Here is a 43,905-nt window from a genome sequence, read left to right as displayed (position 1 = left end):
ACTTATGTCTTATACATAAGCTTATTTGTGCTGTAATTTCATCAACAAGGTTCTGGTTTTTCAGTCAAATCACTAACATATATCCCTCTTAAGTTATCAAAGTCCATTTTACATCTCTTCTAACTTTTTACATCTGATTTTTTAAGTCATTTTGCAAATGCCTATAGAATATTTATCTATTAATAAATTTGTGTAACTTCTCCTTTTGAAGCTATTGCGCCAGTATTTGATCTATCTATTTCTTTAAGGTTAATACCTAAATATTTTGCATATCCTCTCATTTTCAAAACCCTTAACATAAGTTTTTCCAGTGTTTCCTCCCCAAACATCTCAATACTGAGCTTTAAAAGACCCATTATCTTTGATTTATGTTCATCATTTATATTGGTTTCACAAAGCTCATGATCGATAACATAGTAAAGTACTTCCTTGTATTCATCGAGTAAGGTTATCATTTCATTCCGAGTGAGTTGCTTTTTATGCTCCGCTTTTTCAATCTCAAGCTGCTCTATGGTATCGTAATTGTTTCTTAGTCCTGAGGCATAAAGCTTAATGTAAGAATCGCAATCATACCTGCACATGGAGATATAATCAAGAAGATACAAAAGCTCGCAGTTTGTGTTAAGGCTTTTAAACTGCTTGAAGGAAATCCCCATTTCCTCTAAATTCTTAAAACTGTACATAGGATCATATTCAACAAAACACAATGGTGACATGGCAGTAGGATATTTTTCTTTAAGCACTTCTTCTTTGTCAAAATAATATAAACTATTTTTCCATTCTTCTCCCAGTGCATCGTTTATCAGGTCATGAACATTTCCAAATGGCTTAACCCCATTTTTCAGCCTTTGAATTACCTGTTCGCCTTCATTTATTACTCCATATCCACCCTGAGCACTATCCATACCATCTATGACGAGAGGTATACCAAGCTTCATCGCAAGTTTAATGCCAACCCATTTGGTAAAATATCCGCAAATTTGACAGCCAACCCACTCAGTCATACCATATTCATGACCATGCATAAGTGAATATGCCATACCCTTTTTGAACACTTCCTCATCCATATAGAATTTGACTGCCTGAACATTCAATTTTTTCACAATCTGATCCATATTGTTCCTCGCTGCCTCTGTTACAAATGGCTGGATCATGCTGTATGCAAGAACATTCATTTTGTATTTGTTCTTCATTAAATTGAGCACATAAGTACTGTCTTTTCCTCCGCTGAAATAAACCAGCACATCAAATGGCCTTTTCTGCTTTTTCACATTTTCAAATATGTCAAGCATCCTTTTCTCAAGGTAAATAGCATTTTGTTTTGCCATCTCTTCTGTAACATGGCTGCTTATCTGGCAGAAAACACAATTTCCGTCATTCCCTATAGTGACCTCCGGCACCTTTGAGTGCAAAATACATTTTTTGCATATTATCTTTTCCATGATATTCTCCCTAAAGATTTTATTTTTTTGATATGTTGTATCTAAGTTTCAATCTCTGACAAAAGCCCATCAAGCTCATCCTGTGATAAATCTACCAGTTCAAAATCTGTAACTGTATACTCTTTAAATTCTCTTCCGACACAGTGGTCAATTATTCTCTCAAGATTGTCTTTAAACTTTGCTGCAAAACCGGACACGGTATGATTTTCGAATTGATTCTTGCTGTAGGTTATATCTACAATTAATTTCTCCTCCTCCAGCATGGCATTTATATCTAGGAGGGCTGTCATATTATTTCTAAGACCTGAATCCGGACCTGTACAATCCTTTGCTCTATTAAAAAGTTCATCCTTAAAGCCGTCCATTTCCCCTAAGTAATTAAACCTTATATACTTTTCATCCTCAAAATTACATTTCTTTTCAAACCTGTAAAACCCAAATCCCACCCCGTTGTCCGGTATTTGCCTCAATTGATCCTTTATCGACTTTATTTGTGCCGACAGGTCAGAACCTTCTATTTTAAGCTTTACAGGATAAATACTCGTAAACCAACCTGTAGTTCTTGAAATATCAACATTTTCAAGCAGGTCTTCTCTTCCATGGCCTTCCATCACAAAAACTATTTCGTTGTTTTCCGAAATTTCGCATATAGAAAGTCCTAATGCCGCTGCCATAAGTTCTACAGGCTTTGTACCATATGCTTTTTTTGTGTCAAAAATAAGTTTGGAAGTCATACTCTTATCTATGGAAAAACTTAATGTATCGCAAAACAACACAGAATTATTTACAGAAGGCTTGTCCACAGGAAAAGCAAACGTTTTACCTGAAATGTCCATCCAGTACTTTTCACTTTTATCAACCGATGTTTTAAAGTATTTTTCCATGGCAGCATTCCATATCTGTATTGAATCACTCTTTTGTGTAAGGCTTAAACTGTTTTTACTCTGAAGTTTTTTAAACAGTATTGAAAAATCATCCAGCAATATTCTCCATGAAACACCATCAACAGCAATATGATGTGCCGTAAGAAAAACCTTTCTTCCCTTCTCCCCCAATTCAAACAGGCATCCTTTAAGCAAAACCCCTTTTTCTATATTGATGCTGGACTTAATATCTGTACAATGCTTTAGCATCAATGCTTCTTGTTCTTGCTTCCCCAAGGCTGACAGGTTATAATATCCTGCCTCTATTTGTGCACTTTGTTCATCAAAGCAAAACAGTTTGCCGGTATTAAAGTCTATATTGAGTCTTAATGAATCATGGTGTTTTATAAGAACCTCCATTATTTTTTCAAGGTCCTCTTTTGAAAGATCAGCCTTAAAATCAAGCAGAACGGACTGGTTATAATAGTTTTGTTCAGTGAAATTACGTGATAGAAACCACTTGATTATAGGCGAAGGTTCAAAAGTTTTTTCAAGAGATACCGTTTCCTTGCACTTCGAACTTTCTTCAATGCACAATGCCATATCCATAAATACCGGATTTGATAAAATATCTTTCACCCTTAGCAAAAAGCCCTTCTCATTCAATTTACCTGCAAGTTGAATTGCCTTTATGGAGTCTCCTCCCAGGTTAAAGAAATTGTTTTTCATACCAATCTCACTTGCGTTTAGTATTTCTTTTGCGTTATTGATAAGAATTTTTTCCTGCTCTCCTTTTGGAGCTATATACTCCTCCATATCAAGCTCCTTTGCCGTAGGCACAGGCAATAGCTTCAAATTAACTTTTCCGTTTTGAGTGAGAGGTATTTTATCCATAATGAAGAAATGGCGTGGTACCATATATTCCGGCAAGCACCTTGAAAGATGTTTTTTTATTTCGTCCAAATCCGCGCCTTTAGCTACAACAATATATGCGCAAAGGCAAATACTTCCTTTATCATCTTTAGAGCTTGCTACCACGGCTTCTGAAACTGTTTCTATCTCAAGTATCCTGCTTTCAATTTCTCCGGGTTCTATCCTGTAACCGTTGATTTTTAACTGCTGATCGCTTCTTCCTTTATACTCTATTACTCCACCCTCAATAAAACATGCTATGTCACCGGTCTTATACATCCTTTTTCCCGGGATAAACGGGTTGTCTAAAAATTTTTGTGCTGTAAGTTCCGCTTCTTCCAAGTATCCTCTAGCAACCCCATCACCGGATATGTACATCTCTCCTATACTCCCCTCAGGCATAGGATTTAAACATTCATCAAGTATATAAATCTGAACATTATCTGCCGGAATTCCAATTGGCACTGAAGTCCCACAGTCCTTCACAAAGTCATATTTATGTATCATGCAGCCAACTACTGTTTCTGTAGGACCATATTCATTAAATATCTCTATGTTATTGCCAAAGCTCTTATATATGCTTTCTGCCAGACTTACCTTTAAATCCTCGCCCCCCACAATAAACCTTCTTACGGAAGAGTTTCTGTTGTCCAAGTCCTTTATAAGTGACATATGGGACGGAGTTAGCTTTATAACGCTGACCTTATTCTCCCTCATTATTCTATAAAGCACATACTCATCCTTATTATCACTATATACGTGGACTGTACATCCGGAAATAAGCGGCGTAAATACCGAAGTCACCGTAAGGTCAAAAGAAAATGATGAGTAGAGTGCAAAAGAGTCATTTTTATCTTTCACATACATCTTCTTTGCCCACCAAATATAATTTACCAGTCCCCTGTGCGAAATCATGACTCCCTTAGGATTGCCTGTTGAACCCGAGGTATAAATTACGTATGCTAAGTCGGAGGGTTTATTGATATTTTCCCGGTTCAGACCTTCACCACTAAATGCTTCATCTCTTTTTAGGTCTACAATTTCTCCATCGAAATCAAAATTGATATTCTCCATGCAATCTGTAACAATATGCCTGCATTTTGCCTTTTCGAGCATATACGTCCTTCTCTGTCCGGTGTACAAAGGATCTATAGGCAAATACGCTCCCCCTGCCTTGAGTATTCCCAAAATACCTATAACAGCTTCAATTGAATGGTTCACAATTAGGCCTGTAATTGTTTCCCTGGTTATCCCTTTGCTTCTTAAAACCTCTGCAAGCCTGTTTGCTTTTACATTGAGCTCCATATATGTAAGCTTTTCATTCTCACAGATCAGAGCTGTCTTATCCGGTGTATTTTCCACCTGCTCTTCAAATAGCTGGATTACCGTTTTATCCATAGGATATGCGGCATGCTTTGAGTTAAAATTGTTCAGTTGAAAATCTCTTTCTTCATTTGACAGGATTTCAATTCTTTCAGCTTTTACAGAATCATTCTCAAGTACTTGTCCAATCATTTTTTCCAGCGAAAAAAACATGCTGTCAATCTTTCTTTCACTAAAATCCTCAAGCTTATAGTCAAATTCAAGCGCAAGTTTCCCTTCTCCTGACCATTCCTTAATTATGATCTCAAGCGGATACAACTGACTTCCGTTATAAAGTTCGGTAAACTCAACATTTGCGCCGTTCACCTTGTTTTCAAGGGCAGTATTGTAATAATTTACACAAACCTGAAACAATGCATCCCGTGCCGAGATATCCTTAACCAGAAGGTCATACGGATACCGCTGGTTAAAATAAAAGCTTTTAAGCTCTTCGTTTACAGCTTTTATCAGCTCATGTAACTCGATTCCATTCTCTAAATAAAACCTGAATGGCATGCTGCTTGTAAACATCCCAAATATATTTTTTTCTGTTCGACCTGATCTGTTTAAAACCGGTGTACCGATTACTATATCCCTTTTTTGCGCAATCCTGTTAAGATATACCACGACTATCGAAACAAAAAAAGCATTTACCGATACACGGTTATTAGTACAGTACTCCTTTATTTTATATGTAAGAGAGTTATCTATCTGAAAATACTTCCTTTTTCCCCTTATATCCCGTGTAACATTATTAAAGATTGGTTCCGGCAGTTCTTGGAATTTACCATCAAAAAAAGCCTTGTTCTTTAGAAACCTTTCAGAAGCAATGTATGCCCTTTCACTTTCAATAAATTCAATATATGAAGGTTTAATTTCAGGTAATATTTCTTCTTTGTTCAAAAGCATATTATAAACATCAAATACCTGCTTTGACATTATGTTTACTGACCATCCGTCCGAAATAATATGATGCATTTTGATAAAAATTCCCGAATTATTGCTGCCGGTTTTATATATTGCAAAATAGTACAGGTCACTGTTTAAAAGCTCAAAAGGTTTTTCCATCACATCTTGCTGCCACTTTTTCAATGCTTCTTCAGGTTCTTCACAAATACTGAAATCAAAAAAATCGATGTTTTTAAAAATGTACTCGTTTATGTATTGAACCGCTTTCCCACCTTGCTCCATAATACGCAGCCTTATTCCATCATTCTTCTCAATAAATATATTAATTGACTTATTGGCCAGTTCAAAATCTATCTCCCCGTTAAACCTTGAATATCCCCCAATATTATAAATAGGCATCCCGGAATGAAGTTTTTCAACATACCATACTCTTTTCTGTGGATGTGTTAAATTATATGTTTCCAAAAAAACTTCTCCCTCCTTTATTTTACATAAGTATAACCTGTTACCTTTAATGACAATATTATACACGATTTTCATCCATAATTACTTCCTAAACTCTTTATATAAACTTCGTAAAATTTTAGTATTTTTTACATAATAAGACGGGTATCTTAAGATTTTTACACATTCTGCGTAAATTTTGTGATTTTTTGTTTTACAATTTTTTCTACAAAGCATTTAGCAATAAAATATAGCCCATAGCATAGAACGCAAATAGTCAACCAATAAAATCCTGCTGGCATTAAAGAGTTTAATTCCCAACCACCGGAAAACACCCCTGTATAAAACACAAGCCACCACAGAATCACAAATAATTCAAAGACTACGCATTTTATTATTTCAAATGGTAAAATTGTCGAAGGCTTAATTGAAGGTTTTGGTCCAGTCTTATTCTTAAATTTAAATATGAGCATTAAAAGTAATAAAAACAATGTGCATGCAATTGATTTAACTAATGCTCTTAGTGTTATATTTTTTATGTAAAATAAAGGATAGTAACCCGTTTCATACTTTGTCCACATGCATAACAAATCCATATGAAGCTGAGCACCATTGTCGCTATTTGTGAGAATAACAATTCCATCACCTTTATCAGGTAGAAATGCATACTGTGACCGCCATCCCCTGTTTGTACCGCCGTGATATACGAGCTTTGTATTATCAGGAAGCTTTTTTATAATATAACCTAATCCATAGTCATTTTTTATAGGTGTCAGCATTTCTGATAGAGCATCATTATTTAAAATATAATCTGAACTACCTTTCATAATATTTATATTTGCTGCGACAAACTTTGCAAAGTCAGCAGCTGTAGTATATAAACCAGCTGCACATTCTTCAGTAAATACATACTGAGGAAGGCTTCTCCCAAAAGAATCATAAGCTTTTGCAATTTTTGTTTTCATTTGAGGGTTCCATTCAAAATCACTATCATTCATAGAAAGTGGACGCAATACATTTTCTCTTGCAAATTTTGCATAGGGCAAGCCGGTTGTCTCCTCTACAATCAGCTGTGCTAATGTATAACCACCTCCAGAGTATTTATATTTTGTTCCCGGTTTCATTATCAAATGCAGCCCAGATGTTCCTGCTGTAGCTCCGGATAGGGATTCTTCCAAGGTTGGAAGCTTTTCATCAATAGAATATCCTATATACGCTCCTTGAGATAGTCCTGCCGTATGGCTAAGCAACTCTCTTAGCGTTATACTAACATCTCCATATTTCGATTTTGGAATTTTCCATCTTGTAAGATATTTATCTACATTTGCATCCAAATCTAATTTACCATCCGAGACTAGCTTCAATACACTCCAAGCAGATACAGTCTTGGAATTTGAAGCTACTTGAAAGACTGTATTTCTATCAACTTTTGTACCTTTTTCCTTATCTGATAGACCAAATCCCTTAATATAGTCTATTTTGCCATCTTTAATAAATGCTATGGCAGCCCCAGGGATATTATACTCATTCATTAAAGAATTGGTTTTATTGCTGATATTCTCTTCAAGCTCTTTAAAGCTGTTTGTTGAACTAATATCAAGTTTATTCATACCTAAACACAAGTTAAATATAAAAATCAAAACAAATACAATGCAAATTATATAAGTAAACCTAAATTGTTTTTTCATGGTTTTCTCCTTTAAATAATTAGTCCTGACTCCATCTTAATTAAATTATCTGCATGATCGAAATATCTGTCATTATGGACAACAGCTATAATATCCGCCTTTCTTTCCAAGACCTGGAAGCAACCGCTAGCAAGAGGCTTTATGTACTGGAAGAGCTCTAATAAAGAACCCAAATCAAAATTTTTGTATAAAATTACAGCCACCTCTATAATTGTTATTATTATACAGTTTATTTACACGCAAATGTTTCCTAAAGTATTTATACAAACTTCGTAAAACTTTTGTATTTTTTCCCATATTAAGACGATTTATTTTAAGATTTTTTATACATTCTACGAGTATTTTGTGATTTTTTTGTTTTTAGGAAAGGTGAATTGATAAATAATATTTTAGATTTCACAGAATTGATAAAGATTATTGGTTCAAGTTCGAATTATTTCCACATTATAACATTAATTAAATTATTATCTATACATTAACATAGTATAAGATAATAATTTAATTAATAATTTCCTACCATCTACATGTAATTATGATTTGTAGGAAAGTTGAGTTATGAATATAAACTTAACATCCAGCAGTTCTTTTTCCTGTAATCCGATGGAGTTTCCCCTGCATACTTTTTGAACATCCTCGTAAAATGGGTCAAATCATTAAAACCAACCCGTTCCGATACTTCTGAAATCGTAAGCATGGTATCTCTGAGCAGCAGTTGTGCAACTTGAATTCTATGCCTTATCAGAAAGGTCATTACTGAAAAACCAGTCATCTTTGTGAATGCCTGATTCATTGATGTTCTGTTTATATGAAAGATTTTACTTAATTCTAACAAAGTAATCTTTTGCTGGTAGTTTGAAAAAATATACATAACAATATCATCGATATTATTATTATCCGGTAATATTAAAGTATCCTTAGGTGCTGAAGAAAAACTCCTTTCAGTAATCAGCATCAGCTCCAGCAGGTATGACCTGCTGCGGCAAGGCCAACTTCCATCTTTTTGTTCCGTAAGTTCACTGTTAATAAGTTCGATAAGATTTTTAATCCTGCTGGCGGTAGCAAGACTTAAAGCCATATAGCCAAGGTTACTATTGGTTCTATCAGTATATGGATTCAGCCAAGCTGTATCATAACTATCAAACCCTTTAAGACTGTTATCTCTTATATTGGCATAGTTGTACAAGCTGTTTATAATGCTAGGTTGAAAAAACAGACATAATGTTTTTATATTATCTCCCTTTTCAAGAAAAGGATCTTCGTTTTCATTCATACAAAAAATCGATGGAGATGTAAAAGCCAGACGTTTTCCATTAAAACTAACAATACCATTTCCGCTTGTAATAAGCACAAATTTAAAAACATTAGAGTTTTTTAAGTCGCAATGGAACACATTTGAATCTGTGTAAGAAAGATTCATATTGTATCCCGGGTAAAACCTCTGCCCCATTGTAGAAAATTCCATATCTATCGCCTCTTACTGAAAATATAACTTCAGCTATTCCTAAGCTGATAAAAGCTGTAAATGCACAATGTTCACCAAATTCTAAAATACCATAAATAGAATATATTTTACAAGAAAAATTCCACAAATCTGAATCTTTCTTTATACCCTTTATTAAACTTGAGTCTTATGCAACACCTTATCTGCAAGCATTTCCATACAGTCAGGTGTTGCAGACAACTTCTCGCTGTATTTTAAAATCCGCCAAGATATAAAAAACAGCTTTATAAATTTATGCTGTATAGTCAGCACCAAGTTCCAAACCTGTGAAATATTCCTTTGCGTCTGTTTCTTCCAATAGTTGATATACTCTGCTCATTCTTTCTTCGAGAGGAAGCTTTTTAGTCATTAAAACAGATTGTAATGCGTCATATGCTTCCTGAAGGTGACTCATACCCGGCTCTTTACCTTCTTTTTCAAGTGAATTAAGTAGTTCCTGAAGTTTTTTATAAGGCTCAACGACTCCTTTTTGATATTCATCATTATTCCAATTGCTGTTCTTAGTACAAACACATATTGCAAGACACTTCGTAATAAATGACAGTTTTTTATTTGTAAGCTCAGCATTTTTGTCAGAATTGCTTGCACTAAGCTGACTTCCTATATCAAGAATATTCGCTTTGGTTTCACACGGATAAACCGGAATTGATGGTACATTCTTTTTCATAAGGTTTGTCAATACGTTTTTGGGTCCCATCTCAACAGCTTCCAAAACTCCATTATTTTTTAAATACTCCATTGAAAGCTGCCATTGTACTGGCTTTACAATTTGTTGTGAAAGATTTTCAATTATTTCTTCTTTTCCTTTGTATTCCTGAGCTGTTACATTTGAAATTACAGGCCAATTTAATGGATTGTAAGTATATTTCGAAAGCTCTTCTTTTAGCAAAACTGCAGCCGGCTTCATTAATGGACTGTGAAAAGGAGCACTGACTTTCAGCAGAGTATATCTTCCACCCATCTCTTTTAGCTTTTCTCCAACCTTGATAACAATTTCCTTGTGCCCCGAAATAACTATCTGATCAAGCGAGTTGTAGTTTGAAACAACTGCAATTTTTTCACCATTAGATGCAAGTTGGCACTCTTCTTCAATGAATCTTTTATCAATCCCGCTTACAGCTGCCATTGCACCTTCGCCAATACCAACGGCTTCCTGCATAAACCTTCCCCTCTGACGAACAATTCTTAAAGCGTCCTCAAAGTTTATTGCTCCGCTACAGCTCAATGCAGAGAACTCTCCTAAGCTATGTCCTGCCAGGTAATTTGGTGTTATTCCGGTTTCCTCGGTAAATGCCCTAAATACGGCTAGGCTTAGAGTTAAAAGTGCCGGCTGTGTATTAATTGTTTTAGTGAGTTCTTCCATATCACCCTCGAAGCACAATTTTTTTAAGTCAAATTCCAACACCTCATTTGCCTGATTAAAAATTCTGTCTGCAACAGCATATTTGCTGCAAAGTTCTTTCCCCATTCCAATATATTGTGATCCCTGTCCGGGAAATAAAAACGCAATCTTTTTCATATTATTATTCCTCCAATTTAAAAATTTTTATTTTGATATTTCTCACACTTTACTAATTACTTAAATAGCTTCTCCCTTTTCATGATAAAATCTCGGTTTGCTCACCGTAAAAAGGAACTTCTTTTGAGAAGCACCGAACTTTTTAAAATTAACCTTGGCCTGAGAAAGCGAAATCTCATTTGCCCCGTCGGACTTGTCTGGACTTTTCTGCTGTGCTTTATTAAACTGCCAGTAGCATAAAGGACAGACATCGTTTTTCTCCTGTTTTATAGTTTTATACCCACAACACGGACATGTTTTCTTATCATCTGCAATCTCCTCTCTCAAATACGTCCTTGCATAAGCAGGAATAAGTAAACGAGATGGAAGCAAAATGGCATTGAGCAGCTTTGCAAAAATATTGAAGCCGGATGTTCTGCTTTTCCTTTCCATATAATATGACCATTCTGCAATAGCCATAGATGAAACCATAAAACATCTTCCAATCGGAAAAAGTATATAATAAATAACTTTTACCAAATTTGATTTTGCCAGTTTTTCAGGCATATGAAATCTGTCATGCAAGTAAAAATCGTTAATATACTTCAGATATTTATTTACAATCTTCCCCGGAGGAGTGCTTAAAAAACTTTTAGCCAATACGCTTCCAAAGTTACGGTCGCCTGGGACAAAATCCTTCCATGGAGTCATTTTTAAGTATTTGTAATATTCATCACTTAAAGGATGTGTACTTAGGTAAAACCATGGCTTCGTAATTGAACGAAAACTGCTTGTATAGTGAATTATAAAAGGATTATGTAAAGATTCCAGCATTTCCTGATCAAGCGGCTTCCCATCATCAAAGTGCTCCCAGAGTGCCACCTGTTGATTCCACAAGAGAGATAAAGGTACCCACTTGCCACTAAGAACAGCATTTAGTCCATCCTGATCAGCAAAAGGAGCTTTATCGGGATTTTGAATCAAAAAATCACAAATCTTATCGGATATACCATGTTGCCTCCATAAATCCAGATTTATAATGAGAACCCCTGCATTAAAGTATATATCCTTTCTATCCATGGACAAGTTTTCCTTGACCTTTTTACCAAACTCTCCACTGTATTCAACTCCCACATCTTCCACTGCTGCTAAATAGTTCCCGGTGATATCGGTCTCCCAAAGCTTTGCTATATCTCCTTTTACAACAATATCGCAATCGAGGTACAACACTTTTTCTATTGACGAATCCAGCAGCTCAGGCAAAAATATGCGATAATAGGTAGCATAGCTTGCACAAGGACTCTCTGCAAATTTTCTGCAGAATCCTTCATCAACATTAACAAAATTCAGATTGCATCCATACTTTTCTATGCTTTCCTTAAGTAGTTTCCTGTCATTCTCCAACATTCCACCGTCAATCACAATGAATTCAATTCTCTTTTTTTCTGAAGTGTTTTCCAAGAGCGAAACAAATGTAACAGCAAGATGCTGAACATACTGGCTGTCGCTTGCGGAAACAACCTTGATGGTGTCCATTATAATTCTCCTTCCCTGCTATTCCTTAGGAATACTGAAAATATAACTTCGGCTATATTTTCACTCCGGCCTTGTTTGTTCCAAAGAGGCCTAGGTCGCATAGGCGAGCAGTGTAGCGAAGCGTAACGACCAGCCTAGGTGAAAAATCCGAAGTAATATTTCAGTTATTCCTTAACACTTTGAATATATTTAAGGTACTTCCTTGATACTTTCAGAAACCCGGACTCAACTAATTGGTTCACACTTGAAAACTTTTTGGCTGAAGGTGAATAAAATACTATGTCGCCTTCCTCCTTCAGCACCCTGCGGTATTCTTCGTGTTCATTTTTCCCGTAGTAACTATAATCATCAACCATACGGTCCAGCCGATCTTTAAACTCACTGGTAAACTTGTAATGTTTCAGCACTCCGTTTACATCGGCTATGTATGCTTTGTTGCAGTAATGAGGGTCTGTGACCGGCTCCAATTTCTCATCTATAAACATCAACGGATGTTTTATCAGCATATATACGCTTCCTTTCGGATTAAACCTGCTCTTTCTCACGCCACCATAGTAGCACTTCATAGACTTATCCGATAAAACATTGTAATTGCAGTAATTGAGGTTTTGGCTGAAGTAATCACTCTTTTGAATATTTGATATATCATAGTAGCAATACTTCTGAGTCAGTTCCTCTTTTTTATCGGACTCAGACCCTTTTGAAAACATATCCAGCATATAGGAAATCACTGCTGTATAATGATTGCTGTTCAGGTACTCAAGAAATCCTGACATGGGAACACTTTCGGAAGCAGGATAATCAAACAGTTCATCAATATCAACACTAAGACACCAGCTGTTTTTGAAAAGAGCTTCGATGATTGTCCGCCTCATTTCATTCTCATAGTGCTTGTGCAAAAGATCTGTTCTGTAGACAGTAACATCTTCCTGATCCTTCAAAAATTCAAGCAGACCGTCTGTTGATCCATTGTCGACAAACACCATATGTTTAACTCCAAGTGTTCTATAGTGCCGTAAAAACGCTTCAATATATCCCATCCCATTCTTTACAAGACATACAAGACCTAATTCATCCCTTTTAAGAGAAAACGTCTTCTTTCCATAGAGGTAATAAATGTCTTTTAAGAATACAGGGCCTCCTTCATTAGTATCCAATGAGTTAATATATTTTTCGAACCTCAAATCACCTGTTTCTCTTGTCAAAAGAGACAAAAGCCTGTTTTGCATATTGCCCCAGCTAAAGTGATGAACTTTGTGCAGAGCATGTTCTCGTATATATTGAATAACTGATGTATCGCTTGATCCAAAATGGAAAGTCAGTAAATAATCCAGTAATCTCTCTTTTTTTATATACAAAACAGGGTAACATCTTCTTGAGGCATCAAAATGCATGTTTCCAATTGCTGTTCCACCTGTTGCAGCTGCATAAATCGTCCACTTTCCATAATCATAAGCTTTACCTGGAACAACTATAGCTCCCTTTATAATCTCCTTTAAAAATTCATCCTCACTTTTGCATATCACTATCTGAGCCTTTTTCCTTTTTAGCTTTTCAACCTCTTTTTCCTTTACCTGTCCAACAAAAACAAACCGCAATTTCAAGCCGAATTTTTTCGTCCAATATCTCTCCAAAAAAGTATATCTTACTTTGCCATCCACTAGTATACTCAGAATTTCATTACCTTTTCTAAGATCGGCATAAGCCTTAAGTCTTGAAATATCTGCTGGGTGAGGCAATTCATAAACAGCCTTGCAGGTATATTTCTCAAGTTCCCTGCAAATCGTATATTCCGTTCCAAACACCACATCGGCCTTTGATAATACCTGTTTTAAAATTTCAAAATCAAAACCGGCATTTTTAAAAGCTTCAACATGATAATCCATACTAACGGCCAACTTTGTCTTACATGCTTCTCCAAACTTTATCCTTATCGCCGAAATTAAGCTTAAGTTCTCCGGGGTGAGTCGAACATGGATCAAATCGAAATCACCGTCTTTTAAGGATGATAGAGTATCATCTGCAAAAAAAACTTTTCCGGCAAATACATTGAGCCATTGGTAAAAGCCTACTGCATTGGCCACCTCATTATTTACTTTAGTCTCCGGTTCGTTTGTTACAATACCGTATTTGAACATTAGCTCACCTTCCTATGCCTCGGAATACATATCAAAATAACATGAGGAAAGGCAGCCGTTACACTTGCTATTCATAGCATCTTCTACAAATTTTTTCTGAACCTCTGAATTAATTATGTCTTTCAGAGGGTTTTTCTTCAAATGTCCTACAGATTGGCTGTGCCAACAGGTAAATACCATTCCCTCCGAAGATACTCCGCAAAAACTTTGAGGTATATTACACCCGTTTTTAGGAATAAGTTTTTTACCTGAGAAATAATCAGGAATTCTATCCAAGTATGCAGCAGCAGGCATCCTGTCCGGATTTTCATTACTTAAATCCACTAACTTTTGTATTTCATTTTTTAAATCAGGCATCATATCAGAAGTTATTTTAAACTCAGCTTCCCTCAGCTTCCTATTCTTTTCAGACAACATCGAGGCGTTAAAGGGATTTATAGAAATAGAATTTATTCCAACATCCTTTAACAAATACTCTGAAAAGTCTGCTATCATTTTGTAGTTATATTTTGACAGAACAATTCCAACCATAACCTCAAGCTCAGGAATTTGTTCACGATAGCCAAGGAAACTTTTGATTGCCTGCATGGTTTTTTTGAAATTCCCGGCACCTCTTATACTGTCATTTAACTCTTCCGGACCTTCAAGAGAAAATGTTACAAGCGTAAGGCCAGCATCCAGCAGTTTTTTTACTTCTTCAGGCCCTATCAAAACTCCGTTAGAAGCCATAAATACTTTTAGATTCAGTGAAGCAGCAAAGGAGATTATTTCATAGATATCTTTGCGCATCATAGGTTCACCGCCAGAGAGCTCTACAGTCTTTACACCAAGCTCTGCAGCTTCACGAATTAAGTCTTTTATTTGTTCTTTCGATAAAGCATTTGTCCAGAACTTACCCGAAGGATAGTCGCACATACGGCATCTTAAGTTACAATACTTTGTTACTGCCAAATTTATTCTTTCCAAGCTCATAAAAGTCTTCTCCTTTTAATCTCTATTCATAAACATTTCTTTCAAAGTTTTATACATTTCCATAAGTATAGTTTTCTCTGAATCTATGGCATTCCTCAGCATCCCAAGCATTTGTACAAATTCATCCACCTTTTCCTGACCGAATTCATGAATTTCCTCCAAGGACACATCAAACTGAAGTCCAAAGAATTTGAGCCTTGCATCATTAAACTGTTCAACCACTTTTAAATATTCATCATACAGTTCGAGGAAACGGCCTTTGATTCCATATAATCCGATAATATACTCAAACCTTGCTGCCAGCAGTTTTTTGTGCTCTGTCAGAAGATGAACTGCCTTGTAATCTGTCAGGAATTTGCCCTGTAAAAAATCCTCCAAAGCTTTAAATACAAGCTCATTTACTCCAAATCCGTAACTTACACTTTCTTCAGCAATTCCCCAGCAATATATTATAGCATCATCACCTTTAGAAAACAGGTAATCCCCAAGTTTCTTTAAAAACTCCTCTATTCTGAATGGATACGGTCTATCAAAACCATTGCTGAAAAAGAGCTGTGTTCCCGTTGTTGAAGTCCATGGTGCCGACTCGTCATAGTAAGCTTTACCCTTCTCATAAGCCTCCACAAAATCTTCATATCTAAAAGTCATCCCACTGAAAACTCCACCCTGATCAAATCCAACAGCCTTTATTTCTCTCCTGCTGTCATCAAAGCCATATACCAGTTCATGATGGATAAAGTGAGTGTTTTGATACCTTATCTTTCCCGGCAGATAGTATTCATCTACTGAAATGCTTAAATAATATCCCCGGCTGATTTGCTCCCTGACAAATTCGATTATGTCTGGCACTTTCTCCATTAACTTTGCACCCTGTGAAACTTCACCTATAACTTCGCGGTAATTTCCCCACAGTTCCATGTACTCTAGTGATAGGTACCCATCCTTATCTCTCTGTGAAAAGATATTTACATAATGCTCATTAAACCACGGTTGAAGATAAGGGTCTGCAAGAACTACGCAAAGCGGCAATGCACGATGCAAATAAACTGTGACTTCCCTTTGTATTTCCATTTTCAGTTCTTTTACATCATTTTCATCAACTATGAAAGGCGTTGGAGTAGTCCAGCGATCCTCGAGTTTTATAATATCCCCATTTTTCTGTTCATCTTCATTTTGATCACAATCTATGTTTTGAACAATTTGTGCAATGGTTTTATACTTGAATATCTGTTTTAAATCAATACTGATATTCTGAGCCACTGCATCATTTACAACCTGTACAGCTTTCAATGAATCTCCGCCCAGGTCAAAAAACTCATCGTTTATTCCTACCCTTTCCACCTTAAGTACTTTCATCCAAATCTGAGCCAGCATCTCTTCAGTCTCATTTTGAGGCGCTATGTATTCGGTTCCGGTATTAATGCTGCCATCAGGTTCAGGTAATGCCTTTCTGTCTACTTTACCGTTTGAATTCAGTGGAATCGCCTCAACCTGTATAAAGTATGATGGTATCATATATTCCGGTAGTATTTCTCCAAGATGCTTTCTAAGGTCAGTTACATACAATTCCTCATCTGATACGTAGTATGCACACAGATATTTTTCCTGATTTGAGTCTTCCCTGACCAAAACTACTGCCTCTTTCACTGACTCATGCTTTAAAAGCCTGGCCTCAATTTCTCCAAGTTCAATTCTGTGCCCGCGTATTTTTACCTGATGGTCTATTCTTCCCAGATATTCCATCTCTCCTCCCGGCAGCATCTTTACAAGGTCTCCTGACCTGTATAGTCTTTCTTCCGGTATGTATGGATTTTGCGGGAATTTTTCTTTTGTAAGTTCAGGACGATTCAAATAGCCTCTGCCAAGTCCTGCTCCGCCAACGCAAAGTTCACCAGGTACACCTGCAGGCAAAAGTCTCATATTTTTGTCCATAACATAACATGTCAGAGTTGGAATGGGCCTTCCTATATTGCTTATATTGTTTTTTATTTCATCCTCACCAATTTCCTTATATGTAACGTGTACTGTAGTTTCAGTAATTCCATACATATTGATGAGTTTTGTATGGGGATATTTCCTGTTCCAGCTTTCCAGCATCAATGGTTTTAAAGCTTCACCACCGAAAATCACATAACGTATGCAAAGGTCATTACCAGGTGATTCAACTTCCATTTCCGAAAGCTTGTAGAATGCTGTTGGTGTCTGATTTAATACAGTCACCCTTTCCTTTTTCAGCAGTTTCAAAAACTCTCCCGTATCTTTTGCCACCATTTTCGGTACTACAACCAAGGCTCCGCCATATAGCAGGGCTCCGTACATCTCCCATACCGAAAAGTCAAAGCAGTACGAATGAAACATGCTCCACACATCATTTTCACTGAAGGAGAACTGGAATTTATCATTAAACAGCAGCCTTACTACATTGCGGTGTTCTATCATAGCACCCTTCGGTTTTCCTGTAGTACCCGATGTATAAATTACATACGCCAGATCACAAGGTTCGTTGATGTGTTCAATGTCCGAACCGTCCCTGTTGTAAATCGATTCATCTTCCAAATCGATTACAGTTCCATTAAAATCAATCTTGTTCAAAAGCTCCGTCTGCGTCAGAAGAATCTCTGTTCCACTGTCACTTAGCGTATACTTAATTCTTTCATCCGGGTAGTTTGGATCTATTGGAAGATATGCCCCTCCAGCCTTTAGAATCCCCATTATACCCACTATCATTTCAACTGATCTTTCCATCATCATTCCAACGATTGTATCACGTTTCACACCCTTTTCCCTAAGTAACCTTGCCAGGGTATTTGCTCGTTGATTTAACTGACTGTATGTAAGTACTTTATCCTCAAACACAACAGCCTTATTATCCGGAGTCTTACGTACCTGTTCTTCAAATATCCCATGTATGCTCATATTTTCAGGATAACCGGCTTTAGTTTCGTTATATTCAAACAGCAACTTTTTCTTTTCAGAATCTGAAAGTATGTCGATTTCACTTATCTTGATTTCAGGCTTTCTGACAAATTCCTCAATTAGTGTTGTAAAATGCTTTGCAAATCTTGTTATTGTTTCTCTTTCGAAAAGCTTTGAAGCATATTCCAATACAAATTTAATCTTGTCTTTGGATTCAACTGCTGTTAGCGTCATATCGAATTTTGCTATACCATACTTAAAGTTTGCCGGTACAAGCTTTATACCTTCAAATTCAATACCACCCATTTCACTGTTTTGTACTGTAAACATGACATCAAAAAGTGGATTTCTGCTCATATCCCTATGAATATTGAGCTTATCAATCAATTCTTCAAACTGGTAATCCTGATTTTCATAAGCTTTTAGCGCATTTACCCTAACTTCTTTCAAAAACTCAATAAAATTCTTGTCACCTACAGGATAGTTCCTCATAGCCAGTGTGTTTACAAACATACCAATGACTCCCTGCAAATCAGCATGACGTCTTCCGGCAACCGGTGAACCCACTATTATATCTTCCTGCCCAGTGTATTTATTCAACAAAACATTAAAAGCTGCAAGCAAAACCATATACAATGTGCTTTTGGTATTGTACGCTATATTTCTTAAGCCTTCTGCCAATTCACCCTCAACTTCAAAGTATATGCTGTCACCTTCAAAGGTTTGCATCGCAGGTCTCGGATAATCCAGAGGCATGTTAAGCGCGGGAATTTCACTCTCAAATGTACTTAGCCAGTATTCTTCCTGCTTAGCTATCGTTCCCGACTCGAACAGCTTTTGCTGCCATACTGAAAAATCCTTATACTGAATCGTAAGCTCCGGCAATGCTTTTTTACTGTATAAGGGTGCAATTTCACTTGTGATGATCTCCATCGATACGCCATCTGAAATAATATGATGCATATCAAACATTAAAAGATGTCTTCGGTCGTCAAGTTTTACAAGTCCGGTTCTTGCCAAAGTTGCCTTTCCGAGGTCAAAGGGACGCATAAATCTTTCTATATAATTTTCAGGATTTTCTCCTGCATTTTTTTCAATATGCTCCAATACCAGATGCACATCCTTATGAATTTTCTGTACAACTTCTCCGCCCAACATTTCAAAGGATGTTCTCAATGCTTCGTGCCTTATTGCAATTTCTCTCAAGGCTTGTGATAATCTTTCCTCATCAAGTTTTCCTTCAATCAAAACCATTCCAGGTAAATTATATGCAGTACCGATACCTTCAAACTGATTTATAAGATACATCCTCTTTTGTGCCGCCGATGCAGGGTAATATTCCTGCTCTTCCACAGGTTTTATTGATGTATATATATTTTTTGCAGCATGATCTATAAATTCAGCCTGTTCCTTAACTGTCGGAAGTCTGAATACTTCACTTAGCGATAGTTCAACGTCCATTGCCTCATGAATCTTTGACACAAGTACTGTTGCTTTAAGTGAATGGCCTCCCAAATCAAAGAAGTTATGAGTGGTTCCTATTCCGTCAACACCAAGTACTCTCTTCCAGACTTCAATCAGCTTTTCTTCCGTTTCATTTTGTGGTGCCTGATACTCTGTCCCTGTATTTATGATACCATCAGGCTCCGGTAATGCCTTCCTGTCTACTTTTCCGTTTGAGGTCAAAGGAATCTTCTCAACCTTTATAAAATATGACGGAATCATATATTCCGGCAGATCCTCCGCCAGATGTTTTCTTAAGTCTGTAACATATAAATCCTTGTCAGAAGTAAAATAAGCACAGAGATATTTTTCATTATCAGCGTCTTCCTTAAATAAAACAACTGCCTCTTTTACATATTCATTCTTCAAAAGACAAGCTTCAATTTCCCCAAGTTCAATCCTATGCCCGCGTATTTTTACCTGATGGTCTATCCTTCCCAGATATTCCATCTCTCCTCCCGGCAGCATCTTCACAAGGTCTCCTGACCTGTAAAGTCTTTCTTCCGGTATATACGGATTTTGTGGGAATTTCTCTTTTGTAAGTTCGGGACGATTCAGATAGCCTCTGCCAAGTCCTGCTCCGCCAACGCAAAGTTCACCCGGTACACCTAAAGGCAAAAGTTTCATATTCTTGTCCATAACATAACAGGTAAGGGTTGGTATTGGCCTTCCTATATTGCTTATATTGTTTTTTATTTCATCCTCACCAATTTCCTTATATGTAACGTGTACTGTAGTTTCAGTAATTCCATACATATTGATAAGTTTTGTATCGGGATATTTACTATTCCAGCTTTCCAGCATCAATGGTTTTAAAGCTTCACCACCGAAAATCACATAACGTATGCAAAGGTCATTACCAGGTGATTCAACTTCCATTTCCGAAAGCTTGTAGAATGCCGTAGGTGTCTGATTTAATACAGTCACCCTTTCCTTTTTCAGAAGTTTCAAAAACTCTCCCGTATCTTTTGCCACCATTTTCGGTACTACAACCAAGGCTCCGCCATAGAGAAGGGCTCCGTACATCTCCCATACCGAAAAGTCAAAACAGTACGAATGAAACATGCTCCACACATCATTTTCACTGAAGGAGAACTGGAATTTATCATTAAACAGCAGCCTTACTACATTACGGTGCTCTATCATAGCACCCTTTGGTTTTCCTGTAGTACCCGAGGTATAAATTACATACGCCAGATCACAAGGTTCGTTGATGTGTTCAAGATCCGAACAATCTCTGCTGTAGACCGCTTCATCCTTCAAGTCGATTACAGTACCGTTAAAGTCAATCTTGTCCAAAAGCTCTGTCTGCGTCAGAAGAATCTCTGTTCCACTGTCACTTAGCGTATACTTAATTCTTTCATCCGGGTAGTTTGGATCTATTGGAAGATATGCCCCTCCAGCCTTTAGAATCCCCATTATACCCACTATCATTTCAACGGATCTTTCCATCATCATTCCAACGATTGTATCACGTTTTACACCCTTTTCACGAAGTAATCTTGCCAAGCTGTTTGATCGATGATTTAACTGACTGTATGTAAGTACTTTATCCTCAAACACAACAGCCTTATTCTCCGGAGACTTACGTGCCTGCTCTTCAAATATCTCATGTATGCTCATATCTTCAGGATAACCGGCTTTAGTTTCGTTATATTCATATAAAAGCTTCTGTTTTTCCTCGTCTAATATAATCGTAATGTCACCTAGGAGCTTATCAGGCTTTTCAAGCACCTGGTTTAACATATTTAAATAATGTCCGACCATTCTCTCAATAGTCTCTCTCTTAAACAAACTAGTACAATAATTGATTTCCATGGTAATACCATTTTCATGCTCATATGCTGTAAAAGTAATATCAAAAATAGCATTCTGTGATTTAGCCGGATACCCGGAAATTGTAAGTCCTGCACCTTTAACCTCATCGATTTTAATATTCTGCAGTACAAATGCGGCATCAAAAACCGGATTTCTGCTAAGATCTCTCTTAACATTCAATTCTTCTACCAGCCAGTCAAAGGGATAGTCCTGATTTGAAAAATCATCTAAAACCTTGTTCCCCAACTCTTTTAAAAATGTATTGAAAGACTTATCCGGACTCGGAAAAGTTCGTACAACTAGAGTGTTAACAAACATACCTATCAAATTATATAGGTCGGCATGTCCTCTACCGCCGGTTGGAGCACCGATTGCAATGTCATACTGAGCACTATATTTTGATAAAAGAATGCTATATAGAGACAATAAATAGGTATACAAAGTTACATGATTTTCAATTGCTCTCTGCTGCATTTTTTCCTTTAACTCTTTGCTTATTTCAAAATGTACAAGATCACCTTCAAAACTGAAAGCCTTAGGCCTTTGTTTATCAGTAGGCAAATTCAGTATAGGGATAGAACCCTCAAGTTCTTTAAGCCAGTATTGTTTTTGCCTTTTTCCCTCCATCCCGTTAAGAAGCCTCTCCTGCCATACTACATAATCCTTATACTGGATATTCAGAGGAGCCAGGCTCTTTCCTGCATAAAGTTCATTAACCTCTTTTACCAGAATTCCTGCCGAAATACCGTCTGAAATTATATGATGCATATCTTGAAGCAGATAATGAACAGGCTTTGATCCCGGATTTTTTATTTTAACCAGCTTGTAACGAAACAAAGGAGCACAAGAAAGATCGAAAGGCCTTACAAAATCCTTTATAACCTCGTCAATTTGAGCCTCGTCCGCATCTTCATATTCCAACTCGAATTTTAATTGATCACAAATACACTGTACATGCTCTCCATCCACCAAATCAAAATAGGTTCTCAATGATTCGTGTCTGTCTGTAAGCTTTTGAATAACATCTACAAGTCTGTTTTTATCAAACTCCCCTTCAATTTTCACAGCATGTGTCAAATTGTATGCCGTACTATACTTGTTGAAATGATAGACCAGCAGCATTCTCTTTTGTGCAGAGGACAAAGGATAGTAATCTCTTTTTTCCACCTTGCTGATAAACTCCAAAAGCAGCTTTTCTTCATTTTGAGCTTCAAGGCATTCAATTATCTGAACCTTATTATCTTTCAATTCTTTGAGAAGTTCATCGTTTATCGCATCCACAGGGGCTTTATAACGAAGTTTACCCTCTTCTGTCCATATTTTGATTTTTTTATTTTCCAGTTCACGGAGAAACTCCATAATGTTCTGTTTCTCACCAATAGATTTATTATTTTCATCTAACATATTGCTACCCCCGATTGAATAAAAGGTTTGCGTTATTTTTCTTTCAAAAGACCCTTTATTAGCTTATAATCTTTCTTAATGTTAAAATGCAATTCCTCGCACACTTCTTACAATTAATTCTTTTCGAGGCACTAGAGTTCTCCCTCTACGTATTGCTCTGAGCATTCTTCGTCTTCCTCATCGTACAAAAGTTTTGAAATCCCTGCTATTGTCGGATTTAAAAAGAGATTTTGCAGGGGAATACTTTTTTTGAACTGTTTTACTATTTCTGAAACCATTATGGTTGCAAGTAAAGAGTGTCCACCCAATTCAAAAAAGTTGTCGTGAATGCCAATCTTATCTATCTCAAGAACCCTTTTCCACAGTTCTGTGAGCTTTTCTTCCGTTGCATTTCTTGGTGGTTCATATTTACCTTTATTTCCTTCATTTCTATCAGGCTTCGGAAGTGCTTTCCTATCTACTTTTCCATTTGGCAGCAGCGGAATTTGTTCCATATTCACAAAATATGACGGAACCATATACTCAGGTAAACTTTCACTCAAATATTCCTTAAGGTCATGCTCGTCTATTTCACTATGCTGAACAATATATGCACAAAGATATTTGTTACCGTTTTCACTCTCCTGCGCTACCACAACAGCTTCTTTTATCAAGCCATGCTTCAGTATAACTTCCTCAATTTCACCCAACTCTATACGCAAGCCCCTGATTTTCACTTGAAAGTCTGCCCTCCCTATATACTCAACGACACCATCCGGACGCCAAAACGCCCTATCTCCGGTCTTATAAACAAGAAGATTTTTCTCGCCGAATTCATCATGTTTTAGTGTGATATTGACAAACCTTTCTCCGGTCAATTCCGGATTGTTTATGTATCCTCTTCCTACTCCTGCTCCCGACACACATAATTCACCGGGAACTCCAACAGGCACAGGATTCATAAAAGAGTCAAGTATGTATACCTGTACATTTGAGATAGGCCTTCCGATCGGCATCGTTTTATCCTTTGAATCTCCTGTACAGGTCCATGAAGTAGAAACGTCTGCACATTCTGCAGGTCCGTAAACATTGTGAAGCGGTATTAAAAACAAATCATGGAATCTTCTTTCAAGTTGTGGACTCAAAGCCTCCCCGCTTACAAACACCTGCTTAAGTCCGGTACATTTCTCAACATCAGGATGTTCTAAGAACGCCGATAGCATGGACGGTACAAAGTGAATAACTGAAATTTTCTGCTCTATTATAGTTTTTACAATGTAACTGCTGTCCTTATGCCCCTCCGGTTGTGCCACCACCAACCTGGCACCGGTTATAAGGGGCCAGAAAAATTCCCAGACGGACACATCGAAGCTAAAAGGAGTTTTTTGCAGCACTGCATCTTCCCCTGTCAGTTTAAAAGTATCCTGCATCCATTGTTTGTGGTTTCTCATACCGAGGTGTGTATTCATTGCCCCCTTCGGCTTACCTGTAGAGCCGGATGTATATATTACATAAGCTAAATTTTTGTCGTTTACGTTTACAACAGGATTTTTTACATCCTCCATCTCCAAAACTTTCTTCTCTTTATCAAGACATAACACAACCGCTTCACTACTGGGGATTTTTTCAATGAATTTTTCCCAGGTTAGGATCAGCTTCACCTTTGCATCCTGTATCATATGTTCGAACCGTGCTTTGGGATACCCGGGGTCGAAAGGAACATAAGCACCTCCAGCCTTTAATATACCTAAAAGGCTGACAACCATATCCAAAGAACGTTCGAGACACACTCCGACCGGCATATCCGGTCCCACACCCATTTTTCTAAGGTAGCTAGCCAATTGGTTGGCACGACAGTTTAACTCACTATAAGTCAATTGATCCAGACCGAAAACCACTGCAATGGTATCGGGGGATTTTTCAACCTGTTGCTCAAAAAGCTCATGAATAAGCTTGTTTGTCGGATAAGGAACAGTAGTTTGGTTAAATTCCATAACTAATTGCCTGTATTCTTCTTTTGACAAAAGAGGCATCTGCCCTATCTTAAGACTTGTATCCTTCGCCACAGCTTCAAGAAGATTCGTAAAATGTGCCAACATACGTTCTATAGTATCCGGTTTGAAGAGATCAGTACAATAATCGAGTCTTGCTTCAATTCCTTCCTCAGTTTCCTTTGAAGTCAATCTAAGATCAAAGGGTGCTGCACTGTTCTCCACTTCCTCTATTTCAATCTTAAGACCGTTTGCTTTAAGCTCTACCTCTTGCACATTCTGGTGAATGTACATCACTTGAAACAAAGGTGTACGGCTTATGTCCCTTTCGAGCTTCAATTCTTCAAGCAGCATATCAAAGGGTAATTCCTGATAGTCATATGCACAAAGCGTAGTTTGTTTAACCCTCTTAAGCAATTCTTTTACTGTTGGATTTCCCATAAGATTACATCTTAGGGCCAGCGTATTCATTACAAAACCAATCAGACCTGTACTCTCAATTTGGCCCCTGTTTGCTGCTACTGTGCCAATGATAATATCTTCCTGACCTGAATATCTATAGAGCAATATTTCAAAAACCGCTAGAAGAAGCATAAAAAGCGTAACATCCTCTTTTATACAGAGCTCTTTTAACCTTGTACTTAAATCCTTTGACAGATTCAGTGTTGCTGTGCTTCCTGAAAAGCTTTGTGCAACCGGTCTCGGGTAGTCTGTAGGAAGTTCCAGCACAACAGGAGATGCAAGCTTCTCTTTCCAGTAATCCAGTAAATTCTTCCTAACCTCCTGATCAGCCATCAATTTCCTCTGCCAGCATGCATAGTCTGCAAACTGTACCGGCATAACAGGAAGATTTGGTGTTATACCTTTGTTAAATGCTTCATAAAGGCTTAAAAATTCTTTAACAAAAATAATATTGGACCAGGCATCTGAAATAATATGATGTATTACCAGAAAAAACACATATTCCATCTCATTTATTTTAAAAAGTTGTGTCCTCCAAACTGGACCTTTCTCCAAGTCAAAAGCCGTCCAGGCCACCTCATTAAGCTCCCTTTCAAGTGCTATTTCTGCGTCTTTTGCCTGAAGGTATGATAAATCTTTTACCTCCAAAGTATATTCACTTTCGGGTACTATAACCTGAACCGGCTTCCCGTCTATACCTTTAAAAGTAGTCCTCAAAGACTCATGGCGTTTTACCAGTGTAGAAATAGCAGTCTCCATGGCATTAATATTTAATTCTCCATATAGCCTGACAGCGTTCGGAATATTATATACAGGATTTTTGGGACTCCACTGGTCAAAAAACCATAATGACTGCTGAGAAAACGAAACCGGTAAATGCTCCCCATCCCTTGGTACCGGAAGTATTGGCTGTCTTACTGTGCTGCTGTCCAAGCTGACCTTCCTTAAAAATGCAATAACCTCACACTTATTTTCAACAAGTTTTTCACGCAGTTCAGGGGTCAAGGCACCTTTAGGTGCCTGAAAACGCAATTCCCCATTATCCAGATAAAGCTTGATACCTGCTTCACGCAAGCAGGATATTAACTCTTTTGTTGACATAGCTGCCTCCCATAACAATAAAACCTAGTACTTTTTAACATCCCTATATCGTTCCACTTTCGACTTCTTCCATTTCAGCAACCGCTGCTACATCCTTTTGAGCCCAACGGTAATTTTCTACTACCTCAGCAATTTCTTCTACAGTAGAAGCTTCAAATATTTGTGTGAATGGTATCTGAACTTTGAACACCTTTTCAAGATCATTTGCAATAGCAGCAGCAATCAGTGAATGGCCACCCAAAACAAAGAAGTTGTCCTTTACTCCCACTTGTTCATAGCCCAGTACCTCCTGCCAGCGCTCTGCTATTATTTTCTCGGTTTCATTTCTTGGCTCAATATATGCCTCATCCATCTGAGGACGTGGTCTTTTTTCAAGCCGTGGATCTCCACCTGCACTCCTTGATACGTTCAAGTTCACAGGAGAAACCGTCATGCCAGAAGATATGCCCTTATAGTTCCTACAGAATTCCTCAAGCTTCTGCTTAAAGATTAATGCCTCTTCCAATCTTTCCTTGCTGTTTTCATCGTTCTTATCAAACTTAAGTGCAATATTTATATTTCCATCAGTATAATCCGCATTAAGCACTGACGCGGTAATATCCTCATTTTTCTCAATTTTAAAAGTCTGTTCTGCACTTTGATAGCGCTGACCGGGCTCAATCCAATAGCTTTGTCTTTCAAAAGGATATGTAGGCAGCGGAATACGGCATCGTCTCTCCTCCTGATACATCTTATTCCAGTCAACCTTACCGCCTGCAAGCCAGAATTGTCCAACACCAGTCATCAGGTTGTAATAGTCTCCACTACATTCATTACTTCCAAATATCTGTATAATCTCAGGACCAACCTTCGCAAATTTCTCATCTGCTCCCTGACTGGTCATTTCGCTTCCTTTCACAGCTTGCCATACAGCCTTGCTGCTCATGCTTCCAGGTCCCATTTCAACAAGAATCTGATCGCTATCTTTACAAACATCCTCCAACCCGTTCATAAATCTTACAGCAGCACGCTGGCTAATCCAGTATTCAGACTTTACTGCCTCTGATGAATCCATCATTTTACCTGTAACACTTGAAATAAGCGACAGTTGTGGTGCCTGTAATGTGATATTTTTTAATGTATCAAACAGTTCATCATCCCTGGAACAAACCATTCTCAAAGCATCCTGAACCGTCATAACTCCGGCAATGCACGCAGCAACATATTCTCCAACTCCTTCTCCGATCATCATTTCAGGCTCTATATCCCATGACCTCCAGAGTGAAGCTAATGCGTAACCGGTAATAAATGCAGCAGCCCTGTTGGCAACTTCTTCTTTAAACCTTCCAGCTTCATTTAATCCTTCGTGTGATAGATGATAAAGCTTATTTACCATATCTATCCCTGTAAGTCTTTCGACAACTTCAGCGCATTCATCGACAATACTTCTGTATAATGGCTCGGTTCTGTAAAGCTCTGCACCTAACCCTGCATATTCTGATTCCTCTCCGCTGAATACAAACACAACAGGCAGCTCTTTAGGTTTTTCAAAACGTGAGAATACATTTCCTTTCTCAAGTTTTTCAAGTAGTTCGGAAGTATCCCGGCACAAAAGCATTCTTCGGTGATTGAAATTCTTTCGTCCTACCTGAAGTGTAAAAGCAACATCTGCAAGATTTACATCCGGATTTTTTCTTATATATGAAGCAAAGTTTTGCGTCATAGTTTCTAATGCTGTGCCTGTCTTTGCAGATAAAACAACCAATTGCCATGGTCTTTGCGAAGTAGATGAAGGCTCGGCCTTTGGTGCTTCTTCCAAAATTACATGGGTGTTGGTTCCGCCGATACCAAACGAACTGATTGCTCCACGCAATGGAAAACCTTCTGTTTCCCATGGCTTCAAAGTATTATTAACATAAAACGGACTATTCATAAAATCGATTTTTGGATTTGCCTTCTCAAAATTTAAACTCGGAGGAATCACCCTGTGCTGCATAGCAAGAACTGTCTTACATAGACTTGCAAGGCCTCCCGCAGTTACCAAGTGGCCTATATTGGTTTTCACAGAACCTATGGCACAAAACTGCTTTTTATCTGTATATGAGCGGAAAGCCTTAGTCAAAGCAGAAATCTCTATTGGGTCTCCCAGATTGGTACCGGTACCGTGACCGTCAATATATGTAATAGTCTCCGGGTTTACACCTGAAATTGCTATAGCTTCAGCAATACAATCTGCCTGACCTTCTACATTCGGAGCTGTATAACTGTTCTTATCAGAACCGTCGTTATTTATACCTATACCCCTGATCACTGCATGTATGTGGTCTCCGTCGGCTATTGCATCTTCCAGCCTTTTCAGTGCTACTACACCCAATCCGCTTCCGCTAACTGTACCATTCGCACCTGCATCATAAGCACGACAGTGTCCATCCCCGGAGCCTATACCACCTTCCTGGTAAAAGAAGGCCTCATTTCTGGATATCTGGAATGAAACACCGCCAGCCAAAGCTATATCACAACCGTAGTTGAGCAAATTCTGGCAGCCCATATGAAGTGCAACTATTGAAGATGAACACAAGGTATTTACATTAACACTTGGACCTGTCAAATTCAATTTATAAGACACACGCGTAGCCAAAAAGTCCTGTGAATTTGCAATCATGATCTTAAATGATCCCAAATTTTCAACTAATCCCGGGTTGGAATAAATGTTTCTGAGCATATAGCTGCTTAAATTTGCTCCTGCATACACCGAAACTCTTCCTTTGTATAACTCTGAGCTGTATCCTGCACTTTCCAGTACCTCCCATGCACTCTCCAAAAACATTCTGTGCTGCGGGTCCATAATTTCCGCTTCTCTGGCAGAATAATCGAAGAATGAGGCATCAAATTTATCCATATCATCCAACACAGCATCAGCCGCAACAAACCTTGGATTGTCCAGAAGATGCGGATCAATACCCATCTCAATCAACTCTTCACGGTTAAAAAACTTTACCGATTCAACCCCTTCGCAAAGGTTTTTCCAAAATTCATCCATATCCTTTGCTCCCGGGAATTTTCCTGTCATACCAATTATGGCAATAGCTCCAAGTGAGTTATTTTCATCAAGTTCTATGTTTTCATTTATGTTACTCATACATTAACCCCTCTCTTTTTCATCATCTCTTGTTTTCTTCTATTCATTATTTCAATCTGTTTATTAGCACGACTGTTTACCTGATCAAATGCCGGTTTTTTCTCTGCTTCATTGCCTCCTGTGAGGTACTTTGACAGCAAATTCACCGTATTGTATTTGTACAAATCTACAACCGCTATCTCACTTTTAAACTCCTCTTTCAGCTTCGAATGGAATTGTATAAGCAGTAAGGAATCTCCTCCAAGTTCAAAGAACTCATCATGAATTCCTATACCGTCTATCATCAAGGTATCCTGCCATATTTCAACCAGCTTTTTCTCTGTTTCATTTTTAGGTCCTACATAGGCATTTTGCAATTCCGGACGTGGATGTCTCACAGTGGAAGCAGCATTTGATGCCTTATCTAAATTTCCGGATTGCTTGATATAGTTTGCCTGCCGGATAGCCTCCCTTATTTCCTTAACCGATACAATCACCTGAGGTCTTACGCATCCCTTAAGTATTCGCTCCAGTGCTTCCTGTCCTTCCTCCGGAGAAATACCTTCGTTGAAGATACTTGTTTCCTTACGTCCTGCAGCGTTATAAATTTCCTCCAACCAGTTTTGCCCGAAATTGCTTCTTGCAGAATGTACTCCTGATCGAATTGCTGCTGCAGCCGCTTCTCCGGTAAGGCGCATGGAGAAGTCCTTTATTTCTACCAACGCGACACCCTGTTCATCCATCAGATGAATGTCGCTGGTTATTATCTCTTCCTGTCCCTCATAGCCGTTTTTAAACTGAATATGTGCATACATTTTTCTGCACAATGGCCCATTCACATACAAACTTCCATATGAAAACGGAAGATAGTTACCACCTGCTGCCAAACGTACCGAGCCCGTCGCTACATCAAGAAGAGAAGGATGCAGTTTGTACTCAACAAGATCGGATGTAAACTCTTCATCCAGTTCAATTTCCGATATACCCTCCTGTACTCCCAGGTAAAGGTTCCTAAGGGATATCCATCTCTTTCCAAAGCTGATAAACGCTTTTCCAGGATCATTTTCCTGTACTCCCGGTTCTAACTTCCGTACATTACATGCTTCAATCAATTCTTTCACCTGGTACACTTTAGGGTTCTCTTTATTTGAAAGAACTTTGACCTTGCCCTTTACATGCTGCTGCCAACTTGACTCATCTCCATCCTGCCACCTGCTGACAACCTGGAATGTATAGCCTTCTTCTGCTTTTTCCAATACTGTAAGCACTGTTCTGCTTTCATCTTCTTTTACTGCCATTGGTGCCAAAAAGATTACTTCTGTAAATTCCATTTCTGTTTTGCTCAATGCCTCTTCTTCCTCTATTGCAGCACGTACAGTTTCCAGATATGTAGTACCTGCTATGGTTGGAGTACCCATAACGAGGTGTTCTGAGAGCACCCAGTCCTTTTTCGGGTTCCATTCCGCTAAAAATACAGACTTTTGTAAATCACTCTCTATCTTTCTTCCAAGCAAAGGATGTAAAACCTTATTTTTATCAACTGCTTTTATACCGTTTCCTGCAGCCATACCTGTTCCCGGCCAGCGGTCCCAGTTAATTGAAAGCATCCTGGTTCCCCTGCGAGTGTAATGAGCCTGGGCAAAAGCATCAAGGTAGGCATTTGCAGCACTGTAATCTACTTGCCCGAATCCCCCTGTAATTGCATTCAGAGATGAACAGCAAATAAAGAAATCCAGCTGTCCGTCTTCAAAAACCCTATACAAGGCTTCAGTACCGGCAACCTTAGGCAGAATTACATTTTGGGCAAACTCACGCTTTTTAAGCTGAATCATACCACCACCCGGATTACCTGCTGCATGAATAATTCCATTGACTTTGCCAAAAACAGACTCGGCCTTTTGTCGAACAGCATTCATCTGTTCGATATCCGTAACATCTGCCTGGCAAGTAAGTACCTGAGCACCAATACCTCTGATTTCATTTAGTCTTTGTATAGCTTCGGATGTTTTGTTTTTTAAACCATTTTCAGAAATCCAACGGTCCCATTCCTCTTCCTGTGGGAACTGAGAACGGCCAACAAGCACAAGTTTAGCTCTTACTTTCCTTGCTAGATACTCTGCCATAACCAATCCCATACCGCCCAAGCCTCCAGTGACCAGGTATACTCCTTCTTCCTTCAGCGTGGCAATGCTTTCGCTCTCCTCTGGAATTTGTATCTTGTCAAAGTCCTGTTCAAATCTTGTTGTACCACGATAGGCCACAAACTCATCTTCATTTTGTGCAAAAACTTCAGCAGCCAATTGTTCTATAACGTCCTGTTCCTCTTCACTGTCCAGATCAGGCAGAACAAAATCAACACTGTTCATTTTTATGTACGGATATTCCACAGGAATTACCTTGCAAGGGCCTAAATGAAGTGCCTTTTGAGGATTTAACTCCTTCGGGCTGAATACCTTTTGTGAACCGTTTAGCAGCACCTTTACCATAAGAGGTGTATTCACGCCCTCGCTTCCTACAGCCTGAGCAAGATGTAACAAGCTGTAGAACAGCTCTTCCCCTGAATTTGGCTGCGCGTTTCCATGATCATCAATTCCCAGCAGGTGTATAATACGTGCAGGTCTCTTTCCCATACCGGATAGAGTCTTAAGCAGCTCTGCATAATCACTCTGGGCGTCAGCACGAATAATACAGATGCCATCCTTTAACTCCCGGTATTCATCTCCCTTGAATACTGTAATAATATTCTTATTGAACTCACGCAGTTTCTCCACCAGTCTAGAAGTAAACATACCTTTTCCGGTAAAGACAAGAACATTCTCTTCTCTAATTTGGTTTGCTACAGGTTTAAAGTGCAACTCTTTAGATGACTGCTTCCAAACAGGCACATAAAACCACTCTGAAAGTTCCTTTTTTACACCCGCTTTTTCCTCGGTTTTTTCTGCTTCTTTTTTCTTATTTCCATCTATCCAAAAGGATTTGCCTTCAAAGGTGTATACAGGCAATGAAATCCTTCTTCTTTTCTGTCCTTCATAAAGCTTTTTCCAATCTATACTTTCGCCAGCCAACCAACTCTGCCCGATTTCCTCCAGCGAACATCCTATCAACCAATCTGTTACCTTGTTTTGACTCAATGCACCCTTTATATTCTTCTTTTCATTACTACTATTAATTATGGTTTTCTGAGGATCTGCAAGGACGTTTCCAAGCTTTTCAACAGCTTCTTCACGAGAACTTGCTACAACAAAGCACCTGTATTCCATTTCCCTTCGTCCAAGCATTAGGGTATATGCAGCATCTGCGATATTTGTCTGCGGATTTGCCTTAAGGAAGTCTGTAAAGTTAGCAATTCTAGTCACTAACGCACTTCTAGTCTTTGCTGAAAACACCAGAATGTAAGGGCCTGTATCGGAATTATCCTTTATTACTTCAGGAGCCTCTTCTACTACAACATGTACATTTGTGCCCCCAATTCCAAATGAACTTACTCCTGCACGTAAATGCTCACTATTTGTTTTCCATTCACGCAACTGGTTATTTACAAAAAACGGACTATTCTCAAAATCAATTCCCGGATTCGGGCTCTTAAAATTAAGACTCGGTGGCAGCATTCTATGTTTTAATGACAGCAATGTTTTGATCAGCCCTGTAACACCGGCAGCCGAATCCAGATGCCCTATATTGGTCTTAACCGAACCAACGGCACAAAAACCTTTTTGAGAAGTTTTCTTCCTGAACGCCCCGGTTAATGCCTCAATTTCAATCGGATCTCCCAATGGAGTTCCAGTTCCATGTGCTTCTACGTATGAAATACTTTCAGGAGATATTCCTGCATTTTCTTGTGCTTTTTCAATTACCTTCATCTGTCCGTCCACACGAGGTGCAGTATATCCAATCTTTGAAGCACCGTCGTTATTTATAGCCGAACCCTTGATTACGCCAATTATATTGTCTCCATCAGCAACTGCATCTTCCAATCGTTTCAACACTACTACTCCGGCACCATTTCCCCCTACAGTTCCCCTAGAATTTTGATCAAAAGCCCTGCAATGGCCATCCGGTGAAAGAATCATCCCCTCCTGATAGAGATATCCTGCTTTCTGTGGCATACGTATGCTTACTCCGCCTGCAAGCGCCATATCACATTCACCATCCATCAAGCTGCGGCAGGCAAGATGGACTGCCACAAGGGACGATGAGCACGCTGTCTGTACTGTTATTCCAGGTCCCTCAAGGTTTAGCTTATATGCAACCCTTGTAGCCAAAAAGTCTTTATCATTGCTGGTCATAATCTGGTAATCCCCGGCAAGTCCCTTAGATTCCCGGCTTTCTAAAATATTACGGGAATATGTATTCATGCCTGAACTTGCAAACACGCCAACCAGGCCGTTGTTTTTTTCCGAATCATACCCGGCATCCTCAAATGCCTTCCAGGCCTCTTCAAGAAATACCCTCTGCTGAGGATCCAGCAATTCCGCCTCACCTGGGTTGTATCCGAAAAACGCTGCATCGAACTTGTCCGCATCTTCCAAAACCCCCCATGCCTTTACATACTCAGGTTTCTTCAAGTTGTTTTCAGTGATTCCCTGAGCCAGCACCTCTTCGTCACTGAAACGTCCAATAGTTTCTTTACCGTCACGAAGGACACTCCAGAATTCCTCGATATTTTTTGCACCGGGGAATCTCCCGCTCATTCCAATAACAGCTATTCCGCCGTTAGATTCTCTCTTTATCCTTTTTTCCTGTTGAACTGTTTTATGTTCTGTTTCGCCTTTAATATGCCTTGAAAGAGCCTCGATGGTAGTGTACTTAAACAGATCCATAGTAGACACTTCTTTATTAAAGGTTTCCTTGATTTTGTTCCTGACCTTAGTAAGCAGCAGAGAATGTCCTCCCAAATCAAAGAAATTGTCCTTTATACCTACTCTGTTTATATTCAAAACTTCCTGCCAAATCTCCACAAGACGCGTCTCTACTTCATCCGACGGAGCCGTAAAGTCGCCTTCCAATTGAGGAATAAACCCTTGCGGAACAGATAGCGCTTTTCTGTCAATCTTGCGGTTTGGAGTCATTGGAAAGGCCTCCATGCATACAAAAGCTGAAGGAATCATATAGTCTGGAAGCATTTCTTTTAGGTATCTGCGCAGTACATCTGCACCCAAATCCTTTGAATCCTTGTCTTTTTCAGGTATTATATAGGCAACCAGAGCATTTTGCCCCGGAATTAATTCTTTTACTGCAACAACACTTTCCTTTATCGAAGGATTCTGATTTAACAGAGCTTCAATTTCTCCGAGCTCTATGCGGAAACCACGTATCTTAACCTGTTGGTCTGCACGGCCTAAAAATTCGATACGCCCGTCGGGTAAAAGCCTTGCCATATCTCCGGTACGATACATACGCGCTGAAGCTTTTTCTTCTGTTTGCAGTTTATTCAAATTCCACTTTCCCTGAATGAATGGATCAGCAACAAACTTTTCTGCTGAAAGCTCAGGCTGGTTGATGTATCCTCGTGCCAGACCTTCCCCGCCTATATATAGCTCCCCTGGTACGCCAAACGGCAAGTGATTCATAGCCTTATCCAGAATATAAACCTGGGTATTGGCAATAGGCTTCCCAATAGTATTATCTTCCGGAGAATCAACCTGTTCGAGAGTAGACCATATGGTAGTTTCAGTTGGACCATACACATTCAATAGATAGCCGCAGCGTTCAATAAGCTGTCCGGCCAGATCTTTAGGCAATGCTTCACCACCGCATAGAATGTTGAGATTTTTTGATCCCTTCCACCCAGATTCGATCAATAGCCGCCATGTTGCAGGTGTTGCCTGCATCAGAGTTATATTATGCTCCTCAATCATTTCCGCCATGCGGTTACCATCGGTCACATCTTCTCTTCCGGCAATTACAACTTTTGCTCCTGCTATCATAGGCATAAATAATTCAAGTCCGGCAATGTCAAAAGACAATGTAGTTACAGCAAGCAGTGAATCTCCATTGGTTACGCCTGTCTTCTGTTCCATACTCTTAAGCAGATTTAACAAAGCGTACTGTTCAATCTGCACTCCCTTTGGCCTTCCCGTAGAACCTGAAGTGTAAATCAGGTAGGCTAGATTGTTACCAGATTGATGCTTTTTAGGGTTTTCACTTCCGAATTTTTCTATTTCCGCCCATTCACTGTCCATAGGGATAATACGTGACTTATTGTCAGGAAGCATATCAATCAAACGAGTCTGCGTAAGAATCAAGTCAACCTCGGCATCCTCCAGCATATATGCAATACGATCCTTCGGAAATAACGGGTCCATAGGCAGATATGCAGCGCCAGCTTTATGAATTCCAATCAATGCTGTCATCATATCTATTGTTCTATTCATAAAGACACCAACAATTTTCTCAGGTCTCATCCCTGATGAATTAAGATAATGAGCCAATCTATTCGCTCGTTTGTTTAATTCCTCATATGTAATACACCCGTCTGTTGCTGCCACTGCCACAGAAGAATGGTGTCTTTCTGCCATTTCCTCAAAAAGCTCTATCCAACAGCTAGTACCTCCCAGGTCTACAGCTGTTTCCTCCCATGATTTCATAAACACTTCTTTTTCATGTTGCGTAAGGATATCATAAGACTGCACTGACTTATCAGTATAGGCGGTAATCTCCTGAAGAAGCTTATTGTAGTGTCCTGCCATTCGTGCAATTGTATCCTCGTTAAACAAATCTGTATTATATTCAAAGTCAGCAACCAATTCTCCGGCTACTTCTCTTATATCCAATGCCAAATCAAATCTTGCAATTTTGCTATCTATATCTATAGGTGAAATACTCGCTTCTCCAAATTTCACTTGAGGCAGCGGCATGTTCTGAAGGCTGAATAAAACTTGAAACAGTGGATTTCTGCTCATATCCCTTTCTACCTTAAGTACCTCAACCAGCTTTTCAAAAGGTACTTCCTGATTTCTATAAGCCTCAAGTGTCACCTTCTTAACCTGTTTAAGGAATTCATCAAAACTGTAAGCTTCCAAAATATTTGTCCTTAGAACCAGATTATTTGTAAAATATCCGATGACATTTTCCATTTCCGTTCTTGTCCGGTTGGCAACAGGAGAACCTACAATAATATCCTCCTGATTTGTATACCTGTAAAGCAGCAGGTCAAAAGCCGCCAGCAGAAGCATATACATCGTAACCTTTTTCTGCTGTGCTAAAGTCTGCAATTCTTTTACCATTTCTTCCGGAACATTAAATCTGAACTTTGCACCTTTAAAAGAATGAACGGATGGTCTTTGCCTGTCTGCAGGCAATTCCATTACAGGCAGCTTTCCTGACAACTTTTCTTTCCAATATTCCAATTGCCTGGAGATACCCTCTCCCTCCATCCTTTTCATCTGCCATACAGCAACATCAGGATATTGAATTCCGGCATCTTCTAAGCTTACATGCTCTCCGCCTGAGAACACATTATAGTAGTGTGAAAGCTCCTTCAAGAGTATTCCGAACGACCAGCCGTCAAATACAATATGGTGAACAACAAATATGAAAGCATACTCCCTCTCGCCCATACCCACAAGAGTAGACCTGAACAATGGACCTTTATCCAGCTCGAAAGGACGTGCTGCCTCAGCCGTTGCCAACTCCAGCATACTATTTTCCCTATCAGGCTTTGAACTCAAGTCAACAAATGGTAACTGAACATTTAAGTCGTTATATACCTGTACAGGTTGACCATTCTCCTCAGCAAATGTAACAGAGAGAACCTTATGACGTTTTACCACCTCACAAAGGCTTTTTTGTAGTGCATCCCGGTTGACCTCGCCATGAACTCGAAGCACCATATTTAAATTGTACTGGGAACTTCCTGAATTCAATCTATCTAAAAAGTATAACCTGTTCTGACCTGAAGAAAGTTGCATTTTCCCTTCCTCAGGACTTATTCCTGCTATATCGTTATCTCCATCTTGCAACTTCTTATTATAATTCTCAATAAGCTTAGCAAGCTCTACAATATCAGAATTTTCAAACAGTTCACTGTGGGAAAGCTCTACACCGAATGTTTCTCTGACCCTCGAAATCAATTGGCCTGCCTTAAGTGAATCTCCGCCTATTGCAAAGAAATCATCCCTCGTGCCCACATATTCTATATTCAAGACCTCTGACCAGATTTTCACAAGGTCATTTTCCACATCATTCTGAGGCATGTCAATCACCCTGTTGCTATACTTCTGTGCCATCAACTCATGGATTTCCTGTTTTACAGCATCAAACCCGCCTGCCTCAATAGTTTCACGCAGTTTGTATCTCTGAAACTTTCCACTGGTAGTCTTGGGAATATGCTTTACCGGAATCACCTCTTGAGCTTCTATTCCAAACCTCAGACTGATTATTTTCTTTAAACTTTCAACCAACGGAATAAAAAGTTCCGTTTTCTGTTTGAACAATACGAAAAGAACAAGTTCATCGCAGTGTTTTGCCTCATTAAAAACACCTACAGCTGCTATTTTACCGAGTTCAACACCCTCAACAGATTCCGCAACTCTCTCTATATCATGAGAATAGAAGTTTTGCCCTCCTGCAAATATAATATCCTTTGAACGTCCTGCAACTATTAGCCTCCCATTTATCATAAGACCAAGGTCTCCGGTATTGAGCCATCCGTCCGGTGAAATAATCTCTTGCGTCAGATCCTCCCTGTTATAGTACCCGCAAGTTACATTTCCGCCTTTTATTTGAATATGTCCCATATAATTATCTTCTAAAGGGTTGTTTTTCTCATCGCATATGCGGACGTAACAATTCGAAATAGGAAAACCTACATTTGCAAAGGTAACTCCATTTTTATCTCCTTTTTGGACTGTCCTGACTTTGTCTCCAACACCCAAAAATCCCCTGTCAAATGTCACAGAGCAAAACTCCTCACCGGGGTTTGGAAACGTTATACCCAAGGTTGCTTCTGCCATACCGTAAACTGTATACATGGCATTTCTTTTCAAACGGTATTCGCAAAGCGTATCCATAAACTCATCACAAAGTTCCATAGAGATAGGTTCGGCGCCGTTTGTAACAAGCCTTACGTTTGACAAATCCCAATCTTTTGCAACATCTTTACTAAAAAATTTAAGAAAATGCTTGTATCCGAAATTAGGAGAATACAGCATTGTTGCCTTGTGCTGGCTCGCCTTTTTAATCCACAAAACAGGATACCTTATAAATAACTGTGTCTGCATGTTATATTGGTTTATACCTAGAAATACACTGATAATATGAACTCCAACCAACCCCATATCATGTGTCAGAGGCATCCAGCTAAGTGTTGAATCTGCACTGCTTGTACCTCCGCATTCTGCCATAGCATTAATATTGGTAAGAACATTTTTATGCGATATTACAACACCCTTAGGGTCTCCTGTTGAACCTGAAGAAAACTGAATAAAGGCAGTGTCCTCGGCACTTGGCTCATAAATGACACCTTGTTTGCCAGTTAAATTGATTTCTTCAAAACAATATACATTTTCCCTTATGCTTCCGATTTCATTCTTAAGATCATTCTCTGATGCAAAATCCTCCAGCTTTTCAACCAGCTTTCTACTTGCAATCAGTTTTGGCTTTTTTAATATGTTCCATATCTTAAACAACTTCATTTTATGCTCATCATTAGTACCAGGTGTGACCGGAACAGGAATCATCCCCCCAAGAATGCATGCCCAGAAGGAAAATATAAACTTCCGGTTATCCTCCAATTGGAAAACAACCTCATCACCTTTCTTAAATCCTGCCTGCTGCATGTAATATAACAGTTCCAAAGAGGATAGATACATTTCCTTGTATGAAACAAATATTTCTTGTTCATCGCTTAAAATAAATGTTATTCCTCTTGAATCTTCATTGGCTCTGGAAATTACTACATTGCTTAAAGTTTCTTGTGTTGACATACTTGATTGCCCCTTTTACTATTATAATAAATCTAACAGAATTTCAAACATTTCACAGTCCAATATATAATGAAACAAATAAATACTTTCTACTTAAACACCTCTATTTTCTTGAAAACCGGGTCATCAGGAGTCTTTCTTGTATCTCTCGGGTGAAAGAAAACTTCCAGGGTAAGGCTGTCCGGCTGGAAAACTATCATTTGGACAGTCATTTGGTTATATATGTCTCCGCTGTCTACAAAAGTTCCAGGGGAACCATTATCATATGATATAACCCTCTTTATATCATCCACATCTGCTGTCGTTCCTGATGCCAGCAGTTCTTTCTTAATATTTTTCCATCTCTTAGTATTGTTCTTATCCGCTGTATGATTATCATAATTGCCGCGAAGCAGAAAAGAGTTTACAGCTGCAACAGCGTCTGTAATTCCCCATGTTATACCTTTATTCAATTCTGAATCCGCACTTCTTAATGCACGTTTAACTCTTTTGCCCGTAGCTCCCGTCCCGCTAATATTGTTCTCTAATATTTTGCTTTCGTTCGGATCGGCAAGTGCTATCAGATGGTTGACAGCATAAAGTTTTGAGGGATCTGTCATATATTTAGCGACATCATCCAGAGTTTTTTCATTTTCCAGCGCATACCGAATGTCCAAAGGATATGAGCGTTTTCCCAATGAAACATAAGGGGCTCCTGTTGAGGAGTCAAGAACAGCCGCATAAACCTTTCTATCACTAAATCCTGTTAGAATTCCCATAAAACCCATATACCCTATTGAACAAATACTTCTATCTTCATACTTATAGGTCGTAATTGCCTGTATTCTAGGAAGTTGGTTAAATTCCCCGGCATACCAGTCCAAATTTCTTCCAGTAATATTCTTTTTAGTTGCCGACCGTTCTCCAAATACTGATACAAAGCTGCACTGCGAACCTCTTGCAACATCCGGAAGAATGTTGTATAAATACACTTCCTCATCAGATAACTTTTTATCCTTGTAACCGTTTTCAGCCCCTCCTGAAAAAACCTCTCCCATGCCATCCAGTTCCTCCAGATAGTCAGGGTTGATCTGCGGTTTGATGTCTTCAATCCTGAAGAAGCTTTCGTTATACTGGTACTTAGGAAGATTTTCTGCAATATACAGATCAATCAAAGCTTCATAATCTGGTATCATAGCCAGAATACCACGTGCAAGTGCTGCCCCAATCTGATGGTGTGTCAAACCACTTGTATAATCGAGAACCACTTCAAAGTATTCCCCCTGATCCTTTATGCTTACACCTTTCTCGGTATAACTTGCTTCACCTGCTACTGTAGCAATTTTCTCAGCACAGCCCACCTGTAATAAAAGTAATATTATTAAACAAATTGCAAGTAATCCTTTTCTCATACTCCTATCCCCTTCTAATGATCTATTGCGTCTTGATGTCAACTTACAATCTTGCCCATTTCCATCTTAATATGCTTGTCCGCTTCACCAAAGTAACGGTCATCGTGAGTTATTGCTATTATTGTTTTTCCTTTTGCTTTAAGTTCAGGCAGAATCTCCTGATAGAAAAACCGCTTAAATTCAGGGTCCTGATCCGCTGCCCACTCATCAAACAAGAAAGCCTCACGGTCTTCCAAATAGCTTACAAGAAGCGCCATCCTTTTCCTTTGACCGGTAGACAACTTAACAGTGCTGAAAACTCCATCATTCACCTGAACTTTATTATCTATCTTGAGAACCTTCAAATACTTTTCAATTTCCTTCTGCTTTTCGTTGTGAGGAATACCGTATAGCTTTTCAAAGAGATAAAAATCACTGTAAACCGTTGTAAAATAGCTTCCTAAAGTTTCACAATCAACCTTCCGGCCATTGACAGTTATTTCTCCGCTGTCAGGTCTGTAAAGACCTGTAAGCATTTTTGCCAGTGTAGATTTACCGCTTCCATTACCACCTGAAATAAAGACAATTTCTCCTGATTTAAAGTCATAATTAATAGGACCTACAGTAAATTGCTCTCCATCTTCGTTCTTATAGCTGAAGGTAACGTCTCTAAAGCTGATAGTGAGATTTTCCTTTTTGGATTTGACCTGTTCCAATGTATCTACTTTAGCTACACTGTCTTCTTCCATTGAAATTGCTTCATTGTATTCCTTAATTCTCTTCCAACTAACCAAAACACGCATTAATCCCGAAATCAAGCTTACTTCAGAGTTTACCATTCCGCCTAAATACAAACACACAGTCACATAATTTCTGAACGTATTTTCCTGGATATTGTAAAAAAGCATTGGAAAAATAAATACAATGAGCCCTATGACACCTATGTACAATGTCTCGCCAAATACTGCTGCATTTATAAGGCTGAACTCACCCTTTATCCTTGTATCCCGGTTCAAAGCGCATGTATCACACACATCTTCACAAAACTCTTCACGCTTCTTCTTGTTTATAAATAGCTCCCTGAAACCATAGACCAAACCGTAAATGTTCTTAAAAAATACATTTTGTGCATCCCTGTTTATTTCAAACATTTTTTCAGCATTACTGCTTGCCCTCAAGAAAACCAAAACCGCCAAAACCAGTATCATAATTGTAAAAAGCGTACCATACAAGGTCATAGTGCATAGATAGATAAAGCAGGTTATCATGGTTATGATTCCTGTCAAACCATTAACCAATATTGTTACAAAACCGCTAATCACCTCAGTATCGTTGTTAAGAGCTGCCATTGTGTTTTCTTGCTTTATTTGCTCATATCTATCATAATTGACTTTTATAATCTTATTAATGATAAAGATACGTTTCTCATATACGAAATAACTTGTAAGAACAACTAGGCGTTTTCTTGCAACGATTGAAGCTATCGCAAATAGAACAATCCCCAGTATAAAGAAAAGATAAAGTCGGCTTTCAAAAGCTGCTCTCCGGCTTTCACCGTTAAAAGTACGGTTTAAGGCTTCATTGATTATAAAAATAATCATAGAATTGCCTATACCGCTTATAATGCTAAAAACAATAATCATAAAATAGGGCTTATCATCACGCTTTTCCCAAAAATGAGTTTGAATGAAATAAATCCCGAAAATCGGTACAACAATAGCAAGGCAAAATATTGCCTGAATAAAATACGCAGGCCCCCACTCTTCTAACATTGGCCATGAAAAGCCTTGTGCCAAAACTGTGGGCGCATTGTAAAGGCAGTACTCGAAACCGCCTATAACAGCAAATGCTCCAAGTATTGTAGCAACTCCTTTAATCCCATTTCCTTTAAACACTCTTTCTTTTCTGAATGTTTCAACAAAAGAAAGTCCGATGTAAAAAAGGGTTACCAAGGCAAGTCCAACACAAGCTATGATAATTGTTATAGATAAACCACTGTTTAGCAAAGAATACGCACTCCCCTTATAATAATGATTAATAGTATGTTTTAGATGTTAAAATAAATTATTAAATTGTCATTTTGCTAGATATTTTCAACCTAATTACAAACCATAAAAAACGTTTTGGGAAATATAGATAGAATAATATACGTTAACGAACTACTCTAGAATATAGAAGTCAACAAACCATCATATAAAAATATTTACTCCCCAATAAAAATTAACACATTCCATAAATTTGCTAAGACTTAAAAAAGCTATTTTTTTAGTCACAGCAATCTCTACATTATGTATAATTATTACTCAATCAACATAATTCTGTTTTATTATGCAGTTGTTACCATGGATATTTTAATAAATTTTATCATATTTTGTCAAGTACCTGTATAAATTTTACTAAAATTTAATAATATTTACTAAAATTTAATAACTTTAATTTTGAAGTAAATTTTATAGATTACGGAATCTTATTCTACGATATGAGTAAATCAAAAGAAAGGTGAATTTAGCACCGAATAATTTAGTGAACCAATAAACATTATTTTGCATAATTAGAGAACAAACTTTTTTTGTTTATCATTTTCAAAAAGCAATCAGAAATCCAGTACTACAAAATCTATAAAATAAATTTGATATTTATTTAGCACAGTCTTCAATCTTTGCTCTTTTCCCATTTAGCTATATCCGGATATTGAGACATTAAAGTCTCATTTGCAGCCTCTAACATTTCATGATATTGCTCGTATTTAGGACTGAGTTTTTTCATGTTCTCTATAAAAATATCATAATAGCCACTCGTTCTATTAAAATCTTTTAATAGTAATTGCAACTCAAAAGCAGGAGAATTCTTGTATTCATCAGAATTTTTATAAGCAACATACTTTTCTAAAAACTCTTTATTGTCTGCTAAAAATTTATCCATGTCTTGTATTGCATGTACCATATTTATTGAGACATCTTTCATTGCTTCTTTAGTGATATGCGTAGTATTTTCATTCAAAAAGCTCTTAAGTTCAGGAGACATTGAAAAATTATTAATACTGTCCAAAAACTCAACTATATTACTGTAAGCT

Annotated in this window: 16 protein-coding genes (1 of these 16 running past the window's edge); all 16 read right to left on the bottom strand. The window is 38.3% G+C overall.

Annotation, left to right across the window (positions count from 1 at the left end):
* Nucleotides 1-179 precede the first annotated feature (179 nt).
* Entirely contained in the window at nt 180-1,442 is a 1,263-nt protein-coding gene (locus ACECE_RS0218530; RefSeq protein ID WP_010249947.1) for an adenine nucleotide alpha hydrolase family protein, read from the bottom strand.
* 41 nt (nt 1,443-1,483) lie between these two features.
* A complete protein-coding gene (locus ACECE_RS0218525) occupies nt 1,484-5,953 on the bottom strand; it encodes a non-ribosomal peptide synthetase (protein ID WP_162862587.1) in 4,470 nt (1,489 codons plus the stop codon).
* Between the two features lie 158 nt (nt 5,954-6,111).
* Nucleotides 6,112-7,542, bottom strand: a complete 1,431-nt coding sequence (locus tag ACECE_RS28070; protein ID WP_162862586.1) for a serine hydrolase domain-containing protein — start codon at nt 7,540-7,542, stop codon at nt 6,112-6,114.
* Between the two features lie 89 nt (nt 7,543-7,631).
* The gene (locus ACECE_RS32660) at nt 7,632-7,793 is read right to left on the bottom strand and encodes a hypothetical protein (RefSeq protein ID WP_162862585.1); all 162 of its coding nucleotides are present in this window, start codon (nt 7,791-7,793) and stop codon (nt 7,632-7,634) included.
* A 380-nt stretch (nt 7,794-8,173) separates the two neighbouring features.
* Nucleotides 8,174-9,082, bottom strand: a complete 909-nt coding sequence (locus ACECE_RS0218515; protein WP_010249942.1) for an AraC family transcriptional regulator — start codon at nt 9,080-9,082, stop codon at nt 8,174-8,176.
* Between the two features lie 271 nt (nt 9,083-9,353).
* Entirely contained in the window at nt 9,354-10,640 is a 1,287-nt protein-coding gene (fabD, locus tag ACECE_RS0218510) for an ACP S-malonyltransferase (RefSeq protein ID WP_010249940.1), read from the bottom strand.
* A 60-nt stretch (nt 10,641-10,700) separates the two neighbouring features.
* Nucleotides 10,701-12,155 (bottom strand): glycosyltransferase, encoded by a 1,455-nt coding sequence (locus tag ACECE_RS29595; RefSeq protein ID WP_010249938.1) that lies wholly within the window; start codon nt 12,153-12,155, stop codon nt 10,701-10,703.
* A 164-nt stretch (nt 12,156-12,319) separates the two neighbouring features.
* The gene (locus tag ACECE_RS0218500) at nt 12,320-14,293 is read right to left on the bottom strand and encodes a glycosyltransferase family 2 protein (protein ID WP_010249936.1); all 1,974 of its coding nucleotides are present in this window, start codon (nt 14,291-14,293) and stop codon (nt 12,320-12,322) included.
* A gap of 12 nt (nt 14,294-14,305) precedes the next feature.
* Nucleotides 14,306-15,265: a radical SAM protein gene (locus tag ACECE_RS0218495; protein ID WP_010249934.1), complete on the bottom strand. Its 960-nt coding sequence runs from the start codon at nt 15,263-15,265 to the stop codon at nt 14,306-14,308.
* 15 nt (nt 15,266-15,280) lie between these two features.
* Nucleotides 15,281-22,906: a non-ribosomal peptide synthetase gene (locus ACECE_RS28060; RefSeq protein ID WP_010249932.1), complete on the bottom strand. Its 7,626-nt coding sequence runs from the start codon at nt 22,904-22,906 to the stop codon at nt 15,281-15,283.
* Between the two features lie 131 nt (nt 22,907-23,037).
* Nucleotides 23,038-26,439, bottom strand: coding sequence for a non-ribosomal peptide synthetase (locus tag ACECE_RS0218485; protein ID WP_010249929.1), 3,402 nt, complete (start codon nt 26,437-26,439; stop codon nt 23,038-23,040).
* Nucleotides 26,440-26,482: 43 nt separating this feature from the next.
* Nucleotides 26,483-29,557: a type I polyketide synthase gene (locus ACECE_RS0218480; protein WP_010249926.1), complete on the bottom strand. Its 3,075-nt coding sequence runs from the start codon at nt 29,555-29,557 to the stop codon at nt 26,483-26,485.
* The gene (locus ACECE_RS0218475) at nt 29,554-39,462 is read right to left on the bottom strand and encodes a non-ribosomal peptide synthetase (protein ID WP_010249924.1); all 9,909 of its coding nucleotides are present in this window, start codon (nt 39,460-39,462) and stop codon (nt 29,554-29,556) included. Before ACECE_RS0218475 ends, ACECE_RS0218480 begins: the two co-directional genes overlap by 4 nt.
* A gap of 89 nt (nt 39,463-39,551) precedes the next feature.
* Nucleotides 39,552-40,853 (bottom strand): C45 family autoproteolytic acyltransferase/hydolase, encoded by a 1,302-nt coding sequence (locus ACECE_RS0218470; RefSeq protein ID WP_010249922.1) that lies wholly within the window; start codon nt 40,851-40,853, stop codon nt 39,552-39,554.
* A 38-nt stretch (nt 40,854-40,891) separates the two neighbouring features.
* A complete protein-coding gene (locus tag ACECE_RS0218465; protein ID WP_010249920.1) occupies nt 40,892-42,838 on the bottom strand; it encodes a cyclic peptide export ABC transporter in 1,947 nt (648 codons plus the stop codon).
* A gap of 646 nt (nt 42,839-43,484) precedes the next feature.
* Nucleotides 43,485-43,905, bottom strand: the 3' portion of a protein-coding gene (locus ACECE_RS29590) for a hypothetical protein (RefSeq protein WP_051033576.1). Its footprint extends 125 nt past the window's final position; only the last 421 of its 546 coding nucleotides appear in the window; the start codon falls outside the window, past its right edge; its stop codon occupies nt 43,485-43,487.

This window comes from Acetivibrio cellulolyticus CD2 (assembly GCF_000179595.2).
Lineage (GTDB): Bacteria > Bacillota > Clostridia > Acetivibrionales > Acetivibrionaceae > Acetivibrio > Acetivibrio cellulolyticus.
This window is presented reverse-complemented; position numbering and strand designations above follow the sequence as displayed.

Bases quoted from the DNA above. Each gene is read 5' to 3' on its own strand.
- ACECE_RS0218530 (WP_010249947.1), bottom strand. From the start codon at position 1,442: ATGGAAAAGATAATATGCAAAAAATGTATTTTGCACTCAAAGGTGCCG.
- ACECE_RS28070 (WP_162862586.1), bottom strand. From the start codon at position 7,542: ATGAATAAACTTGATATTAGTTCAACAAACAGCTTTAAAGAGCTTGAA.
- ACECE_RS0218515 (WP_010249942.1), bottom strand. From the start codon at position 9,082: ATGGAATTTTCTACAATGGGGCAGAGGTTTTACCCGGGATACAATATG.
- fabD (WP_010249940.1), bottom strand. From the start codon at position 10,640: ATGAAAAAGATTGCGTTTTTATTTCCCGGACAGGGATCACAATATATT.
- ACECE_RS29595 (WP_010249938.1), bottom strand. From the start codon at position 12,155: ATGGACACCATCAAGGTTGTTTCCGCAAGCGACAGCCAGTATGTTCAG.
- ACECE_RS0218500 (WP_010249936.1), bottom strand. From the start codon at position 14,293: ATGTTCAAATACGGTATTGTAACAAACGAACCGGAGACTAAAGTAAAT.
- ACECE_RS0218495 (WP_010249934.1), bottom strand. From the start codon at position 15,265: ATGAGCTTGGAAAGAATAAATTTGGCAGTAACAAAGTATTGTAACTTA.
- ACECE_RS28060 (WP_010249932.1), bottom strand. From the start codon at position 22,906: ATGTTAGATGAAAATAATAAATCTATTGGTGAGAAACAGAACATTATG.
- ACECE_RS0218485 (WP_010249929.1), bottom strand. From the start codon at position 26,439: ATGTCAACAAAAGAGTTAATATCCTGCTTGCGTGAAGCAGGTATCAAG.
- ACECE_RS0218480 (WP_010249926.1), bottom strand. From the start codon at position 29,557: ATGAGTAACATAAATGAAAACATAGAACTTGATGAAAATAACTCACTT.
- ACECE_RS0218475 (WP_010249924.1), bottom strand. From the start codon at position 39,462: ATGTCAACACAAGAAACTTTAAGCAATGTAGTAATTTCCAGAGCCAAT.
- ACECE_RS0218470 (WP_010249922.1), bottom strand. From the start codon at position 40,853: ATGAGAAAAGGATTACTTGCAATTTGTTTAATAATATTACTTTTATTA.